The sequence below is a fragment of the Gaoshiqia sediminis genome (assembly GCF_025907915.1).
In the GTDB taxonomy this organism is placed as follows: Bacteria; Bacteroidota; Bacteroidia; order Bacteroidales; family Prolixibacteraceae; genus Gaoshiqia; species Gaoshiqia sediminis.
Genome location: NZ_JAPAAF010000002.1, coordinates 1 through 57,671, shown reverse-complemented (window position 1 = coordinate 57,671; position 57,671 = coordinate 1). Strand labels below are relative to the sequence as shown.

Sequence of the window (57,671 nt, the reverse complement as noted above, 5' to 3'; positions counted from 1 at the left end):
CCATCGCCCCAAATATAGGTGGGGAGGATGTTTTTGTGCCGTTCGTCAATGGGATCGCAAACGCACTGACTGGCCAAATGGGTGGAAATGGTAAACAGTTGCAGGTCGTATCTTTTCAGTAGTTCAAGCCGCCCGTTGCAATAGGCCTGATCGGCTTTATCCACTTCGATATGGTCTCCCCAGCAGCAAAGCTCCAGGCCGTCGTAGCCAAACTCTTTGGCTTTTTGGCACATGGCTTCAATGGGTAAATCGGCCCATTGTCCGGTAAAAAGTGTAACAGGTCTTCCCATGTTCATTTGGTTTTAGATTCTTGATGTTTGCTACTCGCGGCTCACGGCTCACGGCTCACGGCTCAAACTTCACCCATTTTACGGAGTCGTTGTAGCCGGCTTCCACCATCACATCAATGAAGCGCATCCCGCGGATCCCGTCTTCAATACCGGGGAAATCGAGCATCTCGGGCGTGGGCTGTTCGTCTTTCAAATTCGCCTGGAGGGTAAGCGCAAAGTTGCGGTAGATATTGGCAAAGGCTTCCAGGTACCCTTCAGGATGGCCACCGGGCGTACGGGTGTTGTGTTGGGCCCAGGCACCCATTTGGCCGGTACCCACGCGCACCATTTCGGTGGGGCGGTCGGCCCATTTAATCCATAGCGTGTTGGGTTCGTGCTGTTGCCATTCCAATCCGCCTTTCTCGCCGTACACGCGGATTTTGACGTTGTTTTCTTCGCCGGCTGCAATCTGCGAGGCCATCAGCACGCCTTTGGCTCCATTGTCGAAACGGAGCAGGGCAGCGCCGTCATCGTCCAGCAAACGGCCCGGAACAAAAGTGTTCAGTTCGGCACAGATCTCGGTGGTTTTCAGGCCCGAAATATATTCGGCCAGGTGGTGGGCGTGGGTACCGATATCGCCAATGCAGCCCGCCTTACCCGATCGTTTGGGGTCGGTGCGCCATTCAGCCTGTTTGTTGCGGGCATCTTCCTGTTTGGATGAAAGCCAGCCTTGCGGATATTCCACGTAAATACGGCGGATGTTGCCGAAGTCACCCCGGGCAACGCGGGCTTTGGCTTCTTTCACTGCCGGATAGCCCGAATAGGTATGGGTGAGCGCCAACAGCAGGCCGGTTTCATCCAGTTTCTTTTTTAGCTGAAGGGCTTCATCCAGGGTGAAAGTTACGGGCTTGTCGAGTACCACGTGGAAGCCATGTTCGAGGGCTTGCATGGCCGGGTCGAAATGCAGGTGGTTCGGGGTGACGATCACCACAAAATCCATGCGATCACCGGCAGGCAGTTTGGCTTCCTGCTCAAACATGTCCGCATAACTGGTGTAAATCCGGTTTTCGGGAAGGAAGTACGATTTTCCGGATGCGATTGAGTTTTCGGGATGGCTGCTGAAACAGCCGCATACCAGTTCAATTTGGTTGTCCATGAGGGCGGCGATGCGGTGAACGGCCCCGATAAAAGCGCCGGCCCCACCACCAACCATGCCCATGCGTAGTTTTCGGTTCATCGTGATTGGTTTAATTGGTTTAAGAATGATGAAATTTCCCAAATGTATAAAACTTATTGTGAAGCCGGAACAATCTCGGAAAGAAAACCACAACAGACCAGACCGGATTTGGTCGTATAAACACGTTTTAAAACATGTTGCCCGTCTGATGGCAGAATAGCTACTTTTGAGCATCATCTACCAATGACAAACCTATGAAACGAAGAAATTTTCTAAAAAACACGGCTGCCGGGAGCCTGGTATTTACCGGATTGGCAGGCAGTTTGGCCACTTCGGCTGCGACCGCAAAAACTTCCAACGAAGCGCAATTCAAGCTAAAATATGCACCTTCTTTAGGAACGTTTAAGGAGCTTGCCGGCGACGACCCGGTTGACCAGATCCGATTCATGCACGACCAGGGTTTCCGGGCGATTTTCGATAACGGGCTGATGGGCAAGCAACCGGCCCTGCAGGAAAAGATTGCCAACGAGCTGGCCCGCTTGGGCATGGACCTGGGGCCTTTTGTGCTGTATGCCGATTTCAGCGTAAAGTCGTTTGTGACACAGGACCCCGAAATCAGGGAAATGCTGAAAAAGAAAATGCAGGAAGGACTGGAATGCGCCAAACGCACCGGCGCCAAAACCGCGCTGGTGGTTCCCGGACGTTATGCCGACGATCTGGAATGGGACTACCAAACCGCCAACGTGATCGACAATATGCGGATGTGCTGCGAAATCGTCGAACCGTCGGGCCTGCAACTGGTAATGGAGCCGCTGAATGCCTGGACCAACCATCCCGGCCTGTTCCTGACCAAAATCCCGCAAGCGTACATGATTTGCAAGGCGGTGAACAGTCTCAGCTGCAAAATTGTGGACGACCTGTACCACCAGCAAATTACAGAGGGCAACCTCATCCCCAACATTGATATGGCCTGGGATGCCATTGCAGCTTTCCACATTGGCGACAACCCCGGGCGCAATGAACCCGGGACCGGCGAAATCAATTATAAAAACATCTTCAAACACATTCACAGCAAGGGGTATGAGGGAACGCTTTGCTGCGAACACGGGCGCAGCCTACCAGGAAAGGAAGGCGAACTGGCTTTCATCAACGCCTATCGCGAAGCCGACAGTTTTTAGTTCAAATCCTTCGATTTTTTATATTTACTGAAAATCATTAAACCGTCCGGAGTATCAACTCTTCAGCTGATAGCTGCCCGGACGGTATTTTTATGCGGTTTTGCTACCTAAATATCTCTGGATGCTCCATCCAATTGGCATCATGTTTATAAAAGATTATACCATCATTCCTCTAAAAAGAAATTTACTTTTTAAAACAATATCAGATCCCATGTTTTAGAAATGAAACTTCCAGTAGATTTTTCATTCGATTTCATTCGTATTTTTTGCGAATATGTTTTATTTTGTCGTTTCTGACAAATGTCATATTTCACACACACTCATTTTTAATAAAAAACCATGTTACAGCAAGTTAAAAACAACGATGCCCTAGGCACGGTGAACCGGGGTACTCCATGTGAATCCGGTTTATGTACTTTGTGCGATTCTGCCTGCAAAGGCAAATGTGAAACCTGGCTTTCGTGCCTCGAAGGGCGCAAAATGCTTTACCCGCGCCGTTTCGGTTATTCCACGTCAGGCTCTTCGAACGTTACATCTGTAGGAATGGGCTATCATGCCCTGCGCATCCAAGGGTATGCTTACGGATCGAACGGAGTGCCCGCACACCTGACCGATGATCCGGATGACTGTATTTTCACCAACGTGAACATTGAAACCGAGTTTGGGAACGAAATCAAAACCAAGTGCCGGATTCCGATGATGACCGGCGCCCTGGGCTCTACCTTCATTGCGGCCCGCTACTGGCCATCTTTTGCCATTGGTGCAGCCTTGTGCGGTTTCCCGGTAGTCGTTGGCGAAAATGTTGTAGGCATCGATCGCGAATCGGTGCTCGAGAAAGGACGAATCTCAAAAGCCCCGGAACTGGAGCGCCGAATTGAGCTTTACAACCGTTATTACGACGGATACGGAGCAATTATCATCCAAATGAACGTGGAAGACGCTCGCAACGGGGTAGCCGAGTACTTGATTGACAAATACGGCAACGACATTATCATTGAACTGAAATGGGGACAAGGCGCCAAAGACATTGGTGGCGAAATTCAGGTGAAAGACCTGGAATATGCCCAGTTCTTGAAAAACCGCGGTTATATTGTCGATCCCGATCCATTTGATCCAGTGGTAATTAAAACTTACGAAACCCGTAACCTGACCTCTTTTGCCCGGCACAGCCGGTTGGGATCGACCAACATGCACTCGGTGGAACAAACGCGCGAAAGCTTCATGGATTCGGTCAGTTACCTCCGTAAATTAGGCTTCAAACGGATTACCCTGAAAACAGGCGCTTACGGCATGGAAAACCTGGCTATGGCCATCCGCTTTTCGGCCGATGCCAAACTCGATCTGTTGACCATCGACGGAGCTGGTGGCGGAACAGGAATGAGCCCATGGAACATGATGGAACACTGGGGAATTCCCTCCCTGGCCCTTCATGCAAAAGCGTACGAATACTGTAAAATACTGGCCGACAAAGGTATTAAGGTACCCGACATTGCATTTGCCGGAGGTTTTGCCCGCGAAGACCATATGTTTAAATCACTTGCACTTGGGGCACCATTTACGAAACTGGTTTGCCTGGGCCGTGCACCGATGATTGCCGGCTTCCTGGGAAGTAACATTGAAGGAGCTTTATTCCCGGAAAGAAGGGCTGAATTGAACGGCCATTGGGAAACCTTGCCGCCTTCGGTGATGGAATACGGAAAGTATCCCGAGGAGATTTTCGCCCAATACGAATCGGTGAAGAACAGAGTGGGAGAAGATGAAATGAAAAACATTCCGTTTGGTGCCATTGCCATGTGTGGCTATGCCGACAAACTTGCCGGTGGCCTACAGCAATTTATGGCCGGTGCCCGGAAGTTTTCACTCGACCAAATTTCGCGCAATGACCTCATCACGGCCAACCGCGAAACCGAACAAGTAACCGGTATTCCGTTTATGACTGACGCGCTGAACGACGAAGCGCTGAGAATCTTGAATTCCTAACAGAATTAATCCTCACCGGAAATCCCTCAATTTTTTTGGGGGATTTTTTTATTTCCACCTGTTTCAAACCCTTTTTAATAATACTCCCCCAGCCCTTCCGGAATCAGTTCAAAACCCATTATTTGCTGAATATCGGCATCTGTTGATTCTTGGTATGGAAGGTTACCGGAAAGCATCGCTTCCATGACGTTCATATTTTCCGCATTCAATTCTATGGGCAAAGCAGCCGGACGGCGTTCCACCACCACTTCTTTGTCTCCGTCAAGGTGGACAGTTTGAAAATCGTTTATGCCGGTAGCTTGCGGAAAAATATGACTGACATGATATTCCACAAAAACCGGAAGTTGAAGCGATTTGACAAGGGCAAGTTCTTCCGAATGAAAATCAAACCGGCCAGTCCGGGCACTGAATGAGGCTTTTCCGGATGCGATTTTAGCAGCGAACTGTGATAAAACCTGCTCGTGCATGCCGTTATCCACTTTTGCATACAGGTTGCGCATATAGCCGTTTTCGGTGATGCTTTCCCACGGATACACCACATAAGGCGCATGTTTTTTCCGGTTAGCCGACTTCTGATGCCTGTTTTTATAAACAAACGAACAGTAATTGATCGGAAAGTCAATACCTTCATCCAGCGAATATTGAATCAACCTCAAAGCAGTTAATTCGGATTCAATCACGGTCACTTTTTCACCATGCGTGTAACTGTAACCATGCTCTATAAGTTGATTGAAGTTGTAGGGCGTCAGCCGCATCTGGTGAAAATTCAGGTGACTTACACCCAAACCCTTCAACTCACGGATTTTTTGCTTCAGCAGGTCTTCTTCCAGAGGAACAGCCGGAATCTCGACCGTCACCACCGGGATTTGCCCAACCGCCAACCGGAGTTTGTCGGTTTTGTAATCGGTGGCACCAATGTCGAAGCGCATTTCATTGAGTCCGGCCTGCTTCAGCGCTGCCACTTTTTCGGGCGTCAGTAATATGCCGTTGGTATAAAGCCAAACATAAACCTCCTCACCAAAGGCATCTTTCACCGCTTTTATAAAGGCCACGCTTTTATCGAACGAAATAAGCGGTTCGCCCCCCGAAATACTAACACCTTTAAATCCAAATTTGCGGATGTATTCCACATAGGTTTCCGGTTCGTCGAAAATAAGGGTATTGGTTTCGGGGCGGGCCAAATCGGTTTGCCGGGTGGGGCAATAAAAACAACTGCCGTTGCACAGGTTGTTGATAAACAGGCACGACCACTGCCCTTCACCACAGAGTTGGCAGCCCCTCGAGAGGTTTGTCACATCCACTTTACTGTGGTGGAATCCCCACTTTACACGACTTTCAATGGCCGACAAAATCGTTTGTCGCTCCTGCATGGCGGCAGCGGCTTCCTCCGGTGAAGGAAACTTCAGAAAGTTGTATTTCACCTGGTACTCTTCCTGATTTCTCAGCAAGTGCCGCTGTTTTAATGGTGTTAACCTATTCATTCAGTATATCAAATAACCGTCGGCAAATATATTTCAATAAACAATTCCAGATTCAGCGCGGTAAAAATTTTCTACCTTTGCAAAAATTTGCCGAGTTCATGGAAAATCAACTACAGATATACAACACATTAAGCCGAAAAAAAGAAGTTTTTGAACCCATTCACCCGGGTAGGGTTGGTTTGTACGTTTGCGGGCCCACTGTTTACGGCAAAGCCCACCTGGGACACGCCCGCCCGGCCATCACGTTCGACCTGCTGTTCCGCTACCTGAAACACCTTGGCTATAAAGTACGTTACGTTCGCAACATTACCGATGTGGGCCACCTGGCCAACGATGCCGACGAAGGAGAGGATAAAATTGAGAAACGTGCCCGGCTGGACGAATTGGAGCCCATGGAAGTGGTACAGATCTACACCAACGATTACCACAAAAACATGGAATTGCTGAACGTGCTGCCGCCCAGCATTGAGCCGCGCGCTACCGGCCACATCATCGAACAAATTGAAACGGTGAAGAAAATTCTGGCTTCGGGCTTTGCCTACGAAAGCAACGGTTCGGTGTATTTTGATGTAAAAAAATACGCCAAGCATTATCCCTACGGCGAACTTTCGGGACGAAAGATTGAGGATTTGCAGACCAACACACGCGATCTGGACGGACAAGACGAAAAGCGCTCGTCGCTCGACTTTGCAATATGGAAAAAAGCTTCGCCCGAGCACATTATGCGCTGGCCATCCAAGTGGAGCGATGGTTTTCCGGGCTGGCACCTAGAATGTACTGCCATGAGCACAAAATATTTAGGTGAAACATTCGACATTCACGGTGGCGGGATGGACCTCACCTTTCCGCACCATGAAGCCGAAATTGCCCAGGCAAAAGCGGCCCACGGACACGACGCCGTGCGCTACTGGATGCACAACAACATGATCACCCTGAACGGCCAGAAAATGGGAAAATCGTTGGGAAATGCTATTTCGCTGGAGGAATTTTTCAGCGGGGACCATCCCCTGCTCGATCAGGCGTACAGCCCCATGACCATCCGGTTTTTTATGCTTACAGCCCATTACCGCAGCACGCTGGACTTCTCGAACGAGGCCCTTCAAGCAGCAGAAAAAGGCATGGAAAGGCTTTTAAAAGCTGCTGAAACGCTCGAAAAGCTAACGGTAAGCAGTGCTTCTTCGGTAAACATTTCTGAACTGAAAGAAAAGTGCTACGCAGCCATGAACGACGATTTGAACAGCCCGATTGCCATTGCCCATTTGTTTGAAGGTGTGAAACTTATCAACTCCATTGCCGACAGTAAGGCAAGCATATCGGCCACCGACCTGGCTGATTTGAAATCGTTGTACGCGACCTTCGTTTATGACATATTTGGACTGAAACGACCGGAGCAAGCCGCTGCCGGAAGCAACGAAGCCTACCAGGCCGCTATCGACTTGTTGCTGCAAATCCGGCAGGAGGCGAAAGCCAACAAAGACTGGGCAACAGCCGACAAAATACGCAACGAACTGGCCAAACTGGGATTTATCGTCAAAGATACCAAGGATGGCTTCAGCTGGGAATTGAAATAAATTCACCCAAACATACCAGAAAACCTTTCGTTAGCGCGAAAGGTTTTTTCATGTCTGCCCGTTCTTGTAGGCAAAAAAACTGTATTTTCACATTCTGTAACACAAATCATAAAATAAGTAACACCATGGCTGTAACCCGTTTTGGCGTTTCTTTGGAAGAAGAGCTGCTGAAAGCACTGGATGAATACGTTCGGGAAAACTCGTTTTCCAACCGATCGCAAGCCATTCGCTTTTTGGTTGAAAAAAACCTGGTGGAGCATAAGTGGAAATGCGACAACCTGGTGGCAGGCGCCATCACCTTGGTTTACAACCTAAACAAGAAAGATCTCCGCGCAAAACTGTTGGATGTACAAACCGAATATCAGGATGTAATCCTTTCTTCCCAGTTGTTCCATATTAACCCGGATAATTGCCTGGAAATTGTTGCCGTGAAGGGACCCTCATTCAAACTCACCAATCTGGCCGACCAATTGATTGCGGTGAAAGGAATCCAGCATGGAAAATTGATTATGAGCAAAGTAGGATAAATTTTTTATCTAAATAGTAACACTAATGTTGTATTTCGTAACACTACATTTACCATGAAGAAACTCGTAATAAGTGCCATCGTGTTTGTGTCTGTATTTTCTGGATGGGCCCAACATACTGAAAATCAACTGAACGACACGATTAAAATTGAAGAAGTAGTTGTAACCGGAACGCCTGTAAAAGTTCACCGGAACAACGTACCGCTGGCCATATCGGTTGTGAGTCGCGAACAAATTGCAGAAAGCACCGAGTCGGCCTTGTTGCCCCTGCTTAGCGGACAAGTGCCCGGGCTTTTTGTGACCGAACGCGGGATCACCGGTTTTGGCGTTGCCACCGGATCGGCCGGGCAAATTACCATCCGCGGCATTGGCGGCAACCCAACCACCGGCGTTTTGATGCTGATTGACGGGCATCCGCAGTTTATGGGCATCATGGGCCATCCACTGCCCGACAGCTACATTGCGTCGGATGTGGAGCGGGTCGAGGTCATCCGCGGGCCGGGGTCCACCTTGTACGGTTCAAACGCAATGGGCGGGGTCATCAACATCATTACCCGCCAGCAAAACCAAAATGGAATAAACGGGAAAGCCATGCTGCTTTATGGCTCGTACAACACCCAAAAATACAGCGGGTCGGCCGGTTACCGGAACAATGGCTTCAGCCTTTTTGGTTCGGTGAACCATGACCGGACCGATGGGCACCGCGACAACTCCGATTTCAAAATCACCAATGGCTACCTGAAAACCGGTTACCAGTTTAACGAACATTTATCGGCCAGCGCCGATATCAGCCTGGCTAATTTCAAAACAACCGATCCCGGTCCGGATACGCTGAATGCTATCCCCGGAAGTGGACTCGATATTTTGCGCGGATACTGGTCGCTTACTGTTGATAACGCCTTCAAAAAAACATCCGGAAGCCTCAAATTTTTCCACAATTTTGGGGAACATGATGTTACCGACGGATTTCATTCTACTGATAACAATTATGGGGTGAACTTTTTTCAGGCTTTCCACTTCTTTGAAGGAAACAGTTTAACACTAGGAATTGACCACATCCGGTACGGCGGGATGGCCGAAAATACAAAAGCCATGAACGGACAGGGAATGGTTTTCGCTGACACCACGGTTTACGAAATCGGTGTATATGGATTTGTCCAACAAACACTGGCGAAAAAATTAACGTTGAACGCCGGGCTTCGGCTTCAGGACCACAAAATCTATGGAAACGAATGGATCCCTTCCGGTGGTTTCGCTCTGAAAATCGATTCGAAAACAAGCTGGAAAGGAAACATCTCGAAGGGTTTTCGCAGTCCCACCATTCGCGAGCTATTCATGTGGAACCACAACCCCAATCTGCAACCCGAAAAGATTATGAACTACGAAACCGGCATTTATCGTTCATTCTTCCATTCGAAAATGAATATTGAACTGACCGGTTTCTATGTGAAAGGCGATAACCTGATTGTGACAGGTACAATGGGGAATCTGTATAATTCGGGCCTAGTTGACAACAAAGGGATTGAGCTAGCCATTACCGGCAAAGCAAAGCAAAACCTGGATTACAACCTCAGCTACAGTTACATCGATATGAAAAATCCTGTAGTTTCGACTCCCAAACACAACCTGTACCTGGGGGCGACTTACCGTTGGAAAAAATGCAAGTTGAATGCCAGCCTACGCCAAATTGCAGATATGGACAACGATGTTAGCCCAACTGTGAATCTGGAAAGCTACACCGTTGTCGATGCCAAATTCAGCTGGAAAGCCAGCCGGTTTGCCGAGTGGTTCGTCAGCTGCGAAAACCTGCTCGACCAGCAATATGCTATCAACCGTTATTATCCTATGCCACGAACAACTATTTTTAGCGGGCTCAACTTGAATTTCTGATCGAAAGCAAAGGCGCACATTTTTTCAGCGGCGACAAATCAAACATGATATTCCTTCTGGATTTTCCCTTGAAATGCCCTTAACTTGCTGAGGTTATTTCAAGGGATTATTTTATGAAAGCAATCGTTAAAAGCAAACCCGAACGGGGTCTATGGATGGAGAATGTTCCGTTACCGTCGGTAGGTCCCAATGATGTGTTGATCCGCGTGAAAAAGGCCGCTATTTGCGGCACAGACCTTCATATCTACAAGTGGGACGAATGGGCCCGGAACACGATCAAAACGCCGGTGATCATTGGTCATGAATACATGGGCGAAGTGGTTGAAACCGGCTCTGAAGTTGACCGCGTACACGTGGGGGAGCGGGTAACCGTGGAAGGCCACATTTCGTGCGGATTTTGCCGCAACTGCCGCCGCGGGCGACAACACATCTGCGACAACACCATTGGCATCGGAGTAAACCGCGACGGTGGTTTTGCCGAATACATTTCCGTACCGGCCAAAAATGTGCTGAAAGTAGATGCGCGTATCCCCGACGAAATCATGGCGATTATGGACCCGTTGGGAAATGCCACCCACACGGCCCTCTCCTTCCCGCTTTTGGGCGAAGATGTGCTGATTACAGGCATTGGCGGACCAATTGGGGCCATGGCCGCAGCCGTTTGCCGTTTTGCCGGTGCCCGAAATATTGTGGGAACGGATATCTCGAAATACCGCCGCGATTTGGCCCGGAAAATGGGCGCCACCAAAGTGATCGACCCCATGAACGACAATATCCGCAGTGCAATGGGACGACTGGGCATGGTGGCCGGTTTCGATATCGGCCTGGAATGCAGCGGCTCGCCGATAGCCTTCAACGATATGGTTGAAAACATGTATAACGGCGGAAAAATCTCTTTGCTGGGTTTGCTGCCCTCTGATACAAAGATCAACTGGAGCAAACTTATTTTTAAAGGACTGACACTGAAAGGTATCTATGGAAGAGAAATGTACGAAACGTGGTACCACATGGAAATGATGCTAACCACCGGACTGGATATTTCGCCGGTCATCACCCATCGCATGCATGCCGACGATTTTCAGCAGGCTTTCGACATCATGGAACAGGGAAAATGCGGAAAAATCATTCTTGACTGGGAATAAATCTTAAAAAAACGATGTACTCCGGTAAATACGCGGAAAATTCAGTTAGCGGGATTTCCTGCGTTTCAGTTGAATACGTTTACTCATTGTAAACTCCATAAAATTCGTCCCGTTCAGAATACTGATATCGCGATACTGGATTTTTGAATTTTGCTGATACCGCACCAACGAGGCCCCGAGGTAAAAGTTTGGGAAATAATGCCCGGCTGAAAGCTGAAATGCTGAACTCCAGCTCAACTTAAACTGATGATCCGTATCTTCACCTGTAAAATGCCACACATTTTGCTGAAGGCCCAAACTAAAGCGATAGGAGCCGGTAATAATCCAATTTTTCGATGGAACCAGCGAATAAGCATATCCCAAATTGGTATTCAGCGTGTACGCTTCAAAATTGTTCTGCTGCCGCCCATTCGTAAAATATTGATTTCCAATTTCGGAAGGTACAAAAGCCGAATCAGCTTCAACGGTTATCAGGTAAACACCGCCGCCATAAATCAATGATCCGGCACTTTTTAACTGGATATCCGTTTGCTTGAAAGCCGCCTTATACGAAAAGCGCCGGTTGTTTACCACATAATTGAAGTTGATGCCGAAATTATTTGTGATCAAATCACGACGGGTATAATACTGTTCCAAACCCGGAATCTCCAGTCCTTCCTCCTCCAGCTCGCTCAAATAGTACCCCCGGGTTTTGATAGCCAAAATATCGAGCGTGAACTTTCGCGAATAAATATAGCTCTGCAAGCCGAAGCTGGTAGTTTTTCCGTATCGGTGGTCATCGCCGGAAAGCATGGGAATTTTGGTGCCAATTTTCAGCCCAAACCATTTGTAATTAAAGCCAATTCCAAGGTTATAATAGTCATTTGGCCGGTATTTCAACCGAACCCCCTCATTTTGGTCGTGAAACTGGATAAAGTTATTCTTGTTGGCCGAAAAAACCCGAACAACCAAATCGTTGTAACAGGTTTTAATATAATCCGGATCCAGTTTATTTGTTGAACAAGAATCATTCTTACCCGCAAAGGAAATCCACGAATTCAGAATAATAAGTCCGGCAATCCATATTTTTCTCATAAATCCATCTCCACCCAAACCGGACAATGATCGGAATGCACTGCCTCGGGCATAATGCCGGCATTTCTGATTGCTGACTTCAATTCCTCTGTTACCATGTTATAATCGATGCGCCAACCTTTGTTTTTACCACGCGAGCCTGCCCGGTAGCTCCACCACGAATAGTGATGCGGTTCCTGGTTTATCTCGCGAAAACTATCCACATATCCATCTTCCACAAATTTTTGGAACCACTCCCGCTCTTCAGGTAAAAAGCCAGAGGTGTTCTGCTGCTTCTCCGGATTGTGAATATCAATCCACAAACGGCAGATGTTGTAATCGCCCGAAATAATCAATCGGGGATACTCTTTCCGCAGTTCATTTAAATAAGCCTGAAAATCGGCCAGAAACTCCATTTTAAAGTCTTGACGGACATCTCCGGTAGTTCCGGAAGGGAAATAGGCACTAATGACCGAAAAACCGCTGAAATCGGCCCTCACTACCCTTCCTTCCGTATCGTATTTGTTATTATCCATCCCATAAGTTACCTGTACCGGTTTTTCTTTGCTCAGGATAGCAACACCACTGTAACCCGGCCTCTCGGCAGAATGGGCATAAAACGAATATCCCAGACGTTCAAAATCCTCTTCACTCATCTGTCCGGGCTGAGCTTTGGTTTCCTGAAGACACAAAATATCGGGATTAGCCAATTGCAGCCATGTTAAGAAATCCTTCTTTAAAGCTGCTCGAATGCCATTCACATTATAGGAAAAAATACGTTTCACAATTTTTTGTAATTTTGAATGAAATATCAGCCGAAAATACTTTATTTTTTTAATTCAAAAAAAAGCCATTGAATACAGGTATCGTCATAAAATCCACCGGAAGCTGGTACTGTGTAAAAACAGAATCGGGCAAAACCGTCGACTGCAAAATCAAGGGGAATTTCCGCATCAAGGATATCAAAAGTACGAATCCCATTGCTGTGGGCGACCGGGTTACGTTTAAATATCTGGAAATGGAAGGAGAAGAAACGGCCAAACCAGTTGGATTAATCACCGAAATAACTGACCGTAAGAATTATATTGTCCGGAAATCACCAAATCTCTCCAAACAATCCCATATTATTGCGGCCAATATCGACCAGGCTTTTCTGGTTGTTACGATAAATTACCCGGTTACCACAACCACTTTTATCGATCGTTTTCTGGCATCTGCTGAAGCTTATCGTATTCCCTGCTCATTAATTTTCAACAAAACCGACCGCTACAATTCGGAACAAACCCGGCAAATGGATGAGCTGATTGAGCTTTACGAAAAAATTGGCTACCGATGCTTAAAGACATCAACCAAAACAAAAAGTGGACTAAATCAGCTAAAAAAATGGATGACCGATAAAACCAATGTTTTTTCGGGCCACTCCGGTGTTGGAAAGTCAACCTTGATCAACAGCGTTGAACCGGGATTAAATTTGAAAACCAAAGAAATTTCGGACTATCACCAAACCGGTCAGCACACCACCACCTACTCCGAAATGTTTGAATTGAGTTTTGGCGGGTACATCATCGATACGCCCGGCATAAAAGGTTTTGGGATGCTGGATATGGAAAAAGAAGAAATTGGCCATTATTTTCCCGAAATTTTTAAACGACTCGAAAAGTGCCAGTACTACAATTGCACCCATACCCACGAACCGGGTTGCGAAGTGAAACGGGCTGTCCTCGACAATGAAATTGCAGAAAGCCGGTACTATTCGTATCTCGGATTGCTTCAATCGGATGAGAAGTACCGAAGTTAAGCTGGATGGAGAAAAAATCTGACCGAAAACATTACCTTAAAATTACAAGTTATCATCTTACTTATCAGCTCTTTAACTTGAAATAATCAAAGATTTTGGTGGCACGAGAATCGCCTATTTGGGCGGCAACTGTATCATAGGGTTGTTTTTTCAGATTCTCAAGGCTTTTAAATTCACGCAAGAGCAACTGGATTGTCTTCTCCCCTATTCCCGGAATTTCTTCCAATTCGGATTTGATAAAATTCTTCGAACGTTTCTGCCGGTGAAAAGTAATCCCAAAACGATGGGCTTCATCCCGCGCTTGCTGAATCACTTTTAAGGTTTCTGAATTTTTATCCAGGTACAACGGAACCGAGTCACCGGGAAAAAATATTTCTTCCAATTTTTTCGCAATGCCAATGATTGCAATTTTACCCCTCAAACCTAATTTTTCGAGTGCGTTCAGGGCCATGCCCAATTGTCCCTTCCCTCCATCAATAACAATTAACTGTGGCAACGGATTTCTTTCGTCCATCTGACGTTTGTAACGCCGGTAAACAATTTCCTCCATCGAAGCAAAATCGTTGGGGCCTTCCACTGTTTTTACATTAAAATGCCGGTATTCCCTTTTGGCAGGTTTTCCATTTTTAAAAACCACACAGGCAGCCACCGGATTTGTTCCCTGCAAATTCGAGTTATCGAAACATTCGATCCGGACCGGCAATTCCTTCAACTGGAGATCTTTTTTCATCGTCTCCAAAATGCGATCAGTACTTTTCAGTGGTTTAGCCAAAGCCAACTGTTTTTCCTTTTCGAGCCGGTAATATTTCGCATTCCGAACCGATAAATCAAGCAGTTTTTTCTTATCGCCTTTCACCGGTACCCTGAAAATTACATTCTCCAATTTGATTGACGGCTTAAAAGGGACGAGCAATTCTCTTGCATTCGAATAAATTTTCTGGCGAATATCGGCTACGGCATATTCGAGCAATTCCTCCGGAGTTTCGTCGAGCGCTTTCTTTATTTCCGTAGTGTAGGTTTGCACGATAGCCCCATTGATTACTTTGAGGTAATTGATGAAGGCTGATTTTTCCACCACATCGATTCCAAAAACATCCACATCAGTGATCGTGGAACTGACCACGGTTGAACGATTCTGGAATTTTTCAAGTATGACCAGCTTTTCTTTCACCTGGTTCGCCTCCTCAAACCGATAATCATCGGACAACTTTTTCATCATTTCGCGGAGATATTTGATCACTCCTGAAATATTTCCCTTCAAGATATCTTTGATCTCATCGATGTATTGATTGTACGCCGTTTCCTCCTGCAAGCCTTCGCAAGGGCCCAAACAGTTCCCAATGTGATATTCCAAACAAACCTTCAATTTCCCGCTTTCGACATTCTCTTTGGACAAATTGAATTTGCAATTGCGAAGTTTATACAAGCGTTTAAACAAATCGAGCAGGGTACGCACCGCTAAAACTGAAGTGTAGGGACCAAAATAGGCTGAGCCATCCCGATAAACATTGCGTGTTTGAAACACGCGCGGAAAGCGTTCATTCTTGACAACAATCCACGGATAGGTTTTATCATCTTTCAACCGGATATTGTATCGCGGCTGGTACTTTTTGATCAGGTTATTTTCAAGCAGCAGGGCATCCTCTTCCGTTTCAACAACCAGGTGTTTGATGTCGTAAATATTACGGACAAGCAGGGCAGTTTTCCGGTTGTCATGATTTTTGGAGAAGTAAGAAGAAACCCGCTTCTTTAAATTTTTAGCTTTTCCAACATAGATAATTCTTCCCGCATTATCAAAATACTGGTAAATTCCCGGCTGATCAGGTAGAACGGAAACCAACTCTTTCAAGTGATCCATCCGGTTATTTGTGCTGGAATATTTCAAGGCAAAATCAAAAATTAATATTCCACCAAACTATGCATTTCGTAATTGGAAAGGATTTCCTTATTGCCGTTTTCGATGAACTTTAAATCGCAAATAAACGAGAAATAAATCTGTTTGACATTCATTTGGCGGACCAGTTTCAAGGCAGCCAAAGCAGTTCCCCCAGTGGCCAACAAGTCGTCATGAATAAGCACCACATCATCTTCATTCAGGGCATCCAGATGCATTTCAATGGTGTCCGTTCCGTATTCCAACTCGTACGATTCATGGATGGTTTCGACAGGTAATTTGCCTTTTTTCCGGGCAGGAACAAAGCCGGCATGTAAGCAATAAGCCACGGCCCCACCCACAATAAAGCCTCGCGATTCCAGCGAAACAACCTTTGTAATCTGCTTTTCTTTAAAGTAATTACTTATCTCATCCACCACCACCTGAAAAGCATTCTTATCTTTCAATAAGGTCGTAATATCCTTAAAACTAATTCCCTTCGTGGGATAATCCGGAATTTCACGGATAAATTTCTTTAAATTCATTGGTCTTCTTTTTGTGTTCCACGTGGAACATTACCTCCCTAACATGATTAATAGCACATTGATATCAGCAGGACTGACACCGGAAATGCGACTTGCCTGCCCGATCGTTTTCGGTTGTATTTTGGTGAGTTTTTGACGGGCCTCGGTTGATATCGTATGCAGGCTTTCGTAGTCGAATTTATTCTCAATATTGATATGCTCAAGCCTGTTAAATTTATCAGCCATTAACTTCTCACGCTCAATATAACCAGAATATTTAATCAAGATTTCAGCTGATTCAACAATCTCATTAAAACGTTCAGCCGGTATTATTTTCAGAAATTTTTTAAACGGGACTATCGGTTCAATCAGATCAAAAATGCATAACTGAGGCCGCGAAATAATGTCTTTAAGTTTAACACCTTGTTTAAGAGGAGAAGTATTTTTATCTTCCAATAGTGAATTTATAAACTGTGGTTTTATTGAAAAATCGGAAACAAACTGAATGATTTCGTCCCGAAGTTTTACTTTTTCATTCAATAAATCCATCCGCTCCTTCTTCGCCAAACCTAATTCAAAACCTTTCGGAGTTAAACGGGCATCTGCATCATCCTGCCGTAAAAGAATACGGTATTCAGCACGTGAAGTAAACATCCGATAAGGTTCATCAACTCCCTTTGTAACCAAATCATCAATTAAAACACCGATATAAGCCTCATCCCTGCTTAACCGAAAATCAGATAATCCATTTGCTTTTTGATGGGCATTTATCCCTGCCATCAAACCTTGGGCCGCTGCCTCCTCATATCCGGTTGTTCCGTTTATTTGCCCGGCAAAAAACAAATTTTTAATACGCTTTGTTTCGAGGGTATGATAGAGTTGTGTGGGATCAAAATAATCGTATTCAATAGCATAGCCAGGCCTAAAAATGCGGGCGTTTTCGAGCCCGGGAATCAAACGCAAGGCTTTGTACTGCACATCCCAGGGAAGCGAAGAGGAAAAACCATTCAGATAATATTCAATCGTAGTCTCACCCTCGGGCTCAAGAAACAACTGATGTTGGGGTTTTTCAGAAAAAGTGACGAGCTTTGACTCGATACTCGGACAATAACGCGGACCCGTGCTTTGAATCGTTCCATTATACATCGGTGAATCATTGAAACCTTCCTCCAACGCATTGTGAACGGCCTCGTTGGTGTAGGTAATCCAGCAGCTACGTTGCTGTAAGCTGGATTTCTCTTTTGGCAAATACGAGAACTTGTAATGACCTTCATCCCCTTTTTGCTCTGTCAATTTTGAAAAATCAATTGTCCTTCCATCAATTCGTACAGGTGTACCCGTTTTTAAACGCCCGGTTACAAAACCAGCTTCAGCCAACTGATCACTTATAAAATAAGAAGACGATTCGCCAATGCGGCCCCCTTCCATTTGTGCCCGACCAATATGCATCAATCCATTTAAAAAAGTACCATTAGTTAAAATAACCGTTTTCGATTTAAACTCAACTCCGATCTGGGTCTTCACCCCACGTACTTCTCCATTTTCGATCAATAAATGAACAACAGCATCCTGCCAAAGATCCAGATTTTTGATTTTCTCAAGCTCGTTGCGCCACATTTCAGAAAAACGCATCCGGTCGCTCTGGCAACGCGGACTCCACATGGCTGGTCCTTTTGACCGGTTGAGCATTCTGAATTGAATAGAAGTACGATCTGTAATAATTCCGGTATATCCTCCAAGAGCGTCAATCTCGCGAACAATTTGACCTTTGGCAATCCCGCCAATAGCCGGATTACAGGACATTTGAGCGTATTTACCCATATCCATCGTGATGAGCAATGTTTTCGAACCCAAATTAGCAGCAGCAGCGGCAGCCTCACATCCTGCATGTCCTCCCCCAACTACAATGACATCATAATACGGTAGCATGATAAAATATTTTGAGCCACAAAATTAATAGAAAAGCTTTAATAAGAAAAAGTTACAATTTGTCCAGGTAGAAGTCTTCCTTTTGTGTCATTATTTCCTTCTCTTGGGGAAGTTTGTCAGCATAGCCGCACAAATGCAAAACACCATGGATAAGAATACGATTCAATTCTTCACTAAAGGAAACCCGAAAAGTATCGGCATTTTCAGAAACCCGATCCAAACTAATAAAAATATCACCAGACACCAAATTGCCTTCAACATAATCGAAAGTAATGATATCTGTGAAATAATCATGATCGAGATACTGCTTATTGATTTCGAGCAAATAAGGATCACTGCAAAAAATAAAACTCAATTCAGCCGGCAATTTTCCTTCTTCTTTGATGGTTGAAGTAATCCAGTTTTTAAGCCGCTTTTTGTCCAAATGAAGATCAGCAACATCTTCATAATAAAAATTGATGCTCACGATTTAGTTTAAATTTTAATTGAATAATCGTACCGTTATTTTTGAAGCTAACCTGATCAACCAGGTTGTGAATGATGAAAAGCCCTCTCCCACCCTCACTTTTTATTTTCTCTTTTGACGTTGGATCCGGCAGCTTCCGAAAGTCGAAACCTACACCTTCATCCATTACTTCAACTGTCAGTGTATTTTGAGACAGACAAGCACTAATAGTTACATATTTTTCAGCATCATGTTTGTTTCCGTGAGAAATCGCATTGTTAACCGACTCGCAAACGCTCAGATTAATATACCCACTCCTGGCAGATGATATTTTGGCATCATGAAGAATTTCTTCAAGAAATGAATGTACTTCTTTCAACTGTGACAAACTGGATCGTATGCGTAGTTCGCGTTTCAAAATTTAGTCGTTTAGCTGATTAATATACTGTCTGTATTTCTGATCATAAAACTGTCGCAATTTATAACTATTATATTGAATATATTGCTGATTAATTTTCTCTGTTTGTTTATACTCAAAATATTTCACCGGGTTACTGAAAAATTTCTCGTCTGCTGATTTCGATTCTCTTTCATCGTCAATATCGCGTTCCATCTCAGCTTTTTCAGCTTGCAACAACTTATCGAGAATCAAATTTTGCCGGCTGACCATCGAGTTAGTCAAATTTTTCTGAATTAAATCAAGTCTATTTTGTTCAATAAGAGTTTCAATCTGCCTAAGTTGTTCTTTAGCAGAACTTCCGACTTCATTCCCTAAAATCGCCTGCCGAACCATCTGTTGTAACATTTCCTGCTGAGCCAACATACGACCAATATTCTCATTCAAGCCCTTCGAATTTCCTTCTTTCATTTGCTGAATGAGCTGTTGCATCTGATCCTTTAACGACTGCTGCGCATCGTTCATTATATTTAAACCAAGCTTGCCACCGCTACCCGGTTTATCGCATTCCTGATCTCCTGGCATGGCTTCTGACAACTGTTTTTCCAAATTTTCGAGCGCCTCATTTAAAAACAGGGCCAGTTCATTAGCCGAGGTCAATGCACTTTGCTCGTGCCGCATCGAATGACTAATATTTCCTTCGCTCATAAAATCGATGGACTGATTCAGCGCTTGCTCCAACTTAAGCAACTCAACATTAATTTTACCACTAATCATTGGTGTACGCTTAGCCAATGCATATAACGAATCTTTAACAACACTTGATTGATCACGTATAATATGCTGTTCCAACATTAATTGATTGACAAGGGGATCATTGAAACCCACTGATCGAAGATCCGACAAAACAGTTTCAACCTTAAATGATAGAAACACCAGATTATCCAATATTTGCCGCAAATTATTAATATCCTCCCTTTTCTGTTTTACCCTGCTGTTATCCAACATTTGTTGAACCATAAAACCCAAATTTTCAATCAGCCTGGAATTTTCTCCGATTCCTTTCGATGCCTTATTAATTCGCATATTTTCAACATGTTCTATATTATCTAAATATTTTTCACTTATACCCTGAAATTCACGGTCCAAATCAAAAAGGTTCATGGGTTTGTCCAACGATTCATTGATTTGCAGGGACATCTTCATTTCCTCCCGTATGGATTCAATCAAATTCTGATTATCCTGTTCACGCTGTAATGATTTCTCTAATTCACGCTCTTCTTTAATCGATTCACTGATAAAGTTTTCCTGATCAGAAATTTCATGTAATAACTGAACAGCATTTTCGAGTTGTTGCTCAATTTTCATCCGCTTAAGCATTTGTAAGTTTCGTTCAAGTTGCTTAGTCAGATCATCCAGCGGAGCCACTGAATTATTCATTAATTCATCCAATTTCTGCTGATCAAATTCCTGAGCTAGCTTATTAAACTCATCAAACAATTTTCTCAATTCATCGTTCAGTACTTCATCCAACAATTCTTCAATTTGTTGTTGCTTTTTTACGATTTCTTCCTTTTCTTCAGAAAAAGAATTGGACAATCGGTTCATATCAGAATGTTCGCCTTTTATCTCGTCAATTAACTGTTCAAGAGCCGTCTTTCTGTTGAGAATATCCTGAATTATTTGTTGTTTCTCCCACTCAGAACCAAGCTCATTTAAACTCCTAAAACGCAAGTTTTCAATAGATTTATTTAATTCCTGGCTAAGTTGAAAACTCTTTTCCATCATGTCTTCCAAACTATCATACTGCTTGTTAACAGCATGAATCAATTCACCTTCAGACAAAATATTATACTGAAATGTATTGGAACTTGACTTTTTATACTGATGAAAATAATCGTTATCGCTTACTGTAAAATGGTAATTAAAATGCCGACCCAAGTGTAATAAATCCCTGAAACTTATCGTAAAATAAAAGTTTTGTTCTTGAAGATTCTGCTGAATTGGGATAGAGATCATACTATCGGCCTGATTAGTAAAAATTTGAAAATACAAATCGTGAAAACCGTAATCGTCCCGAATCAATCCCTTAAAATAGAAACGATTATAATCCATTGAATCAGCTAACTGAACCACTTCAATTTCAGGAAATCGATCCGGAATGATATGAATATTGAAATGCAAAAAATCGGGATTGGTAAAATAGGAATTGATCAACGAAACAGAATAAGGTTCATTTCTGAAAGCAGTACGTTCAGCATAAAACTCATTCTTATCCAAAGATGCAATCAGACAGGTATCATCAAAATTTATAAGCAAGGAATCCGTATCAATTGCCTTAAAACGCCAACGCAAACGAGAACCATATGGAACGTTTAAATCACCTGCGTTCTGAATTATTTCCTGCGTATAAAATGTATAAGCTGGCGGCTCTATCTGAACAGAATAACTCAGAACAGAAGGGCTTGGTAGTGTTACAACGTGATACTTATCCGATAGGTACATTAAATCGGTAAAAAACACATCAAACGAATGATGAACCTGGTCTAATTGATAACTAAATAATTCACCATCAAAATCCATCAAGAAATTGGATCCGCCAATATTGATATACATTACTTCTGGCACTTCCCTACCCTCGCACCTTATTTCCAATTTCAAGGCATCACCCTTTTTAACCTTTAAGTCTTTGTTAAGTAAAACAAATGTAAAAGGCGCAGGCTTCGAAAAATACTTCGTAAAATGTGCTACCCGGTATGCTGATTCAGCATATAACCCTGGAAAAATTTTGGCCAAGAACACAACCAAAATAGTAGCAGTGATTAAGCCGAAAAATAAATTACGTAGTTGATTGAAATTATATATAGAAGAGAAGTCAATAACTTTAATGGCTTCAATTTTTTGATCAATACTTGCCCAAACTAAATCATGATTTTCACAACTTTCTTCTGCAAGTTCCAAAATATTAATTAACTGATCCTGAATATCCGGAAAATGATCGCTAATCAGCTTTGATGTCTTCTTAAAAGACATCGGACTAAAAAGACCAATTAATCTGAAAGCAGGAATAGAAACAAACCAAACCAAAATCCCAATAGAAAAAAGTAAGGAAAATATAAACAAGAAACTTCGTATAAAAACGGATGAAAAGCTAAAATACTCAAATATCAAAACTATTGAATAATAGCAAATTAGCAACAGCATAGCTACTATAAAACCACGAAGCAACTGAAAAAAGTAATACTTCCTTCTAAACTCTTCCAGTTTACCAACAAGCTGTTCATAGTTTTTAGTCATCTCTTTTAAAATACTTATACACAGTTACGAATGAAAACTAATAACTGTTAATTATTTTCCAATACCTGTTAAAATAAAACAAACAAATCTCTGACAACAAATTTCCAAATTGAAACAAATTTTTTAAAAGACCATTGTGATTGAAAAATACAAATCTAGTTCCTCCAAAAAAACGAAGTAAAAATAAACACAAAATCGGATCTGGAACGAACAACAAAATACTAAAAACAACTACTATCAACAATTGTTAATTACTTCACTAATATCAGTGATTTCAAAGGAATAGTGATGTTAATTTATCGTTTATAAACAGAAATAAGATCGATTTTTATATTTTTGCAACTATTGAGAAAAAAACTTTTACACGCTTTCAACAGGCTATTATTAGTTTCATTCTTTTATTTAAAAACTAAAAAATATATAGTAATACTATTTTGATGTGTTAACTGGGTTTCCTTTTTTACGAAATTGGAATTAACTATCGAGCGCTCTTTAATAAATTGCAATGAATGACAAACTTTCGATATTGTTGGTTGAAGATAATGTGTTGAATCAGAGGATTGTAACATTCAGCTTAAAAAAATACAACCACCAGGTTACTATTGCCAATAATGGTATGGAAGCTTTTGAAGCCTTTAAAACCAGTAAATTTGATGTAATTCTGATGGATATCATGATGCCGGTGATGGATGGACTTGAAGCTACCGTTAAAATCCGGGAGCACGAAATCGAAAACAACATTACCGATCAAACACCAATTATTGCCATCACGGCTAATACGATGGATAACGACCGGGATAAATGCATTTCGTACGGCATGAATGAATTTATGGCCAAGCCTTTTGATATTGAAAAACTCAACCGTATTTTTCAGGATCTTTGCATCTATTGAATCTTTTCAACTCTCATTTTTTTAGTCGATACAGCATGATTTCAGTTGAGCCATGCTTACATCTTACACGTATTTTTAGGAAAAGGATTTCTTCCTAAGTTTTCCTATCTCAGCTTTTTTAATCTACCTTTTAGATCCGGTATTGTTAACAATTGCTAATGAAAAGAAAAAAAGGAAAAAAACTACTACTTTCACTTTTTACCTTCTGACTTAGAAAGAGTCAAATAAAAATTTATCATTAGTTTTTTTGAATGAAAAAATCGATCCGATTGATATTGACCGTTATAACGATCCTTGTTTTAGCAGGGATCATTGCCCTTCCAAAAATTAAAAAAGCGTTTAAGTCGGGTGACGAAGGAAAATTAAGAGCTTCAACGATGATGCGGGGAGGTGCTGGTCAACCTACTTTTGCAAGCGGGTACGTGATTGTACCTACCAACATGAATGAGCTGATTTACAGTACCGGTTCACTGATTCCGGACGAAGAAGTTGATTTGTCATTTGAAACTTCAGGGAAAGTAGTGGGCATTTATTTTTCGGAAGGACGGCGTGTAAAAAACGGCGACTTGCTGGCCAAGATTAACGACAAACCACTTCAGGCACAACTTTTAAAACTTCAGGCACAAAAAAAACTCACCGAAGAGCGGGAATTTCGGCAGCGACAGCTGCTCGATCGGGATGCAATCAGCCGCGAAAGTTACGATCAGGTGGCTACTGAACTTCAGTCACTGGAAGCTGATATTCAATTGTTGGAAGCCCGTATTGATGAAACCGAATTACGCGCTCCTTTTGATGGGATAGTGGGTTTGCGAATGATTAGTGAAGGTGCCTATGCTACCACGCAAACAAAAATTGTAAGGCTGGTGAAAATAAGCCCCTTAAAAATTGAATTTTCTATTCCTGAACGGTATGCCGGTGAAGTAAGTCCTGGTTTTCCCATCTCATTTGTATTGGATGGTGAGCCGAAAGCTTTTACGGCCAATGTTTATGCCGTTGATCCCAAAGTGGATATCGATACCCGTACCATCACGGTACGCGCTATGTACCCGAACAATAATGAAGAACTTAAACCCGGCCGTTTTGCCAGCGTAAGGGCACGTTTGTCGCAAATAGAGAACACCATTTCTATTCCTACACAGGCAGTCATTCCGGAAATGGAGGGAGAAAAAGTGTTTGTTTACCGAAAAGGCCGGGCCGAAGAAATCCGAATAAAAATTGGCTTGCGTACGGAGTCGCACATTCAGGTACGCGAAGGTCTTCAGTTTGGCGATACACTGCTCACAACAGCTATTCTGCAACTGAGACAAGGAATTTCTGTTCAGTTAGATACCTTGGTAACCAATCAAATTCAGTAACCAATCATGAGTTTATCATCCACCAGTATAAAACGCCCGGTATTGGCAACGGTATTATCCCTGGTGATCCTCCTGTTTGGCATCATTGGGATGACTTATTTGGGTGTCCGGGAATTTCCGAGTGTTGATCCGCCCATCATTTCGGTCCGCACCTCGTATCCGGGGGCCAATTCCGATGTGGTAGAAACCCAGATTACAGAACCGTTGGAACAATCGATTAACGGTATTCCGGGTATCCGTACGCTCACCAGTCGAAGCAGCCAGGGAAGCAGTAATATTTCGGTTGAATTTGAGCTGACGGTTGATATGGAAACTGCGGCGAATGATGTACGCGATAAAGTGTCGCAAGCGCAACGCTTTTTGCCTCGTGATTGCGATCCTCCCATCGTTTCAAAGGCTGATGCCGATGCCAGCCCGATCATGATGATTGCCGTGAAAAGCCCGAAACGTTCATTGCTGGAATTATCTGAAATCGCCGACCTGACGTTCAAGGAACAGTTACAGACTGTTTCCGGTGTCAGTGCCGTTGGTATTTGGGGCGAAAAGCGTTATGCCATGCGTATTTGGCTCGATCCGGCCAAACTGGCTGGTTACCAAATGACTCCCATTGATGTGCGTAATGCCATTTTGCGCGAAAATGTGGAGCTTCCTGCAGGAAGTATCGAAGGAAACACGACTGAATTGACGATCCGCGCCCTTGGGCTGATGACCACTCCCGAAGAATTTAATAGTTTGATTCTTCGTCAGACCGGAGACCAAATCATCCGGGTGCGCGATATCGGACGGGCCGAACTGGGACCGGAAGATTTACGCGGTATCATGAAAATGAACAACATCCCGATGGTTGCCACGGTTATTGTTCCGCAACCTGGAGCCAATCATATTGAGATTGTGGATGAAATCTACGATCGCCTGGAATACATCAAAAAGGACCTTCCCGATGATGTGCAGATTGAAATCGGTTTTGATAATACCGACTATATCCGTTCATCCATAAAAGAGGTGGAAACAACCATTTACCTGGCTTTTTTCCTGGTTGTTATTATCATTTTTGTGTTTTTGCGCGACTGGAGAACCACCATCATCCCCATTTTAGTGATTCCCGTTTCGCTGGTCGGTTCTTTTTTCATCATGTATGCGGCTGGCTTTTCCATCAATGTGCTCACTTTGCTGGCTATTGTTTTGTCAATTGGCCTGGTGGTTGACGATGCCATTGTGATGATGGAAAACATTTATGTGAAAATCGAAAGTGGCATGTCGCCGCTCGAAGCAGGATTTAAAGGGGCAAACGAGATCTTTTTTGCCATTATTTCTACCACCATTACCCTGATAGCGGTGTTCTTTCCCATCGTTTTTCTCGAAGGAATGACAGGAAGGCTGTTTCGCGAATTCAGTATCGTGATTGCCGGCGCCGTAGCTATTTCTTCTTTTGTGGCGCTTACGCTTACTCCGATGCTTTCAACCAAGCTGTTAAAAACCAGGCATAAACGAAGTAAAACATATTATTTCACCGAGAAATTTTTTGTAGCCCTGAACAGAGCGTATCAACAATCGCTAAATACGTTTCTTAACCACCGTTACCTGGCTATGATCATTTTGCTTGCTTCGGTATTGTCAATTTATATTTTGTGGAAGAATATTCCGTCCGAAATGGCGCCACTCGAAGACCGTTCTCAGGTAAACATCAATGTTACTTCGCCTGAAGGCGCTACCTATGAATTTAATCATTCGTATATCGAAGAGTTGGGTAAAGTGGTTGACCGATTGGTACCCGAACAGGATAAGGTTACAACCATGGTTCGTAGCGGCTGGAGTTTTGTGCGGGTGGTGATGATCCCTCCCTCTGAGCGGGAACGTTCGCAGCAGGAAATTGCCGCTCAACTGACAGCTGAACTGCGCAAAAAAACCAAGGCGCGGGCAACCGTTATGCAGCAATCTACCTTTGGAGGAAGGCGCGCTGGAATGCCCATTCAGTATGTTTTACAGGCGCCTGGTATTGAAAAACTGCGTGAAATACTACCCGAATTTATGGCTCAGGTGTATGACAATCCTACCTTCGAAATGGCCGATGTAAACCTCAAATTTACAAAGCCTGAACTTCAGATTGAGATTAATCGTGACAAAGCCAATTTGCTGGGGGTTTCCACTCAAAACATTGGGCAAACACTTCAGTTGGCGCTTAGTGGCCAGCGTTTTGGCTATTTCATTATGAATGGAAAACAGTACCAGATTTTGGGCGAACTGGCGCGTGAAAACCGCAATAAGCCCCTCGACCTTAAGTCGTTGTACGTTCGTAATAACGGTGGACAAATGGTACAGCTCGATAATTTTGTGACGCTGAAGGAGGCCACTGCCCCACCACAATTATACCGCTATAACCGCTTTGTGGCAGCAACCATTTCAGCTGGCTTGGCTCAGGGGAAAACCATCAGCCAGGGACTGGAAGAAATGGATAAAATTGCCGCCAATGTACTCGACGATAGTTTTCGTACGGCCCTGGCCGGCGACTCGAAAGATTTTATGGAAAGTTCTTCCAGCCTCATGTTTGCTTTTTTGCTGGCCATCGTCCTTATTTTTCTGGTTCTTTCTGCCCAGTTTGAAAGTTTTAAAGATCCGATCATTGTGATGATGACTGTGCCGTTTGCACTCACAGGCGCCATGTTTTTCATGTGGTATTTCGATATAACCATGAATATTTTCAGCCAGATTGGCATTATTATGCTGGTAGGACTGGTATCGAAAAACGGTATTTTGATTGTGGAATTTGCCAATCAGCGTAAAAACGCCGGTATGAACAAGCGCGAAGCCATCTGGTATGCAGCATCGGCCCGCTTCCGTCCTATTTTGATGACCAGTCTGTCCACTATTTTGGGTATTCTTCCGTTGGCGCTGGGCTGGGGCGAAGGTGCACAAAGTCGCGTGGCCATGGGGGTTGCCGTTGTTGGTGGGATGACCCTCTCTACCCTGCTTACCCTTTACGTGGTTCCGGCAATCTATCTGATCATTTCAAGCGAAACAAAAACCATTGGTAATGAAATTGAACTACAGCAGGCTTTTTAAATTCCGGCCTTTCACACGATATACGTTTGTACTTTTACTGGTGTCATTGGCGCTGAAACCTGGATTTTCACAGGAAATTTACGATCTGAACCGGTGCATCACCACTGGTTTGGACCGCAATTTTTCCATTCTGGTGACTCGTAACCAGCAGGAAATTTCGGCCAATAATTTTACCCGGGGAAATGCTGGATTTTTGCCTGCTTTGAATATGACCAACCGTTACAGTGGTACTTTAAATACAGTCAACCAGAACCTGGCTGATGGTTCTGAAAATAGTACCAGCGGCATTCACAATACTACCGCAAGTGCTGGAGTCAATCTGAACTGGACGGTTTTTGAGGGTTTCAATGTGCAGGCTACTTATCAAAAGTTATCCGAACTAAAACAAATCGGTGAACTAAATACACAGATGGCTGTAGAAGGTCTTGTGAGCCAAATTGTTTCGGAATATTACTACTACGTTCAGCAACAACGGCTTTACAGTAACCTGGCCTACGCCGTTTCGCTATCGCGCGAACGGGTGCGCATCGACGAAGAACGTTATTTGCTGGGCTCATCATCCCGTTTGGAACTACTTCAGTCCATCGTTTACCTGAATGCTGACAGCTCGCGTTATGCCAAACAAAAGGAAGTTTTGCGAGCCTCGCAGATCCGGCTTAACGAATTGATGGCAGCTGACGATCTGGGAGCAAATATTATTCTGCCCGATTCTGTCATACGCATTGATGACAGCCTGACCTACAATGAATTGCTTGATTTGACACTCAGCTACAACACTAGCCTGCTGGTTGCCGGACGTAATCAGGCTGTTTCGGAATTGGATTATAAACTGGTTGCCTCGCGTGCGTATCCGTATCTGAATTTTTCTTCCGGCTATTCATATGCGTACAACACCTTCGAAGCCAGTTCGTTGCTCAACCAGCGCACCAGCGGCATGAATTACGGCCTTACTCTGGGGATCGACCTGTTTGACGGCTACAACCGGCGTCGTGAAAAAACCAATGCGGCCATCGAAATAGAAAACAAAAAATATCAGTATCAGGAAGTTGAACAGCAGGTAAAAGCCGATTTGATCACCATTTATTACGCCTACGAGAACAACTTGCAACTGCTCCGGCTGGAAGAGCAAAACCTGAACGTGGCTCGCGAAAACCTGGAAATAGCCCTGGAACGATACAAATTGGGGAGTCTTTCAGGCCTGGAACTGCGGGAAGTGCAGAAAAGCTTGCTTGATGCAGAGGAACGCCTGATTTCGGTGCAATACCAAACCAAACTGGCCGAAATATCCCTGCGCCAAATCTCCGGTCACATTATGGACTACCTGTAATCTGCGGGTGGATAAGTCCTTTGGATTAATTTTTCGGCGCTTTGTAAATAAAGCTATCTTTGTTTGCTGAAGTTTAAGCGAAGTGTTATGACCGATCAGATAGATCTTCACAATCAATCATTTTCTGAAAAGGATATGGATTTCGACCGCCAGTTGCGGCCGTTGTCTTTTGACGATTTTAAAGGGCAGGCACAGATTGTCGAAAACCTGAAGGTATTTGTCCAGGCCGCCAAAATGCGCGGCGAAGCACTGGACCACGTCTTGCTGTTTGGTCCCCCGGGACTTGGAAAAACCACGCTTTCCAACATAATTTCCAATGAATTGGGGGTGAGTTTAAAGCTTACTTCCGGCCCGGTGTTGGACAAACCCGGCGATTTGGCCGGTCTGCTCACCAACCTGGATGAGCGCGACGTGCTTTTTATCGACGAAATACACCGTTTAAGCCCCATTGTGGAGGAATATCTGTACTCGGCTATGGAGGACTACAAAATCGATATCATGATCGATAAAGGGCCTAGTGCACGCTCTATTCAGCTCGAATTAAATCCGTTTACCCTGATTGGAGCAACTACCCGCTCGGGTTTGCTCACCAGTCCACTGAGGGCCCGTTTTGGCATTAAAGCCCATTTCGAATATTACGATCTGAAAATACTCACCGGAATTGTCAAGCGGTCGGCACACATTTTAAAAGTTGAAATTGATGAAAGGGCAGCCATCGAAATTGCTTCGCGAAGCCGAGGAACACCCCGTATTGTGAATGCTTTGTTGCGCCGCGTGCGCGACTTTGCCCAGGTGAAAGGAAATGGGCGGATTGATATTGAAATTACGCAGTATTCGCTTGAAGCCCTGAATATTGACAAGCATGGACTGGATGAAATGGACAATAAAATACTGCGAACCATCATCGATAAATTTAAAGGCGGTCCGGTTGGACTAACCACCATTGCCACTGCCGTTGGTGAAGACAGCGGCACCATCGAAGAAGTGTATGAACCCTTCCTGATAAAGGAGGGATTTATTAAACGGACTCCGCGTGGCCGTGAGGCGACCGAATTGGCATACAAACATTTGGGAATTGTGAAATTTAACGACAACCCGGGTCTTTTTTAACCAGTTTTACTTCGAACAGTTTAGGCCATAGTTTACCGGTAACATACATTTTGCCGTTGTTTTTATTGATGGCAATCCCGTTCAGCACGTCGATCCGGTTATCCGGGTTGTACATAACCGATAGCAGGCCGTCAAAATCAATCTTAGCCAGCACTTTACCGGTTTCGGGATCAATTTTCACAGCGAAATTGGTTGTCCAAATGTTGGCATACAGATGCCCGTCATAAAACTCCAGTTCATTCAGATATTTTACCGGGCCTTTATCGTCGTAAACTGGTATTATGTTGACTACCTGCATACTGGCCGGATCAATAAAATGAATAAACTCCGAACCGTCGGTTTTGATCAGGTTCGTGTTGTCATGCGTCAGCCCCCACCCTTCCGTCGTTTCGTAACGAAAACTATCCACCCGGGCAAAGGTGTTCAGCTCATAAATAAAACCTTTTTGGGCTTTGTAGGTCAGTTGATAAATTTTATTGTCGAAAATGGTGATTCCTTCGCCAAAATAGCGGTCTTCCAGTTTAACTTCTTTTAAAACTTTTCCGGTTTGCAAATCAAATTTGAAGATGCCCGATTTGCCGTTTTCTCCCGTACTCTCGTAAAATTCGTTGTTGTATATTTCCAAACCTTGGGTGAAATGTTCGGTGCTGTGTGGGTAAGTGCTTACAATTTCGTAGGTTAACTGTTCAGGTTGAGTGTCCGAAAGTACCTCGAAGGTTTGAAAATTAACTCCTTCTACCCCATCTGTTTTGGTGGCGACAATTTTAAGCTGGTGTTTTCCGAGCGATTGCAGCTTTGGAATGGCATACTGAAAATTGATGTCGCCGGAAGTTTTTACCAGTTCATTGTCCAGGTAAAGTTCGGCTTTTTGTAACGAACCGTCTTTCAGCTTTATAGTGATTTGAATGTTGATTGAATCGCCGGCCACCAAGTTTTTCTTTTTAGGCGAGAGGCTGATCTGGGCGACCGGTTTGCGCGATTTTTTAGGGCTGTTGGTACACGAAAAAGCGCTTAGAAAGAGCAACGAGATAAACAGTATGCTGAAAATTCTGAGTTTCATTTTGTTCGTTTTTATTTCCGCTCTAAAAATAATTAAATCTTAAAAGCTGGGGGTAATTCAGTTCGTTTTTAAAACGTAGCTATATGTGAATAGCTATCTTTGGAGAAAAATTTTCGGTTTGAATTCATTTAAAAAGCTCGTCAGCGAAACCGCCGTTTATGGCGTTAGCAGCATTGTTGGCCGGTTTATCAACTGGTGGCTGGTGCCGTATTATTCGCATATTTTTCAAACAGCCGAATATGGTGTTGTTACCAACCTGTATTCGTACATGGCCTTTTTGCTGGTTATTTTAACCTACGGAATGGAAACCGGTTATTTCCGGTACGCCTCCCAAAAGAAGGATAAGCAGCTGGTTTATTCCAGTTCGCTGATTTCGCTTTTTGTTACTTCGCTTAGTTTTTTGCTGGTTGTTTACAGTTTTTCCGACGTGATTGCCGGCTGGCTTGATTATGCCAACCACCCCGAATACGTCCGGTGGATTGCACTGATCATGGCTTTTGATGCCTTCACGTCCATACCTTTTGCCCGCTTGCGTATCGAATCGAAAGCCATCCGGTTTGCCGTGATCAAGCTGGTGAATATATTCGCCAATATTTTTTTCAACATTTTCTTTTTAACCATCTGCCCTGCCCTTTTGAAATCAAACCCGGACCACTTGGTCGGAGTTATATACTCCGATCAGATTGGCGTGGGCTATGTTTTTATTTCAAACCTGATTGCGTCGGGCGTTACTTTTGTAATGCTGTTGCCCGAACTTTGGGTGAAACTTCGGTTTGACGGGAGTTTGCTCAAAGAAATGGTTTGGTACTCCTTCCCGATTTTGGTAGTTGGCATAGCCGGTATGGTGAACCAAAATATCGATAAAATATTGATTCCTATTTTATTACCGGCCAACCAAGGCCCCATGGAGCAATTGGGTATTTACGGGGCCAACTACAAACTGGCAGTGCTGATGAACATGTTTATCCAGGCTTTCCGGTATGCTTTCGAGCCCTTCTTTTTTTCGCAGGTGAAATCGGAAGACAATAAGCGTGGTTATGCCCTGATCCTGAAGTATTTTGTAATTTTTGGGTTGCTGATTTTCCTGGGCATCAGTCTGTTCCTCGATGTTTTCAAAACCTTCAATATTATTGACGAGGCTTACTATTCGGGCTTGAAAGTGGTGCCCATTATCCTGATGGCCAACCTCTTTTTGGGAATTTACTACACCGTTTCGTTATGGTACAAATTAACCGATAAAACACGGTTCGGGGCGTATTTTTCGTTGGTTGGCGCTGCTATCAGTTTAGGTATCAATATTGTTTTCATTCCTGTTTTTGGTTACATGGCATCAGCTGTGGCGGTGTTGATCTGTTTTATCGTCGAAGCCATTTTGTGCTATGTGTATGGGCAAAAGCATTTTCCGATTGATTATCCGCTGAAACGGATCGGATTCTACTTTGTTCTGGCCCTGGGCTTGTATTTTATTTCAGTACTATTTCATGTGAGCCCCATTTTGCCGATGTACCTTTTCCATGCATTTTTACTTATGCTCTTTATCGTCATCATTTATGTGTTGGAAAATAGGGAATTCAGAAAGTTTCTTCACTAATATTCATCAAATAAATACTTTTTAGTATTATTTTTGTTTTCGTAAAAGGATAAAAAATGATAAGGTGCGCTGAACCGATTCTCTGGAATGATGCACCGAACGCTGTAACTTGCAAAAATTGAAAGATATGAAAATTGCTCTGGCCTCCGATCATGCTGGGTTTGAAAGAAAACAGGTCGTTAAAAGTTATCTGGAAGAAAAAGGGATTGAATATCATGATTATGGCGCGTTTTCGGCCGAAAGTTCCGATTATCCGGACTTTGCCCATCCGATGGCGCTGGCCGTTGAAAATGGGGAATTCGATTTGGGAATTACGCTGTGTGGCAGCGGAAACGGCATCAACATTGTTGCCAACAAGCACCAGAAAATACGTTCGGCCATTTGCTGGAAGCCCGAAATTGCAGCTTTGGCCCGTTTGCACAACGATGCCAATGTTTGTGCCCTTCCGGCCCGTTTTATCACCGACGAAGAGGCCATCATGATTGTGAAAACCTTTATTTCTACCGATTTTGAAGGTGGACGCCACCAACGCCGAATTGATAAAATTCCAATCTCGTAAGCTATGTCGGTTGTAAAACAAAACTTCATAATGGCTGCAGATAAGATTGCCTTCGACAAAAAACACCGGGCAACTATCCGCTTCAATATTTCGCGGTACGACCAGGCTGTTGACCGGGGTAAAAAGCGCTACTCCAACCTGGAACTGGCCAAAGAGCGCGGTTCCTTTATCAAGGAAAAGGCGATCAACAACCTACATGAATATCTCCTGCAGTTTGAAAAAAACATCACTGCCAACGGTGCTGAAGTGATTTGGGCTGAAAACGGAGATGAAGCCATTTCTGCTGTTCAGAAAATTCTTCAGCAGAATCAGGCTAAACTCTTGGTGAAAAGTAAGTCGATGACCACCGAGGAAATAGATTTGAACGAACATGTGGAGCACTTGGGCATTGAATCGCTGGAAACCGATTTGGGTGAATACATCGTGCAGATTGCCGGTGAAAAGCCCTACCACATCGTGACTCCGGCCATGCATAAATCCAAGGAAGATATTGCTGAACTGTTCCACGAAAAGTTTGATACGCCCGAGAAAAGTACCCCTGAGTTTCTGACAGCTTATGTGCGTAAATTGCTGCGCAACAAGTTTGTAAATGCCGACATTGGTGTTACCGGTTCCAATTTTCTCATTGCTGATATCGGAGGCATTGCGCTCACCGAAAATGAAGGAAATGCGATGATGACCTTTTCATTTCCTAAGGTGCACATTGCTATCGCGGGTATCGAGAAAATTGTGCCTTCGCTGAAAGATCTGGGATTGCTCTGGCCCTTGCTGGCCGCACATGGAACCGGTCAGCAGGTAACGGTTTACAACAGCATTGTAACCGGGCCCAAGAAGACGGGAGAAACCGATGGCCCTGAAAAAATGTATGTTATTCTGCTCGATAACAACCGGAGCGAATTGTACCGGCACGACGAGCAATATTTGGCGTTAAAATGTATTCGTTGCGGAGCTTGCCTGAATGCCTGCCCGATCTATAAAAATGTGGGCGGTTATACATATGCAGCTACTTACAGCGGGCCGATCGGTTCGGTAATTACGCCATTTTTAAAAGGTTTTTCCGATTATAACCATCTTAGCTCGGCTTGTTCGGTTTGCGGAAAATGTACCGAAGTTTGCCCGGTAAAAATACCTTTGCACAATCTTTTGCTGTTCAACCGTCGCGATGCCGTGAAACAGGGCAACGGGACTTTTGCCTGGAACATGGGCATGAAAGCTTTTGAATATGCATTCAGCAAACGCAGCCGCTTGGATGCCGTTGGCGGAAACCTGAAGAATAAGCTTGGCCTGTTGGGCAAAAATGCCTTGGGCGATCAGAAAGAACTACCAAAATTCGCAGAGAAATCGTTTAGCCAGCAATGGAAATCAAAACCGTGAACTATGCTTTCAAATACCTGTAAATACGCTATTCGCGCTTTAATTTATCTCGGAAAATTCAGTGAAAACGGCGAAAAGATCGGCATCAAAAAAATTGCCGGCGATCTGGACATTCCAACGCCTTTTCTTGGAAAAATCCTGCAAAATCTGGTGAAGCAGAAAATTTTGTCCTCTACCAAGGGGCCAAATGGGGGATTTGGACTGGGCAAACCGGCCGAGGAAATATCGTTGTACGATATCGTTAAAACCATCGATGGCGAGGATTTTTTCAAAAACTGCCTGATCAGCCTCGAACCCTGCTCTACAAATCATGCAAATGGTAAACCTTGTGCCGTTCATGGCCGTTTCAGCGAGGTGCGTAACGAACTAATGGAGTTTTATTCGCAAACATCCATCGCCAAAATCATTGGCGACATGAAAGGGCACGAAGAGTTGATCAAACTTTAATTCGTGGTATCAGGGGCTGAGCGGTTTTGCTGATTGTCAGACTGAAACGATTTCCCGGAATAATTATTCTCGAATATTTCACTTAAAACGTTGCCATGGCCGGGATTTATATTCATATCCCATTTTGCAAAACCAAATGTTATTACTGCGATTTTTATAAATCCACCGATTTTGGCGCGCGGGTAGATTTTTTGTCGGCCTTGAAGAAGGAAATCATCCAGCGCAAGCATGAACTGGGGCAGGAGAGGATCAACAGCATCTATTTTGGCGGAGGAACTCCTTCCGTATTGAAAGTCAGCGAAATTAGGGATATTCTTGACCTTGTTTCTGCCTGTTTTCAGTTACCTGCCGATTGCGAAATTACCCTCGAAGCGAACCCCGACGACCTGACCGCCCTCTTTCTGAATGGATTGAACGAAACCCCGGTGAACCGCCTGAGTATCGGCACACAATCTTTTGCCGACAGCGACCTGAAAAGCATGAACCGCCGCCACAATGGAGATCAAGCCGTAAAATCGGTTAGAGCGGCTCAGGAGGCTGGTTTCAGCAATATCAGCATCGATTTGATTTATGGTCTTCCGAACCAAACGCTGGAACTGTGGCAACTGAACGTTGAAAAGGCCATTTCGTTGCAGGTTCAGCATATTTCGGCGTACCATTTAACGTATCACGAAGGCACCGTATTTTACGATTACCTGAAAAGCGGGAAGGTTAAGGAATTACCCGACCAGCTGAGTTTTGACCAGTTTAAATTACTGAAAAGTATGCTGGAAGAAGCTGGTTTTGAACACTACGAAATCTCCAATTTTGCACGGGATGGCCTTTATTCACGCCACAACAAGGCCTATTGGGAGCGGAAGAGTTACTTGGGTTTCGGGCCTTCAGCCCATTCATTCGACCAAAAAACCCGCCGTTGGAACGTTTCCAGTTTGAAGAAATACCTAAACGGGTTGGAACTCGGCCTTCCTTATTGGGAGCACGAGGTTTTGAGCGTACAGGATCAGTATAACGATTACATGATCACTACGTTGCGTACCATCTGGGGCATTTCCGAAAATTACCTGTCTGATCATTTTGGCGAATCTTTTCTGTTTCATTTTAAAAAGGAAGTACAACCGTTTTTGGCTAGCGGTCATGTGATTTTTGCCAATGGCTGTTACAAGTTAACGACAGAAGGATTGTTTATTTCCGATAAGATTATGGAAAAGCTGCTCTTTCTGGAAGAGTTATAAATATTGTTAATTGATTGAATGAAAGGCAATGGCTAGCGGATATTTCTCTATCTTTGCCGATTGAAAAAACTGCATATGAAGATAAAAATTGTCAACCGCTCGAAAAACCCGCTACCTGCTTACAGTACAACCCATTCAGCCGGAATGGATTTACGGGCAAATTTGGATGAACCCATCCGGTTAAAACCGCTGGAACGTATTTTAGTGCCAACAGGCTTGTTCATTGAGCTGCCTGTGGGTTATGAAGCGCAAGTTCGGCCGCGTAGTGGCTTAGCCCTGAAAAAAGGGATTACCGTGCTGAATTCACCGGGGACCATCGATGCCGATTACCGGGGCGAAATTGGTGTTATCCTGATCAACTTATCGAATGTGGATTTTGTCATTGAACACGGCGAGCGGATTTGCCAAATGGTGATTGCCAAACACGAAACCATCTCGTGGCAAGATGTTGAAATTTTGGAAGAAACAGAGCGTGGCGCAGGAGGTTTCGGCCATACCGGGAAAAACTAAAACAGCAGGATGAATTTAAGAAAAACAGGATATTTTTTGTTGACCGGTTTCTTGCTGGCTTCGTGCGGAACAACCAAACCAATCGCCGAAAGTCCGGTTGAAAAGCCAACAATACAGCAAACTTTGCTAACCGAAGATCAGCAAAACGAATTTGAGTACCTTTTCATCGAAGGCCTGAAACAGAAAAAACTGGGCAATGCGTCTAATGCCGCTTCCATCTTTTCGCGCTGTCTCGAAATCGATCCCAATTCGGCGGTGGCCATGTACGAAATGGCCAACATTCATTACGCTAACAAAGACCTAACCAGCGCCGCCCTTTTGCTGGAAAAGGCAACTTCCATCGATGATTCAAATAAATGGTACAAATTGTTGCTGGCACAGGTTTACCAGCAGCGCAAACAATTTATCGAGGCTGCCGCCATTTATGAGAAGTTGTGCAAGCTGGAACCCGAAAATCTGGAATTTTTATATTCCAAAGCGGTTTTGCTGGGCATGGCCGAAAAGTATCAGGACGCTATCGAAGCCTACAATAAGTTGGAAGAGGAAATTGGGCTGAGCGACCAGCTTTCGGTGGCCAAACAGCAAATTTACATGGATTGGGGAAAACCCGAAAAAGCGTTGGAAGAGCTTGAAAAATTGATTGCTTTCAATCCGCAGGAACCTCAATATTACGGACTGCTGGCCGAATTCTACCAGTCGCAGGGTGATAAAGAAAATACGCTGAAATATTTCAATAAGATCCTGGAAATTGCCCCGGACAATGGATTTGTACACTTTTCGCTGGCCGGTTATTATCAGGCAGAGGGCGATTTTAACCAGGCTTTTGAGCATATTAAGCTGGCCTTTAAGAATGAGGAATTGGATGCTGAAACCAAGATTCAATATTATATGATGCAAACGGCTGATCCGGAAAATTCGGATTGGACCGATGCGCAAATTTCGGAAATGCTGGCCATCTTGTTTGAGGAGTACCCCGATGATAACCGGATGTTTACGATTTATGCCGATTATTTTATCCGGCAAAATAAACTGACGGAGGCGCGCGATTATTTGCGCAAATACCTCGAAACCGATCCCAGTAGTTTTGTGATCTGGCAGCAACTGATGTTTTTGAGCAACGACTTGCATGATTTTGAGACCTTGTTTACCGACAGCAAGCAGGCGATTGAACTTTTTCCGAACCAAGCTGTGTCGTATGCCCTGAATGCCGTTGCAGCCCTTCAACTGCAAAAATATGAGGAAGCCTTGACCGTGATGGAGGAAGGAGAACCATACATTCTGGATAATTCGATGTTGAAAATTCAATTCGAAATTTACCGGGCCGAAGCGTATTATAAACTGAACCAGGTAGAACAGGCTTTCAAAGCATTTGACGAAGTAATCAAGCTTGACCCCGACAATTTTATGGCACTGAACAATTATGCCTACTATCTGTCGTTGCGCGGAGAAGACCTGGACAAAGCCGAGCGCCTGAGCAACCGTGTGGTGCAGGCCAACCCCACCAACCCCACGTATTTGGATACCCATGCCTGGGTGCTTTTTAAACGAAAGGACTACAGTTTGGCCAAATTTTACATCGAGACGGCTTTGGAGAACGGCGGCGACGAAAATGCTGTGCTGGTTGAACATTATGGCGATATTCTGTACATGCTGGGAGAAAAAGAAAAGGCCCTGGCAAACTGGGAAAAAGCTTTGGAACTGGGAGATGGTTCAGCTGTGCTGGAACAAAAAGTGAAAGAATCACGCTTTATTGAAAGTAACGAATAGCCTTGAAAAAGAGATCTTTTAAAAATAGCCTGTGGCTTGTTGGGTTGTTTCTGTTGGTCATGGCTTCGTGCCGGGCGCCCAAAACCCTGATGGTTGAAAAACTGCGACCAGTGAGCTCGAACAAACTGATCCGCAGTATCGAGGAGAATGCTTTTGATCACAGTAGTTTGGATATCAGGCGAATTGCCTGTCAATACGAAACGCCAGGCAATAAAACCTCTTTTCGGGCCAGTTTGAAATGGGAGCAGGATAATTACATCTTCATGAACGTCAGTAAAATGAATATCCCAGTGGCGCGATTGCTGCTGAGCCCTGACAGTGTGAAAATGGTCAACTTTTTGGAAAAGAATTACTTTCTGGGAGACTATGCTTTTCTGGAAAAATTTATCAGCGCCGATATCGATTTTGATGTGGTCCAGTCCATTATCACCAATGATGTTTTTTCATACCGTGATGATCCGAAAGACAACGATTTCAAAGAATTCGTGTCTTATACTGATTCGGGCATGTATGTGCTGCAATCGCTGAAAAACCGAAAATTGGGAAAAATTCAGCGCAAAGGAAAAGAGGAAAAAATTGATCGGTACCTGAAAAAATTGGATGAGGAAGACTTTGTTGTTCAGTATTTGTACGTTGATCCCAAAACGTTTAAAGTGAGAAAAATCATTCTCGACGATCCCCTTAATAGCCGGAAAGTACAAGTTGATTTCGACGATTTTGTGCCCGTTGAAAAACAATTGTACCCGGGTAGTATTGATGTTCACTTTATAAGCCCGGAAAACGATTTGAAGATGAAATTGAAACTCAGTAAATTTTCGACCGAAAATGATCCGGACATCAATTTCAACATTCCGGGAAAGTACAAACAGGTGAATTAGCCGGATAATGACATGAAGCGACTGGTTTTCGGTTTTGTTTTTGTTTTAGCGCTGTGGTCGGCCCAGGGCCAATCGCTGACGGATTTGCGCAAAAAGAAAACCGATGCCGAGCAAGCTTTGAAATACACGTCTTCGCTGCTGGAAGAAGCCCGGAAGCACGAAAAAGCCTCACTCAACAAGCTCCGGCTGATCAACAGTCAAATCCAAACCCGGAACGATTTTATCGGAAATATCAACGTAGAGCTGAATATCATTGATCGATACATTGCTGAAAATACGGAGGTGGTGAACATGCTCAAATCCGATTTGGATGAGCTGAAGAAAGAATATGCCTCTATGGTGAGATTTGCGCAAAAGAACAAAAACAGCTACGATGTACTGCTATTTTTGCTTTCGGCCGATAACCTGAACCAAGCCTATAAACGGTTTTTGTATTTGCGGCAATATGCCAAATATCGAAAAGCACAGGCTGAAATCATCACTTCGCTAAGTGGGTTGATTGATCAAAAAATAAGTTCGTTGGAGAAGCAGCGGCAGCAAAAGGCAAACCTGCTGCTGGGAAAAAGGGAAGAAACGAAATTGCTGGAAAATGAAAAACGCGAGCAGGATCAGTATTTGTCTTCGTTAAAGCTGAAACAGCAGGATTTGCGGAAAAAGTTGCGCGAGCAGGAAAAGGAACAGGAAGAACTGAACCGGGCCATACAGCGGATGCTGGAAGAAGAAACCCGAAAAATGCAGGCCAAAGGCGAATTTCAGCTGACCCCGGAACAGCAATTGGTTGCCGCCGATTTTGAGAAAAACAAGGGGCGCATCCCCTGGCCGGTGGAGCGGGGCGTTATAACCGGACGTTTTGGCGTACATGCCCACCCGGTGTTAAAGCAAATTCAGGTAAAAAACAATGGTATCGACATCAGCACCCGGAAGGGCACCCCGGCCCGTGCCGTATTTGGAGGCGAGGTGAGCCGCGTGTTTGCCATTTCGGGAGGGAATATGGCCGTTATTATCCGCCACGGGAGCTTTTTGAGCGTTTATTCCAATCTGAAGGAGGTATTTGTCAATGCCGGGCAAAAAGTGGAAATAAAGCAGGAAATCGGCTCTGTTTTTACCGATGAATCTGATGGGAATAAAACCGTTCTGAAATTTCAGGTGTGGAAAGAAAGCCAGAAGCTAAACCCCGAGGATTGGATCACGCACTAAATTTTCTTTTAAAGGCCTTTACTTTTTGGAACCGGTATTTTCTATAAAAGTAAAACCCGCTTTTGGGCGGGCTTTCTCTTACAGATTGGCAACTTTCGTCAAAGCCTGAATATTCAGGAGCTTTATCTTTCGTCCCTGAAGTTCAATCAGCTTATCTTGTTTAAATTCCGAGAGCAGGCGGATCACACTTTCCGTAGCTGTACCAACAATGTTGGCCAGTTCTTCGCGGGTCAGCGAAATTTGCAGCGTATTGGCGTTATCGAGCTCAAAACTTTCTTTCAGCAGTAGTAGCACCTCGGCCAACCGTTCGCGTACGGTTTTTTGGGCAATGTCGGTAATGTAATCGTTTGCCTCGCGCAATTCCTTGCAAACAATTTGCAGCATGTGGTGCGAAAATTCCCAATTGTTTTGAATCAGGAACAACAACGTTTGATAGGGGATGTGGCACAATACGGCTTCCTCGATCACTTTGGAGGTCGTGCAGGCCAATTCCTGGCTCAACAACGAGCGGTAAGCAACTATATCGCCTTTTTTTGCAAACTTGATAATTTGTTCCTTGCCGTCGATACCCGTTTTAAAAATCTTTAAAACGCCCCTTGTCACACAATAAAAACCCGTCAAACGGCTTCCTTCCCGGTAAATGATGCTCCCTTTTTTATATAAGGAACATGTTTTATCATAATTCAGTTGGGCAAATTCCTGGTCAGTTAGTTTCTTGAATAGTTGAAATCCAGACAGATCACATTCGTCTTCTGTCGGTCTTTTTATTGAACTTCTCATCTACCCCTTGTTGTTAAGAATTAATAAATTAAGCGTAAATTTAAACTTAAATATACAATGAACAATTATATTTGTAAAACCAGTTATTTAGATATTTCGATGTGTTTATTCTGAAATAAAGTAAGTGAAAATGTATCAGTAACCGATAAAAATTAGTTTGTTATGAAACACGTGATTGATTTGGCATGGAAACAAAATATGGCGTTCGAAACCGATATGGACGGTCATAAAATCGTAATTGATGCAGGGATAGATTCAGGAGGAGATGATTTGGGCCCTCGTCCTAAACAGTTGATGCTTACTTCTTTGGCTGGATGTACCGGGATAGATGTAATCATGATTTTGAAGAAAATGAAAGTGGAGCCCGAAGGTTTTCATGTGATAGTGGAAGGTGATGTGGCCGAAGACCACCCGAAAAAGTACACGAAAATGAAGGTTATTTACCAGTTCAAAGGAAAAGACTTGCCATTGGACAAGTTGGAAAAAGCCGTGAAACTATCTGAAGAAAAATACTGTGGGGTGAGTGCCGTTTATCGCGATGCTATGGAGATGACAACCGAAATTCGCATGGTGGAATAATATCATCGTTTATAAAAGGATTTGCAGGAAGAGACTTTCCGGGTGGGTAGTCTCTTTTTTGTGGCAGAGATCAGGGCCAAATCTCAGATATGGTTTCCGAAAGCGGATCGAAACGGATCAACCTGATTTCAAAATCGGTTCGCTTTTGTCCTTTCACCTCAAAAACTCCCTTGAAATTACTGCCTTTCATGGGTTTTAAAGCTTTTTCAAAGTCCCTTAGCGTTTCCGGATCGGTAAAATATTTGGCCAAAGCAATGTTGCCAATATCGTTGTCGCAAAGAAAGAACAAGATGTGGCGGCCATCATTTGTCACGAATTTTGCCACGCTGGCATATTCGTAATTCAGGAATTCATCGCTTCGGTTATAGAACGTATAAATGGAGTCGGACGTATGGTATTCGAGCTTGCTTTGTTGAATGTTGTACCGGATACCCATTTTTTCGGTTGCTCCAGCCATAAACTGAAGGGTTTTAAACGAACCGATAAAGATGACATGATGTTGGCGGAAATCTTCCATCCTCACGCGAGATGAATAGTTCATGGTACAATTTGCTGCCCCTCCGCCCAGAATATTCATGAAATAAAACAGGCCAATCGGGGCTTGGTTATTGATGTAGGTGAGGTCTGACTTGGCCATCTCGCCCAGCTTTTCGGGATGTTCCTTTAAAAAATCTTCGTATTCGGCATCCGAGTTGATGTGGTTATCCCGAACCGTGCTCATTTTTCCCGTGGCTATCTGGCTTCGGAAAAAATAATGATCGCCCAACACCAGAAACACCGGGAAATCCTTCTTCAAAAAGGGTTTCCAAAAGGGCAGTGTTGATTTTTGGGGAAAATAGAAGATGGTGAGAAGCGATAACGCAAAAAGCAGTAAGCTGATAAACAGCAGGGTAGGTGACTGAAGAAGTAATTTTTTTTGTACCAGTTTTAGCTGTGAATAATGAAAGTGGACGCGGTATTCTCCCTTGGGTAATTCTAGCACAAACTCATCGTCTCTTCCCTCCTTTTGGTAATATTCATTCAGTTTTTTCCGGAGGTTATGAATGTAAACGCGAATGTTTACTTCTTTCCCACTGTTCATCTTTTTACCAAAAACATCAGAAGCAATTTGAAACTCTTTTGGATTTTCTCCGTTCATCGAAGCTTGGACTAAGTATTTCAGCAATTCCCGGTTAACGGTTGATTTACTGAAAACCGTACTTTTCAATATTCGGTCTAAACACTGCCTGATATGTTTTTGGGAATTAATCAAGTTTTTGAAAATCAATTCTGTAAAAAGAAAATTTAACGTCTAATTTACGTGTTTACCGACACATTTCAAATCAAAAATAAGAAGAAGCTGGTATATTCAGTTCAGAAATCGAATTAAAAACCAATAAAACGAAATTTATGGAAAAACTTTCTCAAGTAAACCGTCGTCAGTTTTTGGCAACGGCAGGCGCAGTAACTGCTGGTGCTTTGCTGGCCAATCCGGTTCAGGCTGTGGCCGCATCGGTAAACGGAAAGATGAAATTGGCAATGGTCGGTACCGGTGTCCGCGGGACCAGTTTCTGGGGACGCGCTATTGTTGAAAACTATTCTGATCAAACGGAATTCGTTGGTCTGTGCGACATCAATCCGGGCCGGCTTGAATATGCCAAAGAGTACATGGGCATTAACTGTCCGGTATTTACCAACTTCGAAGAGATGATCAATACCACCAAACCGGACGTGGTGATTGTGACGACTGTTGACTCTACCCACCACGAATTTATCATCAAGGCGATGGAAATGGGCTGCAATGTGATTACCGAAAAACCCATGACCACCGACGAAGATAAGTGTAGTGCAATTTTAGAAGCCGAAAAAAGGACCGGAAAGAATGTCATTGTTGGCTTTAATTACCGGTGGGGTATTTTATTTTCGAAGATTAAAGAATTGCTGGCCAAACGGGAAGTTGGTAAATTGACTTCGGTTGATTTTCACTGGTACCTGAACACTTATCATGGCGCCGACTATTTCCGCCGTTGGCATGGCGAGCGTGACAAAGGCGGAACCTTGCTCCTGCATAAAGCAACACACCATTTCGATTTGCTCAACTGGTGGATTGATTCTGACCCTGTAGAAGTTTCGGCCTTCGGTGCTTTGGAACATTACGGAAAAAACAATTCATTCCGGGGGGCCAACTGCCGTTCGTGTGCTTACACCAGCCAATGCAAATTTTATTGGGACATTACCAAGAGTGAGCGTATGGTGAAACTTTACACCAGCAATGAGAAATACGATGGTTACATCCGTGACAATTGCTTGTGGCGCAACCGGATTGACATTTACGATAAGATGGCTGTTCAGATCAAATATGCCAATAATGTACAGGTGAGTTATTCGCTCACAACCTATTCGCCTTACGAAGGTTGGCGACTGGCTTTCAATAGCATGGACGGGCGGATCGATAGTTGGGAAGGCATCCCCTGGCGCCGCAACGAATTGGTGAACCAAGCCCAGTTAAATGCGCAGGAAATGAGCCAGGATGCAAAGGAAAAGACCGAAGAATATGACGAAATCATGGTGATGAAAAACTGGAATCCTGACCCTCAATTGGTAAAAGTACCCCGCGTTCGCGGCGGACACGGTGGAGGCGATGTTCGTTTGCACGATAAGATTTTCAAAGATCCCAATATGGCCGATCCATATCGTCATGCTGCGGGAACGCGCGATGGCGCCATGTCGATCCTGATTGGCATTGCTGCCCGTAAAAGTATTGAAGAGGGACGTAGCGTGAAAATTTCGGAACTCACGGATATTCCCCTGATGGCTGTCAGGCCCTGATTGAGCTGATTCAATTTAAACGAAACGAAAGGACTTGCAGAATTGCAGGTCTTTTTTTATTGTCCAAATCCCGTTAACTTTGGTCACCGAGCTAAAAATTCTACGCACATGCAAACTGTAAATCCGTATTCAGGTGAAGTTATTCAAACTTACTCAGAACATAGTCGTGATCAGGTTTATGACATTATTGTTCAGGTAGATCGGGCCTGGCAATCATGGAAGAAGACAGGCTTTGCCGAACGTCGGCAAAGAATGTATCGGCTGGCTGATTTGTTGAACGAGCGGAAAAAGAGCCTGGCCGATTTGATCACCCTTGAAATGGGAAAAGTAAACCGCGAAGCTATCGGTGAGATTAGTAAATGTGCTTGGGTGTGCCGCTATTATGCTGAAAACGCAGAATCCTTTCTTCAAAATGAATCTATCCCCACTGAAGCTTCCGAATCGTTTATCACTTATCAGTCCATTGGGACGGTTTTGGCCGTTATGCCCTGGAATTTCCCGTTTTGGCAGGTTTTTCGCTTTTTGTCCCCGGCACTGATGGCCGGAAATGCCGGTATCCTGAAACATGCCAGCAATGTGCCCGGTTGTGCCTCGGCCATTGAACAGCTGGTTCAAGAAGCAGGTTTTCCCAAAAATGTGTTCCGGACTGTTTTGATCGGTGGGGCAAAAGTAAAAGAAGTGATCAATCATCCCAAAATAAAGGCAGTAACGCTTACCGGAAGCACCCCGGCCGGAAAGGCTGTTGCCGCTACTGCCGGTGCATCGCTTAAGAAATCGGTGCTGGAGCTGGGAGGCAGCGATCCGTATATCATTCTCGAAGATGCTGATATCCATGAAGCTGTCCGACTGTGTGTTTCGAGCCGTTTGCTGAACGCCGGGCAAAGTTGTATTGGCGCCAAGCGGTTTATCGTGCTGGATGCGGTTTATGAGGCTTTTAAGGCCGAGTTTGTGCGGCTGATGCAACAGGCCACCTTTGGCGATCCGATGGCTGAAGGCACCACGATTGGCCCGCTTGCCCGGAAAGATTTGCGCGACGAGCTTCATCAACAAGTTATGCAAAGTGTAGAGCAGGGCGCCACCATTCTTTGCGGAGGCTATGTTCCCGAGGGCGATAATGCGTTTTATCCGCCTACTGTGCTGGAAAATATTGTGCCCGGAATGCCTGCCTACCATGAAGAATTGTTTGGTCCTGTGGCTTCGTTGTTCCACGTGAAAAGTGTGGATGAAGCCATTCATCTGGCAAATGATACGGTTTTTGGGCTGGGAGCGGGGATTTTTACATCCAACCTTGAATTAGCAAAAGAACTTGCCGAAAAAAGACTTGAAGCGGGATGTGTGTTTGTAAACGACTTTGTGAAATCCGATCCGCGCCTTCCGTTTGGCGGGGTTAAGGAAAGCGGCTACGGTCGCGAATTGTCAGTGATCGGTATCCGGGAGTTTGTGAATGTGAAGACGGTTGTGATAAGATAACGGGAGAGTTCGCAAAAAGTAGAAATCGCAAAAAAAGCTCCCCGTTTTTCCCGGAGAGCTTTTTATATGTAATCAACAGTGTACTTATTATTTCTTCTTTTTCATATAGAAAAAAGCAGCACCACCACCTACGACAATAGAAACAACGACAATAACAATGGTGGTTGTATTATTAGACTTCTCTTGCTCGGCTTCATAAAAAACCGGGTCCATGTCGTCAATGGAAAGGGTGTCTTCCATCAGTAAAAGGTCTTCTTCCTGGGCAAAAGCCGGGTTTACATTTCCAATGGCCAGAAATCCAAAAACGGCCAGCATCAGCATTAACTTTTTCATCTTGTATGTATTTTAATTTAACGTATGGATTGAATTCGCCAGTTCTTCATATTTCCGGGCTATGTCCGGGTTGGTTTCCCTGTACGTTTGGGCCAGTTCACGGATAGCCGGTTGGTAACGCGGGAAAATCCGCAAACAGCTTTTCAGGAGTTCCCGTGCTTCGGGCAACTTGTCTTCTTCCTGAAAAATACGGGCCAGCGCTACGTAAGCGCTAAAATACTTTTTATTTGCCTCAATCAGGCTCTCAAAATCCCGTTTTGCTCCTGCCGTGTCACCCAGTTCCAGTTTCAGTTCACCTGCCAGTTTTAGGGCCGGTTCATAGGATGGGTGAATGGCCAGTGCCTCATTAACAGCTTCTTGTGCTTCTGTATGTTTCCCCAGCAAATGTAAGCTTTTTCCCAGTTTATACTGAAGGTGTTCATCTTTTTGATAGACTTTTAGGGCCTTTCGATAGGCTTCAACAGCCTCTGGGAAGGCTTCCGCCTCAAACAAACGGGCGGCTTCAAGCGACAGTTTCGTTTTCCGGGCAACTACTGCACAAACCGGCACTCCCTCTATTTTTATTTCGTGAATAGTGCCTTCGGGAGGGAAGTTGCCTCTGCGCAAATGTTCAGGATGAACGTAGCTGTTGCCGATGATAGCGTAGTCCCAATCCAGGTCGTTGCGGCGCGAATAGGAAAAATACTGGAAACGGGAGTTGGGCATATCGCTGAAATACCACTCAACCGGGAAGTTGCTGCCGATTGTCACCGGTCGCTTATCTCCTTTTTCTTTTAGGTACTGCCTGAGCCATTCGGCCCCGCTGCGCATGGTATGGTAGTAGTAGTCGGTTTCGAATTTTCCGTAGGCGCCCTTCAGTCCGCCGGTCAATTGGTTGTAGTACAGATAATAATAGGGGTGGGCCGAAGCCATGAACTTGAGCGGGTGAAAGCTCAAAAAAATAAACAGGATCGCAAGTAAACCCCTGACAACCGGTTTATGATAGGTTCGGAACAGCTCGTAAAAGCCAATGGCAGCCAATAAAACCAGTCCCGGATAAATGAAAATGAAATGACGCCAGGCTCCGTACAGGTTGGCGTTTTTCAGGATGGCAAAAACCGGCGGAAAGAGGATCGTAAAAATCAAAAATCCATACGTCAGGCGATGCCCCGGTACAACAATCTTTTTAGAAAACACCAGAAATAACAATACCCCGGCAAAAACAACCAGGGGAATCGTTATCAGCATGTATTTCGGCAAATAATACCAGGGATGAAAGTCAGACCAGATGTATTCCCCGTCAAAAATTTGCTGGATGGTGGTCGGGAACCGGGTCATCACCTGGTACGAATGCCACGGATTGGTGACCGGATTTTGAAGCGCATAAGGCCACAGCAGCAAACCGATCAGATAACCGGCTGCCGAAATAACCAGTAGCAGTAAAAACGTTCGTAAAACCTGTGGCCAGATAAGTTTTTTTTTAGCCAGAAACTCAAACAGGTAGTATAGAAAGCCTGCAAAAAGCAGATAAAAGACCAGTAAAATTCCTCCTGCCCTGATACCGACGGAAAAAGCAATACTCGCAATTAAAAGTGAAATCGTAATCGTTGGTTGTGACTTAAACTTGGTATAGGTTAATTTCAGTATATAGAATACTCCGGCAATATAAGCCAGGGCAAAAGGAATATCTTTTAAGTTGTTTTGCAGATGGCCCAAAAAACGGGGCGAAACGGCAAAAAGCAACAGGGTGAGAATGGCTGCTCCGTAACCTTTGAGCCAGCGGGCAAACCAGGCTGTCATGAAAATGGCCAGCCAGCCCAGAAAGCTGCTGAACAGGTGCCGGAAGCCGTAAATATCTTCAATCCCTAACCAGCGGATGAGGAAGGTGGCCAGGTTGTCAGGCGCTTGTCCGTAATATTGCAGATGGGTTTTGGGTGTGCTCAGGGCATCCTGGTCTTTTCCCATCGTTGCATAATAGTCGTACACGTTTTCCGAATGCTCGTAGTGCACCTTTTCGTCGCCTGAAATACCAGCATCGCGACTGATGACCAGCAAGGCCGCCAGCAGGATCAATGCCAGGCAAAAGAATACTATTTTCAGGCTACGTTCGTTCATCAGGCTTCTTCTTCGTTGTCGTAAATCTTTTTAATGAAATAGAGTGGGCGTTTTTGCGATTCTTTGTAAATCCGGTAAACATATTCGCCTACCACGCCCAGAAAAATCAATTGGATCGATCCCAGGAAGTAGATGCTCAATACCGTTGACGGCCAGCCCAGTACAGCAAAACCAAAGATTTTGGCAGCCAGCACATATAATCCGGCCAGCATGAAAACAACGGTTCCCACCAGGCCCAGGGTAAGGCAAATACGGATGGGCAGGCGCGAAAACGAAAAGATGGCATCGGCGGCCAGCACCAGCAACTTGCTGAGGTTCATTTTGGGTTCACCCTGCAGGCGGTCTTCGCGTACATATTCAACAAAACCCTGCCGGAAGCCGATGAAGGTGCGCAGTCCGGGCAGATATCGCACACGTTCGTCCATCGAAAGCAGGGCATTCAGCGCTTGCCGGTTCATCATCGAGAAATTCCCGGCGTTTTCGAGGTCTTCGAGGTGAGCCATGCGTTTGAACAGAAAATGGAACAGGCCAGTCACCAGGTTTTTGGTTTTGTTTCCTTTGCGGGCCGTTCGTTTTCCGCTGATAATATCATATCCTTCCGACGTGAGTTTCCGGTACATTTCCGGCAGCAATTCGGGCGGATCCTGAAGGTCGCCGTCCATCATGGCCACCACGTCGCCATTCGCGTATTCCAATCCGGCAGTGAAGGCTGATTGATGGCCAAAGTTCCGTGAAAGCGACAATATTTTGATGCGCTTGTCCGCCTTTCGCTGGGCAGTCAACTTTTGCAGGCTCCCGTCGGCACTTCCGTCATCCACAACCACAATTTCGAATTGCGGATCAATAGTTTCCAGGGCACTTTTCACCCGGGGAATGAGCTCGTCAATCAAGCCTTCTTCGTTATAGATCGGTATTACCAGCGAGATCTTCATCGTTTCGGGTTTTTACTTTTTTTTTTGAAGGAGGGGAAACCCGGAAGTTTCCCCGTCCTTTCTTTACCAGCTCAATCGGTTTAGTTGGTTTAGGTTATGCTTTATGAGCTGTTCCGGGCACGGGGACAGGAAACTCCATGTCCACCGGGCCGAATTTCAGTTCTTTCGGGCCGAGGTCCATATCTGATTTAAAGATTTCGTCCCAGGTAATTTTTTTTCCGGTATAGGCAGCGGTTCGTCCCATGATGGCTGTCAGGGTAGAAATGGCTGTCTGCTCGGCCTCGTTCACGTATTCGCCGGTGCGGATGGCGTGTACCAGGTGCATGTGTTCCTGCACATAAGGCGGAATTTTTACCGTGCTCATAGGTTGGCCGTTTTCATCATTCGGGTACTCAAACTGCCACTTCACAGAGCCATCCAGGTTCCAGATCGTGTTTTGGCAGTTGGTGTAGCCTTCGGTTCCCATGATCAGCTCGCCGGTTCCGTTGGCACAGTTGTCAATTTGGCGGCACATGTTGTGTGAGCTTACGCCGTTTCCGTATTCAAAATCGATACTGAAGTAGTCGTACTGGTCGCCGGTTAGTCGGCGTGCTCGCCCTCCGTAGCCAATCGCGCTTTCGGGCTGCTTGCCCAAAAACCAGTTGATGACATCGATGTTGTGGACGTGTGTGTCGAGGATGTGGTCGCCGCAAAGCCAGCAGAAGTTGTTCCAGTTTCGGATCATGTAGGTCATGTCGTCCCAGCCTTCTTCGCGGGTGCGGAACCACACGTGGTTTTGATTCCAGAAAGCTTTGGCCGACGTTATTTTGCCGATTGCCCCATTGGCCACTTGCTTATAGGTTTCGATATAATCTTCCTGGTGGCGGCGTTGGGTGCCGGTAACCACGTTCAGGCCGATGGCTTCGGCTTTTTTGGCGGTTGCCAGGATAGAGCGGATGCCCACCGGATCAACTGCCAACGGTTTTTCCATGAAGACATGCTTCTTTTGAAGGACGGCTTCTTTAAATTGTTCGGGCCGGAACTGCGGTGGTGTTGCCAGAATGACGACATCCACCTCGGATAGGGCCATTAATTGTTTATAGGAGTCAAAACCTACAAAGCAGTTTTCTTCGGGAATAGGCCTTTTGTAGCCCGCAAAGCGTTCCCGGCATGCGTCAATTTTATCCTGGAAGACATCGGCCAGGGCTACAATTTCGAGCTCGGGCCCGGCACTGATAAAGTTAATGGCTGCGCCTGTTCCACGATTTCCGGCGCCAACCAGGCCGGCACGCAGCTTTTTGCCGGCTGGCGCTGCCGATAGGATGGGAGGTAAGCCAAGTTCTTTGTTCCCTGCTTTGGTTTTACAGGATGATAGCGCTGCACTTGCGCCCAACAGGCCAATTCCGGCCAGGGCTGTAGCTCCCAGGAATCGGCGGCGGTCCATATTTTTTGCTTGATCAGTCATGGTTCTTAAATTTACGGTTCTATCAATTCATCTACTTCACACACAACCCGGAAACCAACATCCACCACATCCGAATACCACCAGATGGATTTGGGCATTTGCGGATCGGTCATCAGCCAGTCTTTGGTTTTGGTATAATCGCGTGCGGCGCTGCGCACATCTTTGGCATCGCTTTTAAATGATCCTCCGCGGATCACACGTTCCCGACCTTTTGTAGGCCCTGAGGGATCGGTTACTATTTCACCCGGATACGTGCCGTAGGTGTCGGGCGCATAAAAGTCGAGGCAAAACTCGGCTACATTACCCAGCATATTTTTCAATCCAAACGGGTTGGCTTTTACGTTTGCCGGTTCGCGTGTAATTCCGCCGCTGTTCAGTTCGTAAACCACATACGAGTTGATGGTGGTGGTATCGGGGCCAAATAGTTTTCTGAAAAAGCCTTTGGAACTGTAATCTTTTGGACTGCCTGTAAAAGGGTAGGGAGTTTGAGTACCTCCTCGCGCGGCATATTCCCATTCTGCCTCGGTGGGCAGGCGGTATTTTTTGCCGGTAGTTTCCGACAGCCATTGGCAAAAAACCTGGGCAGCATGCCAGCTCATGGTAATGGCCGGCCGATCGCCTTTGCCCCAGCCCTGGTCCGGAGCGCCCCAAGGGGGAGTTGGGCCGGTAATGCCATCCACCTCCTCAGCCGGTCCTGCGGATTCTTTGCGTCCTTGTGAAGAAGTCGCCATGAAGAAAGACAGGTAGGCATCCCAGCTAACCTCGGTTTGTGCCATGAAAAAGCGGGAAACTTTCACTTTGCGTACCGGGCCTTCATCCGCATCACGCAGTGGCTCATTTTTCGGGCTGCCCATCTCAAATGTGCCTCCGGGTATAGCCACCATCTCAATCGAAATGTCGGTCCCTGGCACTTTCTCGGTGAAATTTTCGAATCGGGTAACTGTGGTAGGTTCGGTATGAATTTCTTTGACTTCGGTAACGGTTCCAAAATTCAGGTTGTGTTCGTGTGCCGCGTTTGGATCGTAATGACCCACATGCAGGTGGCAATTAATGCAACGTAATTCTTCTTTGCTGGTCAGGTAATATAAATGGGCATCGTCGCCTTCGGGCGAAAGGGTCGTGGGGAATAGGTTTTGGTGGCACTTCAGGCAGGACTCTTTGTAAACGAAGTGCTTGGCACTTTCAAGCTTGCGCTTTTCTTCCCATTTGTAATCGGCGCTGTCTTTAAACAGCAAGCCATAAACGTCTTTTAATCCGTGTTTGGCCTTGGCAGCCAGGTGCCCAGGTCCTTTCGGGGGAAGGTGACATTCCACGCAATGAACGATGACCCCGGAGCTGTTGTTATAATGGGTGGAAAGTTTCCAGCTTTGTTCGGCGTGGGGATGAACGTGGCACGACATACAATAATCATCTGTCGAAGTGTAGCTGATGAGTTTATTGCTGAATGTGAGAATCACGATGCAGATCAATACGCCAAGCAACATCAACCCCAAATATGCACGACTTCCTTTAAAAGGATTTTTTAGATTCAGTTTCATCTCCTTCGTTTGATCAGTTTTTTGGTAAATCAGGTAGTCCAAATGTAGTTTTACCCACTTAGCTATCTGTTAACCGGCGTTTAGAAGTTGGTTATCGGAGGGTTACCGGAAGGGTTAATTTCATTCTTTTACTTGAAAATTATAATATATAAGTTGGTGTTATTCAGCCACATGTTTGGATGCTGAAAAATTTAACCCCTCTGTGAAGAATTTTTTCGGCTAAGATTTCAGGAAGTCGTCAAAGGTGAGCGCCAGGCGTTCGTTATAGAGTTCCTCGTAAAGGGTGGCAAATTTTTCATAGGTAAAACGGGCCGTGTTGAGGTTGTTTTGCTTCACGAGTGCTTTCAATTTAAACGATAGGGCCTGGTCGTTTACCGGATCGGTAACCAATACCCGGTCGGCCAGTTTCAGGATCAGTTCGTGGTCGGTTTCCGGGTCGAGCTTGTGGATAAACTGCATCAACACATCCACAATACTGTTTCCGATATTGCCTTTGAAATCGTCGAGCCAATCGTGCGATTCGCCTTTAAATGCTTCTCCCGCACGTATGGTTTTGTAGAAGTCGAGGTAGAAGTCAGCATGATGGTCGCGGTTTTCATTCAGCAGTTTCAGGCATCCTACATAGTCGCAGTAAACATTTTTCGAGAAGCGAACCGTCCAGCAATCTATGTTGAATAGAATTTCCACCTCATCCAGTGATTGCAAAATCAGCCTAAGTTTGCGAATGGTAACGCCCCGGCTGTTTTTTGCATTTTGGTAGTTCAGGTCGGGCCAGAGGATGTCTGACAATTTTTTTGTGGAGATTCCTTTTTTGCTGTGTTGCGAGTATAGCAAGATCAGCAAAAATAATTGTTTGATTTTTGGGGTAAACTGATTGGTGATGTCAGTGCCGGCTTTGTCAACCACCTTGAAATCGCCAAATAATTGGATATAATTTCGTTCGGGATAATCCTGCGCGGTTTCGAGTTCTTTCAGTTTTTCGGTGTTCAGAAAGCGCTTGCGGTAATTTCGGAAGGGTAATTTACGGTAAATCAGCCACAAAATAAATAAGGACAGAAAGATAATTCCGATCCGGGAAAGAAGCGGGTAGCGGATAAAAATGTTTTTGCGGGGCATCAGTTCTACCAAGTCCTTGCTTAAGCTCCAGATTTCTTCTTCGCCCAGTGTGCGCGACCAAATGGTGAGGTCGTCCAGTGAGCCGATCAGGTTCGATTGGTCGTCGTAACCGGCCAGGCCCAGGTAAATGTTGTCGCGTCCTTTGTACGAAGGGTGCCCCAGCGAGCGGCTGTCCAACCGGCCATCGACGTAAATGGCCTGTTCGCCGTTAAGTTTGCTGTAGCGCCATACCAAGTGGTACCATTTTCCGGCTTCAATACGCGTATTCCCCTGTAAATCGTTTGAGTAAAATCCAAAATACGGGCGCTGGTTGCGGATGACCAGGTGGATGCTTTGCTGGTAGGAGCCTCCGGGGGCGCCTAAAATGGAATAGTCGCGTTTGTCTTTTTTGTACTCATCAATCTTCACCCAAGCTGCCACGGTAAAATCATGATCGCGCAATTTCAGCTCATCTGCTTTGGGCAGTTCCACCTGGCTTTTCCCGTTAAACCAGGCATACATATCTCGCTCCGGTTCATTTCGGAATTCTACGCCCAGCGCCTTCCCATGAAAATTGTTGATGCTGAAGTCGCGAACACCGTTTTCAAAATTGTAATGAGCTTCGAGTCCTTCGGTAATCTCCAGTGGCATACCCACAAAATGCTGCACCTTGTTCTGTTCGGGTTCGGCAATAACGACTGTTTCCGGCTTAAAGCGGTAACCGGGACTTTTAGGCGTCAGTGTCAGTGTTTCTCCCGGACCGGCCGGGAAGCAGAATTTTCCGCTGGTGAGGCTGTTTGTGCCTTCCCAAGTCACATAATTCAGGATTTGGGCATTGAAAGTAACAGTACCCTTCACCGTTTTGAAACTACGCAACTGGTACAGCACTTGGGTGATCCAATTTTCAAATCGGTCGAGCATGACGAAGTTGGGTGTTTTCCCCGTGTTCGTCCATACATTCTTGATGTGTTCAATCAGATATGGATTTTGTGAAGTATTAAAATAGGTGTCATCAGGAATGTCTGGTTTTCGGGGCAAATTGTAATCATTGTAAATGAGCAGGTTATTTTTGGGATCACCTTTCAGGAACTCGCCGATAAATACAGGGGCTTCCAAGATGGAATAATAGGGTTCCACCGCATGGTCCCACACATAATGCAGCCAATCGGGGCTGTTGCGGTGTTCCTGCATCCCAAAGATAACCAACCGTTTGCCGGTATCCACAATTTCTTTCAGGGTTGGCCAACCAATTTTTTCCTGATATTCAAATAAATAGGTGTGTATGCCCGACTCTTCGATGAGTACAGCCAATTCGTTTATATTCACATTAAAATCCAGGAAAAGCGTAAGAATCCGGTCGGGATGATGGTCCAGGAAATCTTTTATCAAATGAAGCTGATCGATAAAAGGGGAGGAGTTGCCCTGGGAATCCCTGAGCATCAGCTTGTTTTGCTGGCGCTCCCATTCCAGGTAAAACCGGAAACCGCCTACATTCAGGTCCAGCAATTGCTTAATGGATCGTGGTTCCTTGTGTGTAGCATCAGTTCCGGAGTAGTTGGAAATAACATAGATGCTTTCGTCATAATGCTTGAGAACAACATCTTCAGCCGCACGCACATGATTTGCGATGAGCGCCAGGCCTAAAAACAGTCCCACAAAATATCCGGAAAGCCTAATGAGCATGATGTTTTCTGAAATTTGTCCAACAAAGATAAAAAAAGCAGGCTATTGCACGATGACTATCAGATTGTTTAATGGAAAACGGGATGAAAGGGATATTGAAAAATTGACGTTGTCATTCGCAGAATCATTTTTTTTGTATTTTTGTCGCCACAGAAGGGCTGTTAGCTCAGTTGGTTTAGAGCATTACCTTGACAGGGTAGGGGTCACTGGTTCGAATCCAGTACAGCCCACGGAGGCTATACTTCAAAATGAATCAAAATCCAGTAAATCAAATGATTACTGGATTTTTTGTTTCTTCCAAATACCAAAATAATCCAATCAAATTCAATGTTCTGGTGAGTGATCCGGTGAGTTAATTATTTATGTTATATTTACTCACCAGCATCGCTGTAATCGTCTGTAATAATGCTTTTTGCATTTTTGAAACTATGCTTTTTTAGGTGCTAAAATGAAGCATTTTACAGCAACTTTAATGAAATGCGAGTGAGTAAATCACTCCTAACTGGCATTTTAAATTATTTCACATCAAATTGAATTGGTATGGAGTCGATGCAATCTTTTGGAATACAGTTCGTAGCGAGGGCTAGTGGGGGCGCTGAAAATCTGGTTGTTTATGCCCGAATCACGGTCAATGGTTCAAGATCTGAAGTTTCCTTGAAGCAACGAGTCGAACCTGCTGACTGGAATCCGGTAGCAGAAAAAGTTAGTGGTAGGAAGAAGGAAAATAAGGAACTTAACCAATTTTTAGAAAAGGTTAGATCAAGACTGAGCAACATATACAGAGAATTGCTGGTTGAGGGCGAATTACCTACTGCCTCTATGGTGAAGAACTATTTTCTCGGTATTGATGAAGCTGGAAATACGATTCAGGATGCATTTGATTATCATCGTAAAATTGTAGAAAACGATATTTCCAAAAATACACTTCATCATTACAAAACGACCGAAAAGTATGTGATGGAATTTCTGTTGGCTTGTTACAAAACTGAGAATATTCTTTTACGGAAGATCAATTATAAATTTATCACAGATTTCGAGTATTTTCTTCGAACACGAAAACCAGTTGATCATCAAAAGCCAATGCAAAATAATGGCGTTATGAAACATATCGAAAGATTTAGGGTGGTTGTCAGGTTAGCACTTAAACTCGATTGGATTAAGACGGATCCTTTCCGAAGCTATCAGATTAAGTTCAAAAAAGTGGAAAGGGGCTTTCTCGAAGCCGATGAACTTTTGAAAATTGAAGAGACTGAATTTAAACTACCACGTTTAGCATTAGCGCGGGATTTATTTGTGTTTAGTTGTTACACTGGTCTTTCTTATATTGATACTGTTCAGTTAAAGCCGGAAGAAATTCATTTGGGAACAGACGGAAACTACTGGATTATTTCGAGCAGGCAGAAAACAGGCGTTTCAATGAGAATTCCAATTCTTCCTAAAGCGTGGGAACTCATCCAGAAATACACTGATAACCCAAGGTCGAAATTTAATGGTACCATCTTCCCTGTTATTTCCAATCAAAAATTAAATAGCTATTTAAAAGAGGTGGCCGACCTTTGTGACATATCTAAAAATTTGACTTACCATTTAGCCCGGCATACTTTCGCCACCACTGTTACTTTAAGCAATGGGGTGCCAATTGAATCAGTATCAAAAATGCTTGGGCATACATCGATAAAAACCACTCAAATCTACGCTAGGATTGTCGATTCTAAATTATCTGATGATATGAACTTTTTGAAGTTAAAACTTGAGGAACAAAAGGATTCGTCTCTAAAAAGAACAGTATGACTTTTTCACATTGAGTAATCTCTTGAGATAATCAGTCGTATTAGTCCCTATTTATTTGGGTAATGTTCTACTTAATGATAACCTATTCCGTCAAAACCAAAAAGAAAAGTCAATTTAGCTGCCCGGCTGATGAAAAAAGCAAGGCCGGGGCGGGTGTTCTGCCCTTCCATGTTTTTTGTACAATTTGCCTGCATGTGAACCGGTTTGGGCAGAACAGCCTTGCTTTTTCCGCCG

Annotated in this window: 45 protein-coding genes and 1 tRNA gene (1 of these 46 running past the window's edge); 26 read left to right on the top strand and 20 right to left on the bottom strand. The window is 44.5% G+C overall.

The window, feature by feature from the left end:
- Positions 1 to 290: the beginning of a sugar phosphate isomerase/epimerase family protein gene (locus N2K84_RS01995; RefSeq protein ID WP_282590089.1), read on the bottom strand. Its footprint begins 706 nt before the window's first position; the window shows 290 of its 996 coding nt (coding positions 1-290); the start codon lies at positions 288 to 290; its stop codon lies off the left edge, out of view.
- A 55-nt stretch (positions 291 to 345) separates the two neighbouring features.
- Complete coding sequence (locus N2K84_RS01990; protein WP_282590088.1) at positions 346 to 1,506, bottom strand: Gfo/Idh/MocA family protein; 1,161 nt, start codon at positions 1,504 to 1,506, stop codon at positions 346 to 348.
- A gap of 194 nt (positions 1,507 to 1,700) precedes the next feature.
- Between N2K84_RS01990 and N2K84_RS01985 the strand changes: the two genes are divergently transcribed.
- Both N2K84_RS01985 and N2K84_RS01980 read left to right on the top strand, forming a co-directional pair.
- Complete coding sequence (locus tag N2K84_RS01985; RefSeq protein WP_282590087.1) at positions 1,701 to 2,624, top strand: hydroxypyruvate isomerase family protein; 924 nt, start codon at positions 1,701 to 1,703, stop codon at positions 2,622 to 2,624.
- Between the two features lie 339 nt (positions 2,625 to 2,963).
- Positions 2,964 to 4,604, top strand: a complete 1,641-nt coding sequence (locus tag N2K84_RS01980; protein ID WP_282590086.1) for a glutamate synthase-related protein — start codon at positions 2,964 to 2,966, stop codon at positions 4,602 to 4,604.
- Between the two features lie 74 nt (positions 4,605 to 4,678).
- Here N2K84_RS01980 and N2K84_RS01975 read toward each other — a convergent pair whose 3' ends face one another.
- Positions 4,679 to 6,052, bottom strand: a complete 1,374-nt coding sequence (locus N2K84_RS01975) for a radical SAM protein (RefSeq protein WP_282590085.1) — start codon at positions 6,050 to 6,052, stop codon at positions 4,679 to 4,681.
- Between the two features lie 131 nt (positions 6,053 to 6,183).
- On the opposite strand from N2K84_RS01975, the gene cysS reads away from it, so the two are divergent.
- From cysS to tdh, 4 genes are all read left to right on the top strand, one after another.
- Entirely contained in the window at positions 6,184 to 7,656 is a 1,473-nt protein-coding gene (gene cysS / locus N2K84_RS01970; RefSeq protein ID WP_282590084.1) for a cysteine--tRNA ligase, read from the top strand.
- A 125-nt stretch (positions 7,657 to 7,781) separates the two neighbouring features.
- Positions 7,782 to 8,183, top strand: coding sequence for a nickel-responsive transcriptional regulator NikR (nikR, locus tag N2K84_RS01965; RefSeq protein ID WP_282590083.1), 402 nt, complete (start codon positions 7,782 to 7,784; stop codon positions 8,181 to 8,183).
- 54 nt (positions 8,184 to 8,237) lie between these two features.
- Positions 8,238 to 10,073, top strand: coding sequence for a TonB-dependent receptor plug domain-containing protein (locus N2K84_RS01960; protein WP_282590082.1), 1,836 nt, complete (start codon positions 8,238 to 8,240; stop codon positions 10,071 to 10,073).
- Positions 10,074 to 10,186: 113 nt separating this feature from the next.
- Positions 10,187 to 11,215, top strand: a complete 1,029-nt coding sequence (gene tdh, locus N2K84_RS01955; RefSeq protein WP_282590081.1) for an L-threonine 3-dehydrogenase — start codon at positions 10,187 to 10,189, stop codon at positions 11,213 to 11,215.
- Positions 11,216 to 11,260: 45 nt separating this feature from the next.
- Here the strand turns inward: tdh and N2K84_RS01950 are convergent, their stop codons facing one another.
- A complete protein-coding gene (locus N2K84_RS01950) occupies positions 11,261 to 12,289 on the bottom strand; it encodes a DUF4421 family protein (RefSeq protein ID WP_282590080.1) in 1,029 nt (342 codons plus the stop codon).
- On the bottom strand, positions 12,286 to 13,053 hold the full coding sequence (locus N2K84_RS01945) for an exodeoxyribonuclease III (protein ID WP_282590079.1): 768 nt from the start codon (positions 13,051 to 13,053) through the stop codon (positions 12,286 to 12,288). The genes N2K84_RS01950 and N2K84_RS01945 overlap by 4 nt, the downstream gene beginning before the upstream one ends.
- Before the next feature lie 68 nt (positions 13,054 to 13,121).
- Between N2K84_RS01945 and rsgA the strand changes: the two genes are divergently transcribed.
- Positions 13,122 to 14,066, top strand: a complete 945-nt coding sequence (gene rsgA / locus N2K84_RS01940; protein WP_282590078.1) for a ribosome small subunit-dependent GTPase A — start codon at positions 13,122 to 13,124, stop codon at positions 14,064 to 14,066.
- Positions 14,067 to 14,130: 64 nt separating this feature from the next.
- Here rsgA and uvrC read toward each other — a convergent pair whose 3' ends face one another.
- Genes uvrC through N2K84_RS01910 form a run of 6 tightly spaced genes read right to left on the bottom strand, consistent with a single transcriptional unit; the run spans position 14,131 to position 22,531 of the window.
- Positions 14,131 to 15,924, bottom strand: a complete 1,794-nt coding sequence (gene uvrC, locus N2K84_RS01935) for an excinuclease ABC subunit UvrC (RefSeq protein ID WP_282590077.1) — start codon at positions 15,922 to 15,924, stop codon at positions 14,131 to 14,133.
- A 41-nt stretch (positions 15,925 to 15,965) separates the two neighbouring features.
- Entirely contained in the window at positions 15,966 to 16,484 is a 519-nt protein-coding gene (locus N2K84_RS01930; protein ID WP_282590076.1) for an adenine phosphoribosyltransferase, read from the bottom strand.
- A gap of 30 nt (positions 16,485 to 16,514) precedes the next feature.
- Positions 16,515 to 18,392: a tRNA uridine-5-carboxymethylaminomethyl(34) synthesis enzyme MnmG gene (gene mnmG / locus N2K84_RS01925; RefSeq protein WP_282590075.1), complete on the bottom strand. Its 1,878-nt coding sequence runs from the start codon at positions 18,390 to 18,392 to the stop codon at positions 16,515 to 16,517.
- 52 nt (positions 18,393 to 18,444) lie between these two features.
- Complete coding sequence (gene ybeY / locus N2K84_RS01920) at positions 18,445 to 18,858, bottom strand: rRNA maturation RNase YbeY (protein ID WP_282590074.1); 414 nt, start codon at positions 18,856 to 18,858, stop codon at positions 18,445 to 18,447.
- Positions 18,836 to 19,255 carry an ATP-binding protein gene (locus tag N2K84_RS01915; RefSeq protein ID WP_282590073.1) on the bottom strand — a complete coding sequence of 140 codons (420 nt, stop codon included), beginning with the start codon at positions 19,253 to 19,255 and terminating at the stop codon, positions 18,836 to 18,838. The genes ybeY and N2K84_RS01915 overlap by 23 nt, the downstream gene beginning before the upstream one ends.
- Positions 19,256 to 19,258: 3 nt before the next feature.
- The gene (locus N2K84_RS01910; protein ID WP_282590072.1) at positions 19,259 to 22,531 is read right to left on the bottom strand and encodes a DUF4175 family protein; all 3,273 of its coding nucleotides are present in this window, start codon (positions 22,529 to 22,531) and stop codon (positions 19,259 to 19,261) included.
- Between the two features lie 505 nt (positions 22,532 to 23,036).
- Between N2K84_RS01910 and N2K84_RS01905 the strand changes: the two genes are divergently transcribed.
- The 5 genes from N2K84_RS01905 (at position 23,037) to ruvB (ending at position 30,275) form a co-directional block, all read left to right on the top strand.
- Entirely contained in the window at positions 23,037 to 23,423 is a 387-nt protein-coding gene (locus N2K84_RS01905; protein WP_282590071.1) for a response regulator, read from the top strand.
- Positions 23,424 to 23,674: 251 nt separating this feature from the next.
- A complete protein-coding gene (locus N2K84_RS01900; RefSeq protein WP_282590070.1) occupies positions 23,675 to 24,778 on the top strand; it encodes an efflux RND transporter periplasmic adaptor subunit in 1,104 nt (367 codons plus the stop codon).
- A 6-nt stretch (positions 24,779 to 24,784) separates the two neighbouring features.
- Entirely contained in the window at positions 24,785 to 27,838 is a 3,054-nt protein-coding gene (locus N2K84_RS01895; RefSeq protein WP_282590069.1) for an efflux RND transporter permease subunit, read from the top strand.
- Positions 27,810 to 29,165 (top strand): TolC family protein, encoded by a 1,356-nt coding sequence (locus tag N2K84_RS01890; RefSeq protein ID WP_282590068.1) that lies wholly within the window; start codon positions 27,810 to 27,812, stop codon positions 29,163 to 29,165. The genes N2K84_RS01895 and N2K84_RS01890 overlap by 29 nt, the downstream gene beginning before the upstream one ends.
- Positions 29,166 to 29,252: 87 nt before the next feature.
- A complete protein-coding gene (gene ruvB / locus N2K84_RS01885; protein ID WP_282590067.1) occupies positions 29,253 to 30,275 on the top strand; it encodes a Holliday junction branch migration DNA helicase RuvB in 1,023 nt (340 codons plus the stop codon).
- Here ruvB and N2K84_RS01880 read toward each other — a convergent pair.
- Positions 30,250 to 31,335, bottom strand: a complete 1,086-nt coding sequence (locus N2K84_RS01880) for a glutaminyl-peptide cyclotransferase (RefSeq protein WP_282590066.1) — start codon at positions 31,333 to 31,335, stop codon at positions 30,250 to 30,252. The genes ruvB and N2K84_RS01880 overlap by 26 nt on opposite strands.
- 118 nt (positions 31,336 to 31,453) lie before the next feature.
- Between N2K84_RS01880 and N2K84_RS01875 the strand changes: the two genes are divergently transcribed.
- The 9 genes from N2K84_RS01875 (at position 31,454) to N2K84_RS01835 (ending at position 40,890) form a co-directional block, all read left to right on the top strand.
- Complete coding sequence (locus tag N2K84_RS01875; protein ID WP_282590065.1) at positions 31,454 to 32,926, top strand: lipopolysaccharide biosynthesis protein; 1,473 nt, start codon at positions 31,454 to 31,456, stop codon at positions 32,924 to 32,926.
- Between the two features lie 127 nt (positions 32,927 to 33,053).
- Positions 33,054 to 33,485, top strand: coding sequence for a ribose 5-phosphate isomerase B (rpiB, locus tag N2K84_RS01870; RefSeq protein ID WP_428221978.1), 432 nt, complete (start codon positions 33,054 to 33,056; stop codon positions 33,483 to 33,485).
- Positions 33,486 to 33,515: 30 nt separating this feature from the next.
- Entirely contained in the window at positions 33,516 to 34,859 is a 1,344-nt protein-coding gene (locus N2K84_RS01865) for a LutB/LldF family L-lactate oxidation iron-sulfur protein (protein ID WP_282590063.1), read from the top strand.
- Positions 34,860 to 34,862: 3 nt separating this feature from the next.
- Entirely contained in the window at positions 34,863 to 35,306 is a 444-nt protein-coding gene (locus N2K84_RS01860; protein WP_282590062.1) for an RrF2 family transcriptional regulator, read from the top strand.
- Positions 35,307 to 35,401: 95 nt separating this feature from the next.
- A complete protein-coding gene (hemW, locus tag N2K84_RS01855; protein WP_282590061.1) occupies positions 35,402 to 36,538 on the top strand; it encodes a radical SAM family heme chaperone HemW in 1,137 nt (378 codons plus the stop codon).
- 75 nt (positions 36,539 to 36,613) lie between these two features.
- Complete coding sequence (gene dut, locus N2K84_RS01850) at positions 36,614 to 37,048, top strand: dUTP diphosphatase (RefSeq protein WP_282590060.1); 435 nt, start codon at positions 36,614 to 36,616, stop codon at positions 37,046 to 37,048.
- Between the two features lie 9 nt (positions 37,049 to 37,057).
- On the top strand, positions 37,058 to 38,815 hold the full coding sequence (locus tag N2K84_RS01845) for a tetratricopeptide repeat protein (protein ID WP_282590059.1): 1,758 nt from the start codon (positions 37,058 to 37,060) through the stop codon (positions 38,813 to 38,815).
- Between the two features lie 2 nt (positions 38,816 to 38,817).
- Positions 38,818 to 39,693, top strand: a complete 876-nt coding sequence (lolB1, locus tag N2K84_RS01840) for a lipoprotein insertase outer membrane protein LolB1 (protein WP_282590058.1) — start codon at positions 38,818 to 38,820, stop codon at positions 39,691 to 39,693.
- Between the two features lie 12 nt (positions 39,694 to 39,705).
- Complete coding sequence (locus tag N2K84_RS01835) at positions 39,706 to 40,890, top strand: murein hydrolase activator EnvC family protein (RefSeq protein WP_282590057.1); 1,185 nt, start codon at positions 39,706 to 39,708, stop codon at positions 40,888 to 40,890.
- Between the two features lie 78 nt (positions 40,891 to 40,968).
- Here N2K84_RS01835 and N2K84_RS01830 read toward each other — a convergent pair whose 3' ends face one another.
- A complete protein-coding gene (locus N2K84_RS01830) occupies positions 40,969 to 41,670 on the bottom strand; it encodes a Crp/Fnr family transcriptional regulator (RefSeq protein WP_282590056.1) in 702 nt (233 codons plus the stop codon).
- Positions 41,671 to 41,832: 162 nt separating this feature from the next.
- On the opposite strand from N2K84_RS01830, the gene N2K84_RS01825 reads away from it, so the two are divergent.
- Positions 41,833 to 42,249, top strand: a complete 417-nt coding sequence (locus tag N2K84_RS01825; RefSeq protein WP_282590055.1) for an OsmC family protein — start codon at positions 41,833 to 41,835, stop codon at positions 42,247 to 42,249.
- 70 nt (positions 42,250 to 42,319) lie between these two features.
- Here N2K84_RS01825 and N2K84_RS01820 read toward each other — a convergent pair whose 3' ends face one another.
- Positions 42,320 to 43,387 carry a hypothetical protein gene (locus N2K84_RS01820; protein ID WP_282590054.1) on the bottom strand — a complete coding sequence of 356 codons (1,068 nt, stop codon included), beginning with the start codon at positions 43,385 to 43,387 and terminating at the stop codon, positions 42,320 to 42,322.
- A gap of 251 nt (positions 43,388 to 43,638) precedes the next feature.
- On the opposite strand from N2K84_RS01820, the gene N2K84_RS01815 reads away from it, so the two are divergent.
- Positions 43,639 to 45,057 carry a Gfo/Idh/MocA family oxidoreductase gene (locus N2K84_RS01815; protein ID WP_282590053.1) on the top strand — a complete coding sequence of 473 codons (1,419 nt, stop codon included), beginning with the start codon at positions 43,639 to 43,641 and terminating at the stop codon, positions 45,055 to 45,057.
- A 42-nt stretch (positions 45,058 to 45,099) separates the two neighbouring features.
- The gene (locus N2K84_RS01810; protein WP_282590052.1) at positions 45,100 to 46,527 is read left to right on the top strand and encodes an NAD-dependent succinate-semialdehyde dehydrogenase; all 1,428 of its coding nucleotides are present in this window, start codon (positions 45,100 to 45,102) and stop codon (positions 46,525 to 46,527) included.
- An 87-nt stretch (positions 46,528 to 46,614) separates the two neighbouring features.
- On the opposite strand, the gene N2K84_RS01805 is transcribed toward N2K84_RS01810, so the two are convergent.
- The 6 genes from N2K84_RS01805 to N2K84_RS01780 form a co-directional block, all read right to left on the bottom strand.
- Positions 46,615 to 46,860: a hypothetical protein gene (locus tag N2K84_RS01805; RefSeq protein WP_282590051.1), complete on the bottom strand. Its 246-nt coding sequence runs from the start codon at positions 46,858 to 46,860 to the stop codon at positions 46,615 to 46,617.
- Between the two features lie 12 nt (positions 46,861 to 46,872).
- Complete coding sequence (locus tag N2K84_RS01800) at positions 46,873 to 48,954, bottom strand: tetratricopeptide repeat protein (protein ID WP_282590050.1); 2,082 nt, start codon at positions 48,952 to 48,954, stop codon at positions 46,873 to 46,875.
- A complete protein-coding gene (locus N2K84_RS01795) occupies positions 48,954 to 49,886 on the bottom strand; it encodes a glycosyltransferase family 2 protein (RefSeq protein WP_282590049.1) in 933 nt (310 codons plus the stop codon). Before N2K84_RS01795 ends, N2K84_RS01800 begins: the two co-directional genes overlap by 1 nt.
- A gap of 94 nt (positions 49,887 to 49,980) precedes the next feature.
- Positions 49,981 to 51,330 (bottom strand): Gfo/Idh/MocA family protein, encoded by a 1,350-nt coding sequence (locus N2K84_RS01790; RefSeq protein WP_282590048.1) that lies wholly within the window; start codon positions 51,328 to 51,330, stop codon positions 49,981 to 49,983.
- Between the two features lie 11 nt (positions 51,331 to 51,341).
- Positions 51,342 to 52,868 carry an SUMF1/EgtB/PvdO family nonheme iron enzyme gene (locus tag N2K84_RS01785; protein WP_282590047.1) on the bottom strand — a complete coding sequence of 509 codons (1,527 nt, stop codon included), beginning with the start codon at positions 52,866 to 52,868 and terminating at the stop codon, positions 51,342 to 51,344.
- Positions 52,869 to 53,087: 219 nt separating this feature from the next.
- Positions 53,088 to 55,646, bottom strand: a complete 2,559-nt coding sequence (locus N2K84_RS01780) for a LamG-like jellyroll fold domain-containing protein (RefSeq protein WP_282590046.1) — start codon at positions 55,644 to 55,646, stop codon at positions 53,088 to 53,090.
- Positions 55,647 to 55,801: 155 nt separating this feature from the next.
- Between N2K84_RS01780 and N2K84_RS01775 the strand changes: the two genes are divergently transcribed.
- Positions 55,802 to 55,876 (top strand) — tRNA-Val (locus N2K84_RS01775).
- A gap of 310 nt (positions 55,877 to 56,186) precedes the next feature.
- Positions 56,187 to 57,437 (top strand): site-specific integrase, encoded by a 1,251-nt coding sequence (locus N2K84_RS01770; RefSeq protein WP_282590045.1) that lies wholly within the window; start codon positions 56,187 to 56,189, stop codon positions 57,435 to 57,437.
- The last annotated feature ends 234 nt before the right edge of the window (positions 57,438 to 57,671 follow it).

Excerpts from the sequence above, each read along its gene's own strand:
- N2K84_RS01990 (WP_282590088.1), bottom strand. The coding sequence starts at position 1,506 with ATGAACCGAAAACTACGCATGGGCATGGTTGGTGGTGGGGCCGGCGCT.
- N2K84_RS01985 (WP_282590087.1), top strand. The coding sequence starts at position 1,701 with ATGAAACGAAGAAATTTTCTAAAAAACACGGCTGCCGGGAGCCTGGTA.
- N2K84_RS01980 (WP_282590086.1), top strand. The coding sequence starts at position 2,964 with ATGTTACAGCAAGTTAAAAACAACGATGCCCTAGGCACGGTGAACCGG.
- cysS (WP_282590084.1), top strand. The coding sequence starts at position 6,184 with ATGGAAAATCAACTACAGATATACAACACATTAAGCCGAAAAAAAGAA.
- nikR (WP_282590083.1), top strand. The coding sequence starts at position 7,782 with ATGGCTGTAACCCGTTTTGGCGTTTCTTTGGAAGAAGAGCTGCTGAAA.
- N2K84_RS01960 (WP_282590082.1), top strand. The coding sequence starts at position 8,238 with ATGAAGAAACTCGTAATAAGTGCCATCGTGTTTGTGTCTGTATTTTCT.
- tdh (WP_282590081.1), top strand. The coding sequence starts at position 10,187 with ATGAAAGCAATCGTTAAAAGCAAACCCGAACGGGGTCTATGGATGGAG.
- N2K84_RS01950 (WP_282590080.1), bottom strand. The coding sequence starts at position 12,289 with ATGAGAAAAATATGGATTGCCGGACTTATTATTCTGAATTCGTGGATT.
- uvrC (WP_282590077.1), bottom strand. The coding sequence starts at position 15,924 with ATGGATCACTTGAAAGAGTTGGTTTCCGTTCTACCTGATCAGCCGGGA.
- N2K84_RS01930 (WP_282590076.1), bottom strand. The coding sequence starts at position 16,484 with ATGAATTTAAAGAAATTTATCCGTGAAATTCCGGATTATCCCACGAAG.
- mnmG (WP_282590075.1), bottom strand. The coding sequence starts at position 18,392 with ATGCTACCGTATTATGATGTCATTGTAGTTGGGGGAGGACATGCAGGA.
- N2K84_RS01910 (WP_282590072.1), bottom strand. The coding sequence starts at position 22,531 with ATGACTAAAAACTATGAACAGCTTGTTGGTAAACTGGAAGAGTTTAGA.
- N2K84_RS01905 (WP_282590071.1), top strand. The coding sequence starts at position 23,037 with ATGAATGACAAACTTTCGATATTGTTGGTTGAAGATAATGTGTTGAAT.
- N2K84_RS01900 (WP_282590070.1), top strand. The coding sequence starts at position 23,675 with ATGAAAAAATCGATCCGATTGATATTGACCGTTATAACGATCCTTGTT.
- N2K84_RS01895 (WP_282590069.1), top strand. The coding sequence starts at position 24,785 with ATGAGTTTATCATCCACCAGTATAAAACGCCCGGTATTGGCAACGGTA.
- N2K84_RS01890 (WP_282590068.1), top strand. The coding sequence starts at position 27,810 with ATGAAATTGAACTACAGCAGGCTTTTTAAATTCCGGCCTTTCACACGA.
- ruvB (WP_282590067.1), top strand. The coding sequence starts at position 29,253 with ATGACCGATCAGATAGATCTTCACAATCAATCATTTTCTGAAAAGGAT.
- N2K84_RS01880 (WP_282590066.1), bottom strand. The coding sequence starts at position 31,335 with ATGAAACTCAGAATTTTCAGCATACTGTTTATCTCGTTGCTCTTTCTA.
- rpiB (WP_428221978.1), top strand. The coding sequence starts at position 33,054 with ATGAAAATTGCTCTGGCCTCCGATCATGCTGGGTTTGAAAGAAAACAG.
- N2K84_RS01865 (WP_282590063.1), top strand. The coding sequence starts at position 33,516 with ATGGCTGCAGATAAGATTGCCTTCGACAAAAAACACCGGGCAACTATC.
- N2K84_RS01860 (WP_282590062.1), top strand. The coding sequence starts at position 34,863 with ATGCTTTCAAATACCTGTAAATACGCTATTCGCGCTTTAATTTATCTC.
- hemW (WP_282590061.1), top strand. The coding sequence starts at position 35,402 with ATGGCCGGGATTTATATTCATATCCCATTTTGCAAAACCAAATGTTAT.
- dut (WP_282590060.1), top strand. The coding sequence starts at position 36,614 with ATGAAGATAAAAATTGTCAACCGCTCGAAAAACCCGCTACCTGCTTAC.
- N2K84_RS01845 (WP_282590059.1), top strand. The coding sequence starts at position 37,058 with ATGAATTTAAGAAAAACAGGATATTTTTTGTTGACCGGTTTCTTGCTG.
- N2K84_RS01835 (WP_282590057.1), top strand. The coding sequence starts at position 39,706 with ATGAAGCGACTGGTTTTCGGTTTTGTTTTTGTTTTAGCGCTGTGGTCG.
- N2K84_RS01830 (WP_282590056.1), bottom strand. The coding sequence starts at position 41,670 with ATGAGAAGTTCAATAAAAAGACCGACAGAAGACGAATGTGATCTGTCT.
- N2K84_RS01825 (WP_282590055.1), top strand. The coding sequence starts at position 41,833 with ATGAAACACGTGATTGATTTGGCATGGAAACAAAATATGGCGTTCGAA.
- N2K84_RS01820 (WP_282590054.1), bottom strand. The coding sequence starts at position 43,387 with ATGAACGGAGAAAATCCAAAAGAGTTTCAAATTGCTTCTGATGTTTTT.
- N2K84_RS01815 (WP_282590053.1), top strand. The coding sequence starts at position 43,639 with ATGGAAAAACTTTCTCAAGTAAACCGTCGTCAGTTTTTGGCAACGGCA.
- N2K84_RS01805 (WP_282590051.1), bottom strand. The coding sequence starts at position 46,860 with ATGAAAAAGTTAATGCTGATGCTGGCCGTTTTTGGATTTCTGGCCATT.
- N2K84_RS01800 (WP_282590050.1), bottom strand. The coding sequence starts at position 48,954 with ATGAACGAACGTAGCCTGAAAATAGTATTCTTTTGCCTGGCATTGATC.
- N2K84_RS01795 (WP_282590049.1), bottom strand. The coding sequence starts at position 49,886 with ATGAAGATCTCGCTGGTAATACCGATCTATAACGAAGAAGGCTTGATT.
- N2K84_RS01790 (WP_282590048.1), bottom strand. The coding sequence starts at position 51,330 with ATGACTGATCAAGCAAAAAATATGGACCGCCGCCGATTCCTGGGAGCT.
- N2K84_RS01785 (WP_282590047.1), bottom strand. The coding sequence starts at position 52,868 with ATGAAACTGAATCTAAAAAATCCTTTTAAAGGAAGTCGTGCATATTTG.
- N2K84_RS01780 (WP_282590046.1), bottom strand. The coding sequence starts at position 55,646 with ATGCTCATTAGGCTTTCCGGATATTTTGTGGGACTGTTTTTAGGCCTG.
- N2K84_RS01770 (WP_282590045.1), top strand. The coding sequence starts at position 56,187 with ATGGAGTCGATGCAATCTTTTGGAATACAGTTCGTAGCGAGGGCTAGT.